The following is a 49,550-nucleotide window of genomic DNA, read 5'->3' on the forward strand; positions in this document are numbered from 1 at the left end:
GGTTGAGCGTGCTCTCGATTACGGCCAGATAGAGGAAATCGCTCGGGATGCCCTCCTCTTTCAGGATAGGTGCCATGATGGGGAAATAGCGGTTGGCCCGCTTGATGGCCAGCGAGGTCGAGGAGTGCATGTAGCACAGCGTGGTCAACTCGCGGTCAAAGCGTTCGTACATGTCGAGCCGGTCCAGGTCTACCACCTCTCCGGCGAATTTCACTTGCAACGGAAATTCGGGAATCACTACATCCGAAAACTCCTTTTGCGCCATCTCCTCGCCCTGTACTTGTTGTACGAAAAGGGGCGAAACGATCGACAGCGCAACCATAAAATATTTGTTCAATCTCATCGGTTACAGCGTTTTTTCAATCTTTGGAACGCATGATGTTGATGTGTCCCTTCAGTTTAATCTTTTGGCCGTTGGAGCCTTTTGCCTCGATCACATAATAATAGACTCCGGGGTCGACATACTTGCCATGATACTTCCCGTCCCAACCATTTTCGGGGTTGTCGAGATAGCACATCTGTACCCCCCATTTGTTGAATATCCAGCATTTGAAGCTCACAATCGACTTGTAGGCCACCTTCCACTCGTCGTTCACGCCCGGACTTGTACCTGGCGAGAAGGCATTGGGAGCCTCGAGGCGGGGCTCGCCGATGTTGACGGTAAAGGTCTCGCTGTAAGCCTGACACTCGGCCGTACTGTTGCTACCGACAAGACGTACATACGTGACCCCTTCGTCGCGGAAAGTGTAGCGCAGGGTCTGGTCGTTGTAACGGGCAATCGTGGTCGAGAAATCCTCCTTGTCCGAAAACTCCCATTCGATGTGAGTCACAGCATCGGTCGTATAGGCCTGAAACTCGATTTCGGCCGGAGCCGAACCGCCCAGGTATTCGGTCGGATGCCGGTCGTCTTCGTTGAGCGCATCCTCCCGATAGCTCTGCTCGGCGACAGCCGTCACCCCTATCGCCGTAGTTACATACTCTCCTGTCGATACAGTCTGCTCCATACCCCAATAGTTGAGCAATTGGTCGCCCGAGATGACAAAGTCGGTATTGCATAGCGGTGCCGTCACTTGGACGGTCGACGTGAAATTGTCAATCGTCTCCGACTGGGCGGTCTGCACATAGGTGAGCGCTTCGGCATTCCACACCAGACTCATGTAACTGACAGAAAGTTCACGATTCAGCACCTTGGGTGCACCGTTTATCGAGTAGTAGTTGAGCCGCGAGCCGCTCCCGTCGAGCAGCAGCGTGGTGAGTTCGCACTGCCCCGAGTCGTTCGAGACCGATGCCCCGTTCAGCACGAGAGGAGCCTGCGAATAGTCGATTATCCACAGGTAGTAGCTGCGTCCGTTCTGTTCGATTATATATCCGCAATCGGCTTCGGTCAGGGTGAGTGTCGAGAGGTACCCGTTCTGCACCGCACCGGTGACCGGTGTGGATGTAGCTGCCCCCGACGGGCCAAACTTGCTCCACGAGATGAGCGAATCGTCGGCACCCGAAAATTCGACTGTCGCCTGGTCGAGCGAGTAGACGACAAAGACTCCCCCATTCAGACCGGTACTGGCCTCGGGAGTATAGCTGTATGCCGGTTTCCCCCCACCCGTCACGGTTATCTGTTGGGCACACAAGCCGCCAAATGTAAAGAGAGCTGTCAAAAACAAGAGGAATCTGTACATATCAATCCGAATCATAAATGTGAATGACAAAGTTACAACTTTTCGACCAATCGCATTTCTATCCGCAATTTAAAATTTCCCAATAAAGCCGCTTCGATAAGAATAATTGAGACAAAGGCCCTACCCATACGTTTTTGACTTGCATCTGACAATATTTTTATATACTTTTGTTTCTTGTATATTACCATCAGACACAAAACGCAAACCATTAACAATATGAGATATACACGAATAACGATAGTTTTGCTATTCTGTTTTACTGCACTCTTTATGCTTTCGGCTCAAACCGAAAATTTACAAACCAAGGTTATCGACGGAAAAGAATTTTATATCTACAAGGTAAAACCCTCGGAAGGGTTCTATGTGCTCAGCCAGAAATTCGGCATTTCTCAAGAGGAGATTATCCGCTACAATCCAGCTGCCAAAAACGGGCTGAAACGGGGACAACTACTGATGATCCCGACTCACAGAACAGCTCAGGGCGAGCCCGAAGGTTCTGAAATAGAAAGCACCTTCGAGCATACCATCGTGCGAGGCGAATCGCTCTACTCCATCTCGAAGATGTACAAAGTGACTATTCAGAGCATCATCGACCTGAACCCCGGTTCCGAACGGGGTATCAAGGCGGGAGCCACACTGAAAATTCCACAACGCTATAAAAAAACGACCTCGAAAGCCCAAAACAAGGCTGTCACTACGGCAACAGCCAAATCGCAAGGTACAGCCGTAACGGCAACATCCACCCCTACTCCCGAAAATACAACCGCTACGACCGACAACGGAAACGGAGAGTATGTATATCATACTATCGGCGAAGGCGAAACGCTCTTCTCCATATCGAAAAAGTACGATATCGACATAGAAACCATTCTCAAACTTAACCCCGGCATCTCTCCCAACCACCTCAAGAAGGGGTCGGTCATTCGACTTACCCCCGATACCAAAGAGATAAACGTGACTATCGAGCAAAAACAACTCTACACACAGTACAAGGTGCGCAAGAAAGAGACCTTGTACAGCATCTCCAAAAAATTCGGGACCACAGTCGAGGAGATTAAAAAGTGCAATCCCGACCTCAAGCAAATTCGTCAGGACGACATCATCAATATCCCGGCCGGTATCGAATACAATACCGTGACGGCCGAAAACCCCATCACCAGCGCCGAAATCAACAACATATACAACAAGCTGTACAAGAGCGACAAACGGGGAGTAATCAACGTAGCCGTGATACTGCCGTTCATGTTGCAACAAACACACCCCGACACCAAAGCCAGCCTGTATACCGAATACTACCAAGGTTTCCTGATGGCCGTAGACAGCCTGAAACGCCAAGGAGCCTCGATCAACGTGTACGCCTACGATTCCGAAGAGTCGGACGCTACGGTACGCCGCATCCTGACCAATCCCGAGATGAAGGAGATGGACTTGATTATCGCTCCCGAAAGCGACAATCACATCAAACTGATTGCAGACTTCGGCCTGGCCAACGACATCAATGTGGTCAACACCTTCTCCCTCAAGAACGAAGAGGTTTCGCACAATGCCAAAATCTTCCAGACCAATATTCCTCACTCGTACCTCTACGCCGAAGCCGCCGACCGGTTCATCCGTTATCTGGGCAACCGCAAGGTGATATTCCTCACCCACACGGGCGAAGAGAACGACAAGCGCGACTTTATTGCCGGACTGAAAGAGGAGCTTTCGCGTGCCCATATCGCATACAGCGAGATTCGATTCGACAACGAACTGAACCTGTTGAATCAGGATTCCATTCTAACCGGAGCAAGCGGAATCGTATTCGTTCCTACATCGGCCAAGAAAAAAGAGCTGTCGTTGATTGTTGCCCCTATCGAGACCCTCAAAGAGAACCGGACCGACCTCGACATCGCCCTCTTCGGTTATCCCGAGTGGCTCACGCAGGTACCCGAATATCTGAACGAGTTCTATAAGTTGAACACCTATCTCTACTCCCGCTTCTATGCCAATCCCTTCGACGAAAATACCAAGGCGTTCCACAAGCGGTTCCTCTATTGGTACAACAAAGACATGATCAATGCCAGCCCGCAATATGCACTGCTCGGTTTCGATACCGGCATCTACTTCCTCACGGCCATACGGGCCAACGGCAAGAATTTCGCCACCCAGCAGTTGACCTCTTCGAGCGACCGTATCCAGACCGATTTCTCGTTCCAGCGCATCAACAACTGGAGCGGATTCATCAACAAGTCGTTCTATTTTGTCAACTTTGCTCCCGATTTCACAATCAAAAAAATTAGAGAATAATTCATGAGACTGTTGCGATATATCTGTTTGCTTGCCGCCCTCGTCACCCTGCAGACGGGTTGGGCACAGCGTAGCGATTACGAGCCCGAATTTACCGTGGGCATAAAGGGGGGGACCACCTTTTCGAGTATATCGTTCACCCCTACCGTCACCCAGTCGCTACTGTTGGGATACACGGGTGGAGTCTCGGTGCGCTATATCGAAGAGAAATTTTTCGGACTCATTGCCGAGGTCAACTTCACCCAATGCGGTTGGAACGAGACCTTCGATACCGACCCCTATACCTACTCGCATACCCTCAATTATGTGACGGTACCCTTCCTCACCCACTTCTTTTTCGGGAACCGGGTGGTGCGCGGTTTTATCAATGCCGGGCCACAGATTGGATTTCTTCTGGGCGACAGCTACAAGAGCAATTTCGACATCCACAATCTGCCCGAATTCAGCCAGAAAAGCAAGGTGAAAGAGATATATACCATGGACATCGCCCACAAGATAGACTACGGTATCATGGCCGGTGCCGGTATCGAGTTCCGCATAGCCCGCTCGCACGGTATCGTACTCGAGGGTCGCTACTACTACGGATTGGGCGACATCTTCAGAAACCGAAAGAAAGATGTTTTCTCGGCTTCACATAACCAGATTATCACTATCTCGCTGGGGTATCTCTATCACTTCTGATACGGGCTGTACAGAATTTTGAAAACCAGTTCGCGCAACAGGTCTCCATCGTTGCTCGAAGTTCCCGACCCGATACCTTTCGACCGGGCATCGTACTGCCGGATAAGGGCAATGATGTCGATACACTTGAACGCGTTGTAGACGCGCATGGCCGTCAGATAGTCGCGTGCCTGAGAGGGAAAGCGCAGATTGAGCTCCTTGGCTATGCCATTGTCCGACCAATCGGCCGAAAAGAAACAAAGTAACAGATTGGCAAAAAAGTTGAACAGCACACTTATGGTCACCACCAGCGGGTTGTTCTTGGGATTCTGCTCGAAATGGTTCACAATTCGGGCCGCCTTCGGCACATTGTGCGTGACGATGGCATTGAGCAGTTCGTAGTTGTTGTAATCTTTACTGATACCCACATTCTGCTCTACCGCCTCGGGAGTGATGCGCATGCTCCCCTCGGGCAGCGAAATGGCCAGCTTGTCGAGCTCGCCGCTCAACCGGCTCAGGTCATTCCCCACGAAATCGGCCAGCATCGACACCGCTTTGGGGTCGATCGACAGTTTTTTCGCAGTCACATAGGTATTGATAAACGCCGGCAGCTGGCTGTCGTACAATTTTTTCGACTCGTATACCAGTCCTATTTTCTCGATGCCGGCTATAATCTTTTTATTCTTGAGCGAGCCGTTTTTGTAGCAGATAACCAGAATCGTGCGCATCTGAGGCTTCTGCAGATAGTACGATAGATTGTCTATCCCCTTGATATTCTGAGCCTCCTTGACAACAATCAGCTGATGTTCGGCCATCATCGGGAATCGTTTGGCCGCATTCACCACCAGAGCAAAGTCGTCGACATCGGCTCCATACAGAATGGTCTGGTTGAAATCCCGCTCCTCCTCCCTCAAGGCATTGGCAATGATGGCATCACAAATCAGGTCGATGTAATACGACTCATCGCCCATGAGCAGGTAGACAGGCTTGAACAACTTCTTGCGAATATCCTGCAAGATGGCAATATGCTGGTTGGAATCTTTCTTGGCCATAGCGGTTAATCCTCGTCAAATCGCAGATGCTTCACGGTTGTCCGTTTGTCGATAATCAATTTCAGCGCCTCGACCCCGATCAAGACATGCTCCTCTACGAAGTCTTGAGTGATTTTCTTGTCGCTCTCGGCTGTCTTCACACCGCTTGAAATCATGGGTTGGTCCGAAATAAGCAACAGAGCCCCCACCGGAATGCGATTGGCAAAACCCACCGAGAAGAGGGTGGCCGTCTCCATATCGACTGCCATACAGCGAATGCGGCGCAAATACTCCTTGAAGTTGTCGTCAAACTCCCATACCCGTCGGTTGGTCGTATACACGGTCCCCGTCCAGTAATCGCGGTGATGGTTCCGCACAGCTGTCGATACGGCCCGCTGCAACATGAAGGCCGGCAGAGCTGGCACCTCGGGAGGGAAATAATCGTTCGAGGTACCCTCGCCCCGTATGGCGGCAATCGGCAAGATGTAGTCGCCCAACTTGTTCACCTTCTTGATACCGCCGCATTTCCCCAAAAACAGAACTGCCTCGGGAGCCACGGCACTCAACAGGTCCATGATGGTAGCGGCGTTTGCGCTACCCATGCCAAAGTTGATAATCGTTATCCCCTCGGCCGATGCACTGGGCATGTTGCTGTCCTCGCCCAAAATCGGCACGTTGAAGTGAGAGGCAAATATCTCGACATACTTGGCAAAGTTGGTCAGCAGGATGTGCTTCGTAAACTCCTCGACCGGCCGCTGCGTATATCGGGGTAACCAATTTTCGACAATCTCTTGCTTTGTTTTCATAAATCGATATTTTTGGAGTAAATTTACAGAAATAATTAGAAAGCACAAATTTTCTACCGCGAGATGATTGAACTGAACCTGCCCCCCTATCCCTGCAGACTGAAACAGGAGAAGGATAAAATCCTTATCTTCGACGAGTTGCGCCGGCGGTATGTGGTGCTTACTCCCGAGGAGTGGGTGCGTCAGCATTTCGTGGCGTTCCTGGCCAACGAAAAGGGATTCCCCCGCGGGTTGATGGGCAATGAAATTTCGCTCACGCTCAACAAGTGCAGCCGGCGGTGCGATACGGTTGTCTACGACCGCAACGGTCGCCCCCTCTGCATTGTCGAATACAAGGCCCCGCACATCGAGATTACCCAGAAGACCTTCGACCAGATCGTGCGCTACAACCAGGTGCTCCAGGTAAACTACCTGCTGGTCTCCAACGGACTTACTCACTACTGCTGCCGCATCGACTACGCCACCGGCAGCTACACCTTCCTGCCCGACATCCCGGCTTACGCCGACTTGTAGCGGGGGTCGGCCAACCCCGACATCCCTATACAAAAAAAGACCCGCTACGTAAGCGAGTCTTTTTTGTGAGGTTCCTAGCAGAATCGAACTGCTGTAAACGGTTTTGCAGACCGGCGCCTAACCACTCGGCCAAGGAACCATATGTCTTTCGAGCGATTGCGAGTGCAAAGATAGAGTATATTTTCCGATTATGCAACACTCTTGCCCTATTTTTTTACTCTCTTCGATTTTATTTCTCGCAACTTGCAATCCACATCACAGCCGCAGCAAGACGATGGCGGTTCGTTACGATTCTGCACCATCTTGACTATCTTGTAAATAGCGTATGCAAAGGCTATCGCTACGATGCCTGTGACTATCCAGGATTGAATCGAGGCACTCATCACTTTTTCTCCAGAAAATAGGTGTAACGGTTGTCAATATCGTCGACGGTATAGACCTCGCGCCCCTTGTACCGGCTCATATAGGCGAGCATCATCAAGTCGCCCGAGCACGAGAGCAGGTGGAAGAACAACAGTACGGCGATGGCAATCTTGCCCCACAGGGGCAGCGGGAAAAGCAACAACACCACAAGCAATCCCGACAGGATGCGAAGCGGAGCCAAAGCTATGCGTTTGAACGTTTTGTAATCGGTCAGGAAATTGTGTGCCGCAGCAAAGAAGACAAACGAGCGCCAAATAGCCCCGAAACGCACATCGGCTGCCCCTTCGGAACGATATACGAGCCAGTGTATAAATTCATGCAGAGGTATCATAAGGGCATAGCCCACCAATACCCACACAAGACTCGCCCCTATTTCGAGAAAGAATTGGCTCGCCGATTGGGATTCTTGCCACAGAGCTATCATAAACCCGACACCGAAAAGCACCAGCAGCAGAACTCCAATATAGATGGCGCGGAATGTCGTTTTGGGGAGGTTGCGCATCAAGAAGAGTTTGATGTCGCTATACGTAAACGAGTCGATTACCCGATAGCCAGCCTTTTCATAAAAGGACAAAAAGGTTTCTTTATCCATAGTTTACTATATAAATAATGATCCAATCTGATAAACGATGAATGCAACAATCCACGCCACACAAGTATTATATATAACAGTAAAGGCTCCCCATTTCCAGCTGCCCGACTCTTTGATGACAGCCACGACCGAAGCGATACAAGGGAAATAGAGCAGCACGAATACCATGAACGTGAGAGCAACCAGCGGCGTAAAATCGGGAGTACCCGTTGCCGGGTTGGGTTGCGAGATGCGTTGTGACAACGTGAGAGTTTCGTCCGAATCGTTCTCGGAGTACAACACCCCGAGAGTACTTACCACCAGCTCTTTAGCAGCCGTTCCCGAAAGCAGCGAAGTGGTTACCTTCCAGTTAAAGCCCAATGGCTCGACAAGCGGTGTCATCGCCTGCCCTATCCGGCCGAGGTAGGAATTGCTTTGCTGCTCCATCTGTTCGTGCGGGGTAAGCTCCCGCTCATACGAAGCTTCGGGACGAGGGAAATAGCTCAGGAACCAGATAATGACCGAGGCTACCAATATCACCCCTCCCATTTTGCGCAAATATTGCTCGGCTTTGCTCCACATGTGGCGGATAGTGGCTTTGGCCGTAGGCATACGATAGGGTGGCAACTCCATCACAAATGGAGTCTCGTCGACCTTAAAGAGAAAGCGGCGCATCAACTTGGCCGTAACGACTGCTACAACGATGCCCAACACATAAAGACCGACAAAAACCAAACTGGCATAGCGTGGGAAAAATGTACCCACCAGCAGGATATAAATAGGAATGCGTGCGCTGCATGAGATAAACGGGTCGATAAGTATGGTTATCAGTCTACTGCTCCGGCTCTCGATGGTGCGGGTAGCCATAATGGCCGGTACGTTGCAACCGAAGCCCATGACCAGAGGAATGAACGATTTTCCGTGCAGCCCTATCTTGTGCATGATCTTATCCATGATGAAGGCCGCTCGGGCCATATATCCCGAGTCTTCCATAAACGAAATGAAAAGATAGAGTATCAAGATGTTGGGCAGAAACACAATGACACCTCCTACTCCGCCAAGAACACCGTCGATGAGTAAATCTTTCAGCGGCCCGGCCGGCATATAAGTACCTACCAGCCCCGACAGCCACGCCACAAAACTCTCAATCCACTCCATCGGATAGGCACCCAACGAGAAAGTGGCTTCGAACATGAGCCACATGAGGAGAATAAAGATAGGGAACCCGAATAGTTTGTTGGTGACAAACGAGTCGATAATGCGTGTCGAGCGGGCCTCTTCCTTATCGCCCGGCGTATAGGTCTCGGCCAAAGCTCCTGAAATGAAGCCATATTTTTCATTGGCAATAGCCGACTCTATGTCTTCGTTCAGGGTAGCTTCTATCTCTTTCACCTCCTGGTCACGCAACTTCATCAGTTCGGGATAGGAGTCTGCCCCCTCCAGAATTTTTTTCACCTCGGCATCGCCTTCGAGAGTCTTGATGGCCAGATAACGGGGCGAGAACTCCCGCGTGCAGGTGGGGTCCTGTTTCAGCAGGTTTTTCAGCGGAGTGATACCGTTTTCAATCACATTCCCCAGATTGACGTGAACGTGACGCACCGATTCGTTACGCCCCTCATACACATCGATAACCGTGTCGAACAGCTGGTTTACCCCCTTGCCCGACCGGGATACCGTGGGAACAATGGGCACACCTATCATGTTGCCCAAGTACTTGTAGTCGATTTTGCCACCGCTCTGCTCCAGCTCGTCGAACATATTCAGGGCGATGACCATGCGATAGTCCATATCGATTAACTCGGTAGTGAGGTAGAGATTCCGCTCCAGATTCGAAGCCACCACTACGTTCACCAGCACATCGGGTGTCTCGTCTTTCAGATAGCGGCGCACATACAGCTCTTCAGGCGAATAGGCCGACAGCGAATAGGTACCCGGCAGGTCATAGATATTGAAGTGGTAGCCTTTATACTCGAAGAAACCCTTCTTGGCATCGACTGTCACACCACTGTAATTGCCCACATGCTCGTGAGCACCCGAAGCGATATTGAACAACGAGGTCTTGCCGCAGTTGGGATTTCCCACCAGGGCGATATTGATGGTCTTGGTACTTTTCGAGAGAGCCCGTTTTATACATTCGTCCTCCTCCGAAGGAGTCAACTTCGACTCTCCGCTGGCTTTGTTGGCATCACCAAATACGGCCTCGGCCTCTTCGGGAGTAATCACTTCGACCAGCGAAGCCTCGCTGCGCCGCAGCGAGATTTCATAATCCATGATCTTATATTTGATAGGGTCTTTCAACGGAGCATTCAACTCGACAAGGACTGTTTGTCCTCTGACAAACCCCATTTCGATAATCCGTTTTCGGAATGCCCCGTGACCTAACACTTTAACAACAACGGCTTTATCGCCTGTTTTCAAATCGGACAACCGCATATTCTATCTGTTTAACTTTGTTTCCAAATGCAAAGTTCGCAATTTGTTCCGATTTATTGCTATATATCACCCCTATATTATTTATAATCCGTATAAATAATAACATATTTTCACTATTTTACAAAACAAAAGCGGACCGGCGATTATTCTCACCGGTCCGCTCTGTTCCTATTCGTAGCGTATGCTTACAGTTGTCGTTTGCTGACAGCGCCCTCTACAAAATTTATAAAGGCATTGTTTACCAATCGGTTACCGCCAGGCGTAGGATAATCGCCCGAGAAATACCAGTCGCCCGGATGGCTGGGAATAGCCTCATGCAATCCCTCCAGAGTCTGATAGATAATCTCGACTTGGGCCGAAATATCGTCGGAGGTAAGCATTTGGGCTATCTTCTCCGACACCTCCTCCTGAGTAAAGGGGGCGTAAATCTCCTTTACATAGTTGACAATCTCCTCTTTGGGTCTGTTTTGCTGTGCTTTGGATTTGCGGTATACCTCGTCGATTACCGACTGCATGCCCCGCTCTTTCAGCAGTTCCATGGCAGCCTTGAAGGCAATAAACTCGCCCATGCGCGACATGTCTATACCATAACAGTCGGGAAAACGCACTTGCGGCGACGACGAAACGATGATGATTTTTTTCGGGTGAAGCCGGTCCAGTATCTTGATGATACTTTGCCGCAACGTGGTACCACGCACAATACTGTCGTCGATAACCACCAGATTATCTACCCCCGGTTCTACCGTGCCGTAGGTGATGTCGTAGACGTGGGCGGCCAGATCGTCGCGGGTATCGCCCTCGGCGATGAAGGTACGCAGTTTAATGTCCTTGATGGCCACCTTCTCCGAGCGGACCTTGAGCGAAAGTATCTGCCTCAGTTCGTCGTCGGTAAGGCTGTCGTCGGCCTGCCGGATGCGGGCCAGCTTCTGTTCGCTCAGATAGCTGTCCAACCCCTCGAGCATACCGTAAAAGGCCACCTCGGCCGTGTTGGGGATAAACGAAAAGACACTGTGCGCCAGGTCGTAGTCGACACTCTTGAGAATCTGGGGGGCCAGGTGGCGCCCCAACTCCTTGCGCTCACGATAGATGTCGACGTCGCTACCCCGCGAGAAATAGATGCGCTCGAACGAACAGGCACTGTAATTGGCCGGCGGGAGAATCTGCTCGATGTGCATGTCGCCCCGACGGTTCACCACCAGACATTCGCCCGGTTGCAGCTCTTTCACCTGCTCGGCCGAGAGGTTCATGGTGGTTTGTATGACCGGACGCTCCGATGCCACGACCACAATTTCGTCGTCGGCATAATAGAAAGCCGGGCGTATGCCCCGCGGGTCACGGAAGGAGAACATGTCGCCGCTGCCGGTCATGCCGCAGATGACGTAACCACCGTCCCAGATGCGCGAAGGTTTCTTGAGTATCTCGGCCAGATTCAGGTTGTTTTCAATCGACTCGGTAATCTCGATGTCGTCGAGCCCCTCCTTCTTGTAGAGGTCGTACAACCGCTGGTTCTCCATATCAAGGGCATGCCCCAGTTGTTCCAGCAAGACAAAGGTATCGGCATAGCTGCGGGGGTGTTGCCCCTTGGCCACAATGCTCTCAAATATCTCGTCGACGTTGGTCATGTTGAAGTTGCCGCACAACAACAGGTTGCGCGAACGCCAGTTGCCCCGGCGCAAAAACGGGTGTACATACGACAGGCCCGAACGGCCGGTGGTGCTGTAGCGCAGGTGGCCCATATAGACTTCGCCGGCAAAAGGCAGGTGCAGGGCCGCCCACTCGGCATCGGTCGTATCGTGGGGCGTATTCTGAATCTGTGTCTTTACATTGGCAAAAATCTCTTGTATGGCTCCGGTTCCCAGGGCGCGTTCCCGGTAGATAAACTCTTCGGCCGGACGTGCGTGCAGTTTCACACAAGCCAACCCGGCCCCCTCCTGCCCCCGGTTGTGTTGTTTCTCCATGAGCAGGTAGAGCTTGTTCAACCCATACATGTACGAGCCGTACTTTTGCTGATAATAAGCGAGTGGTTTCAACAGCCGCACCATGGCGATGCCACACTCGTGTTTGATAACTTCTGTCATAAAATCGAATCCTTATAAAAACGATATGCAAGTGTCATAACGCAAAACGAGCCACAACAAGATTTTTCAGGTCTGTTATAGCTCGTTTCTGTATCATGGGGTCATCTATCCGATAGGTTATTCACTCAATATTCATTAACGGATAAACAACAGTTCTCTGTACTTGGGAAGCGGCCACATCTCGTTGTCGATCATCAGCTCGAGCTTGTCGATGTGGTAGCGAATCTCGTCGAGATGCGGAGCCACGGTGTCGTGATAGGCAATGGCTTTTTCGCGCTCGTTCTCAATCTTGTTGGCCACCTTGCGGGCCTCGACCATGGTGTGAACCTTCTCCTTGATGGTGAGCAAGTGGTAGGCTATCTTCTCGATTACCTCCATGTCTTGCGTAGCAATCTGCTCGCTCTTCTCGGCCGGGAACAGACTCTTGATTTTGAACACGTTGTCGAGCAGGAGCGACTGATACCGTGTGGCTACCGGCACGATGTGATTGATGGCCAGGTCGCCCAGCACACGGGCCTCGATCTGTATCTTCTTGGTGTAGATTTCCCACTTCACTTCGTTGCGGGCCTGCAGTTCGACGCGGGTAAATACGTGGGTACGCTCGAACATCTTCACCACATCGTCTTTCAGGTAGTTGTCAAAGATAAGCGGCACACTCGTTTCGCAATCGAGTCCGCGACGCTCGGCCTCGGCCTTCCACTCGTCGCTGTATCCGTTGCCGTCGAAGCAAATGTCTTTGCTCTCGTTGATAAGCTCCTTGAGAACCGTGAGGATGGCCTGTTCTTTCTCCTTGCCTTCGGCAATGAGGGCATCGACCCGTTGTTTGAACTCCTGCAACTGAGAGGCCACGGCAGCATTCAAGGCAATCATGGCGCTGGCACAGTTGGCCGACGAACCTACGGCCCGGAACTCGAATCGGTTGCCGGTAAAGGCGAAGGGCGATGTACGGTTGCGGTCGGTATTGTCCATCAAGATTTCGGGAATCTGGGCAATATCCAGTTTCAAGCCCGACTTGCCGCTCATGTTCAACACATCTTCCGAAGTGCTCTTGGCCAGTTTGGCGAGGATTTCGCTAATCTGTTTGCCCATGAAGATGGAGATGATGGCCGGGGGAGCCTCATTGGCACCCAGACGGTGACCGTTGGTAGCCGACGAGATGCTGGCTTTCAACAGACCATTGTATTTATAGACGGCAGCCATTACATTGACAATAAACGTAATGAACTGCAGATTCTCTTTGTGTGTCTTACCGGGGGCAAAGAGCAACACGCCGGTATCGGTGCCCAGCGACCAGTTGTTGTGCTTGCCCGAACCGTTTACGCCCTTGAAAGGCTTCTCATGCAGCAACACTCTGAAGTTGTGCCGACGGGCCACTTCGCGCATAACCGACATGAGCAGCAGGTTGTGGTCGTTGGCCAGGTTGGTCTCTTCGAAGATAGGAGCGACCTCGAACTGGTTGGGAGCAACCTCGTTGTGACAGGTCTTTACCGGGATACCCAACATGTGACACTCGATTTCGAGGTCTTGCATGAAGGCTTCGACGCGAGAGGGAATGGCTCCGAAATAGTGATCTTCGAGCTGCTGGTTCTTGGCACTCTCGTGTCCCATAAGGGTGCGACCCGTAAGCACCAGGTCGGGACGAGCGGCATAGAGGCTCTCGTCGACCAGAAAATACTCCTGCTCCCATCCCAGATAGGAGTAAACGTGGTTGACATGCTCGTCGAAATATTTGCAAACGGCAGTCGCCGCTTTGTTTACACTATTCAATGCTTTCAGCAACGGAGCTTTATAGTCGAGCGATTCGCCGGTATACGATATGAATATCGTGGGAATACACAGCGTTTTGTCAAGTATAAATGCAGGCGAAGAGATATCCCAGGCCGAGTATCCCCTAGCCTCGAAGGTATTGCGGATACCGCCATTGGGGAAACTCGACGCATCGGGCTCCTGCTGGATGAGCAGTTTGCCCGAGAACTCCTCGACTACACCGCCTTTGCCGTCGTGCTCGATAAAGGCATCGTGCTTTTCGGCCGTACCGTCGGTGAGCGGGTGAAACCAGTGGGTATAGTGCGTAGCACCCATTTCGAGGGCCCATTTGCGCATGCCGGCAGCGACGCTATCGGCTACCTCGCGGCTCAGCGGAGTGCTGTTGTCGATCGCCTCGATTACGGCTTCGTAGGTCTTTTTGGGCAGATACTTGAACATCTTCTCCCGGTTGAAGACATATCGTCCGTAATACTCAGACGGTCTCTCCTTCGGATAATTGACGGGGACTGCTTTCCGACTAAAAGCTTCTTTCGTCACTTTGAATCTTAGCATTGACATAGTTGAATGTATTAGGTTTAGTTTGTGTTATTTCTTGTTTACAGCTTCCAGTTTTGAATACGCGAAATAGCCTCTACCGTATCCTCGTATCGTCCGAAGGCCGTCAAGCGGAAATATCCTTCGCCCGAGGGGCCGAACCCGACTCCGGGAGTACCTACGATATGACACTCGTGCAACAGACGATCGAAAAACTTCCACGAAGATAATCCATCGGGAGTCTTTACCCAAATATATGGAGCATTATCTCCTCCAAATATTTTCAACCCGACATTCTGAAGCGACTCTTTCAAGAGCCGGGCATTGCGCATATAGTACTCGATAGACTCTTTTATCTGCTTGTTACCCAGCGGACTATATGCAGCTTCGGCAGCTCGTTGCACAATATAGGAAGTGCCATTGAATTTGGTTGTCTGCCGGCGGTTCCACAGCGGGTTCACCATCACCTTTTTGCCGGCTGCGTCGTAGAGTTTCAACGCCTTGGGCACTACGGTATAGCCGCAACGCAGACCGGTGAAACCGGCTGTCTTGGAGAAGCTGCGGAACTCGATGGCTACCTCTTTGGCTCCCTCCATTTCGTAGATGCTGTGCGGAATATCTTCTTCGTGGATGAAGGCCTCGTAAGCCGCATCGAAGAGGATGAGCGACTCGTTTTCACGGGCATAGTCGACCCACTTTTGCAGTTCAGTTTTCGACAATGCGGTTCCCGTGGGGTTGTTGGGGTAGCACAGATAGATAATGTCGGGGCGTTCGGTGGGCAGAGCCGGCACGAAGTTGTTCTCGGCCGTACAGGGAATATACACGATTTGGCTCCAGTGCTCCCCATCGCCGGCCAACTCGCCGGCTCGACCGGCCATCACGTTGGTATCGACATAGACGGGATAAACCGGGTCGGTCACGGCCACCCGATTCTTCACACTCAGAATATCGCCGATGTTACCCAGGTCGCTCTTGGCACCGTCGCCGACAAAAATTTCGTCGGGATCGAGTTCAACGCCTCGCGTTCTGAAGTCGTGTTCGATAATGCGCTCCTGCAGGAAACGGTATCCCTGCTCGGGACCATACCCCCTGAAGGTCTCGGCACGACCCATCTCGTCGACTGCCTTGTGCAGCGCCTCGATGATGGCCGGGACGATGGGCCGCGTCACATCGCCTATGCCCAGGCTGATGATGCGGGCCTCGGGGTTCTGCTCCTTATAGGCGTTTACTTTCTTCTTTATATCTGAAAACAGATAGCTCTCTGCGAGCTTCAAATAATTTTCATTAATCAATACCATATACTTCTATTATTATCGTCGGGCCATTCACCCTCAAATACGGTGACGGCACCGCCAGTCATGTAAATTCGATTGTTTTGTTCGTTCCACTCGATCGACAAATCTCCACCCAGCAGATGCAGCTTGGCCCGGCGGTCAGACTTGCCATTCAGTACGGCAGCCACCAGCGTAGCACAAGCGCCGGTTCCGCACGCCAGAGTCTCGCCGGCCCCGCGTTCCCACACGCGCATTCTCAGGTGTTGTGGCGACTGCACCTCGACAAACTCGACATTGGTGCGCCGCGGGAAGAGTTCGTGATGCTCGATCAGCGACCCGATGTGATGCAGGTCGTAGCGGTCCATGTCGTCGAGAAAGATAACCGCATGCGGGTTACCCATCGACACGCAGGTGATGGCAAAACGATTCCCCTCAATCTCGAGAGGTTGCGATACGACAGGACTCTCCGAAAGATTTACCGGTATATCGGGAGCCGACAATATGGGCTCACCCATATCGACCGTAACCTGTTCGACCTTATTGTCTTGAATATGCAGTGTGAGGTGTTTGACGCCGGCAAGCGTCTCGAGAGTCAACTCCTTTTTGGTGGTCATCCCCTTGTCATATACATATTTGCCTACGCAGCGCGAAGCATTTCCGCACATCTCGGCTTCACTGCCGTCCGAGTTGAACATCCGCATTCTGAAGTCACAACTCTCCGAGGGCATGATAATCACCAATCCGTCGGAACCCACCCCCAAATGCCGGTCGCTCATCTGTCGGGCCAACTCGCCCAAGTCGGCAGACAACGGTTCAAATCCATTCAGGTAAATATAGTCATTGCCTGCACCTTGCATTTTCGTGAATCTCATAAGAACACTCTTTTTGATACAACATTTCGGTTTTCGAAAACTAAATGCAATTATTTTGTTGCAAAATTACCCTTTTTGACAAACATACTTACAGATTGAAAGTATAAATATTGTATAAATACATTTATATATTATAAAAACAGCAACACATTTAACTACCCTCCCGTACAGCCGATGCACAGTTCGAAAATTTATTTTTACAATCTGGCGGTAAAACCTGCGGAATAGGGATTTTTTTCCTATCTTTGCATGGTTTTCACGATAGAAATCCACCCTACTTACTTAAGCTAATTACTAATACATATATAATTCTATCGTAATGCAAACAACAAAAAAGGCTTCTCTAATCCTGGATGATGGTACCGTATTCGTCGGGAAATCATTTGGCTACGAAAAACCTGTTGCCGGCGAGGTCGTCTTCAACACCGCAATGATGGGCTATCCCGAAAGCCTGACCGACCCCTCCTACTCCGGACAAATCTTAGTGACCACCTACCCGCTTATCGGAAATTACGGAGTGCCTCGACGTGAAGAGGTAAATGGATTGTCACGATTCTACGAATCGGAAAAAATCCACGTCGAAGCGCTGGTCGTATCGGACTACTCGTTTGAATACAGCCACTGGAATGCCGCCAAGAGTTTGGCCGACTGGCTGAAGGAAGAAGAGATTGTGGGTATCTACGACATCGACACCCGCGAGTTGACCAAGCGATTGAGAGAGCACGGCTCCATGAAAGGCAAAATCGTAATCGAAGGCGGCGACGACATCGAGTTCGTAGACCCCAACCTTACCAATCTGGTAGCCAAGGTGAGCTGCAAAGAGGTGATTCGCTATGGAAACGGCGATAAGAAAGTGGTGCTGGTCGACTGCGGCGTGAAGCACAACATCATCCGCTGCCTGCTCAAGCGCAACGTGACCGTCATTCGCGTGCCCTGGGACTACGACTTCAACACGCTCGAGTACGACGGCCTGTTCATCTCGAACGGCCCGGGCGACCCCGACATGTGCGGCATTACCGTAGACCACATACGCCAGGCCATGAACGGCACGAAACCCATTTTCGGCATCTGCATGGGCAACCAACTGCTGTCGAAAGCCGGAGGGGCCCGCACCTACAAACTCAAATACGGACACCGCAGCCACAACCAACCGGTGCGCCAGGTGGGCACAAACCGCTGCTTCATTACCTCGCAGAACCATGGCTTTGCCGTAGACAACTCGACTCTGGGAGCCGACTGGGAACCGCTCTTCATCAACATGAACGACGGCACCAACGAAGGGATACGTCACAAATCGAAACCCTACTTCTCGGCCCAGTTCCACCCCGAGGCTGCCAGCGGTCCTACCGACACCGAGTTCTTGTTCGACGAATTTGTAAAACTGTTGTAAACCCGGAAATACCATACCTATGAACCAAGAAGAGATTAAAAAAATAAAGAAAGTATTGCTGTTAGGCTCCGGAGCCTTGAAAATAGGTGAAGCCGGTGAATTTGACTATTCCGGGTCGCAGGCCTTGAAAGCCCTCAAAGAGGAAGGCATCACGACGGTTTTGATCAACCCCAACATCGCCACGGTACAAACCTCGGAGGGCGTGGCCGACAAGATTTACTTCCTGCCGGTTACCCCCTACTTCGTCGAGCGGGTTATCCAAAAGGAGCAACCCGACGGCATCCTGCTGGCCTTCGGCGGACAAACGGCTCTCAACTGCGGTGTGCAGCTCTATCAGGCCGGCACGCTCGAGAAATATAACGTGAAGGTATTGGGTACGCCGGTACAGGCCATCATGGATACCGAAGACCGCGAACTCTTCGTCAAAAAACTCGACGAAATCGATGTCAAGACCATCAAGAGCGAGGCCGTCAACTCGATAGAAGATGCAGTTCAGGCTGCCGCCGAGCTGGGCTACCCCATCATCATCCGGGCTGCCTATGCGCTGGGTGGATTGGGCAGCGGTTTCTGCGACAACGAAGAGGAGCTGCGGTTGAAAGCCGAAAAGGCGCTGTCGTTCTCGCCCCAGATTCTGGTAGAGAAATCGCTCAAAGGCTGGAAAGAGATTGAATACGAGGTGGTGCGCGACCGCTACGACAACTGCATCACGGTATGTAACATGGAGAACTTCGACCCGCTGGGTATCCACACGGGCGAAAGTATCGTGGTGGCTCCGTCGCAAACACTCACCAACAGCGAATATCACAAATTGCGCGAACTGGCTATCCGCATTATCCGCCACATCGGCATCGTGGGCGAGTGTAACGTGCAGTATGCCTTCGACCCCAAGTCGGAAGACTACCGGGTAATCGAGGTGAATGCCCGTCTGAGCCGCTCGTCGGCCCTCGCCTCGAAAGCTACGGGTTATCCGTTGGCCTTCGTGGCTGCCAAACTGGGTTTGGGCTATGGCCTGTTCGACCTGAAAAACTCGGTCACCAAAGAGACCAGCGCCTTCTTCGAGCCGGCTCTCGACTACATTGTCTGCAAAATACCCCGTTGGGACCTGGGCAAATTCCAGGGCGTAGACCGCGAGCTGGGCTCCAGCATGAAATCGGTCGGCGAGGTAATGGCCATCGGCCGCACCTTCGAGGAGGCTATCCAGAAAGGTCTGCGCATGATTGGTCAGGGCATGCACGGCTTCGTGGAGAACAAGGAACTGGTTATTCCCAATATCGACAAGTCGCTGCACGAACCTACCGACAAACGTATCTTTGTCATCAGCAAGGCCATGCGCGCCGGTTATACGGTAGACCAGATACACGAACTGACCAAAATAGACTGCTGGTTCCTGCAAAAACTGATGAATATCGTGCGCACGGCTCACGACCTGGAAGAGCTCGACGAGTCGATTACCCGCGCCGAGAATCCTCAGGAATACTACGACCTCATGCGTCGGGCCAAGATACAGGGCTTCTCCGATTTCCAGATAGCCCGCGCCATCTGGAAAGAGAAGATGGAAGACTACCACATGCAGTGGGTGCGCCAGTTCCGTAAATCGCTCGGCATCGTCCCCGTGGTGAAGCAGATCGACACGCTGGCCGCCGAGTATCCGGCACAGACCAACTATCTGTACCTGACCTACAGCGGCATCGCCAACGATGTGAAGTACCTGGGCGACCACAAGTCGATTGTGGTACTGGGTTCGGGTGCTTACCGCATAGGCTCTTCGGTTGAGTTCGACTGGTGCGGCGTGCAGGCCCTGAATACCATTCGCAAAGAGGGCTACCGCAGTGTAATGATCAACTACAACCCCGAAACGGTATCGACCGACTACGACATGTGCGACCGCCTCTACTTCGACGAGCTGACCTTCGAGAGGGTGATGGATATTCTCGAACTCGAGAATCCTCACGGCGTAATTCTCTCGACCGGCGGACAGATTCCCAACAACCTGGCCACGCGCCTCGACGAGCAGCACGTGAGCATATTGGGCACGACGGCCGACAGCATAGACCACGCCGAAGACCGACACAAATTCTCGTCGATGCTCGACTCGCTGGGTATCGACCAGCCGCGTTGGCGCGAGCTGACCTCGCTGGCCGACATCTACGACTTCGTGAAAGAGGTGGGTTACCCCGTGCTGGTTCGTCCCTCGTATGTGCTCTCGGGTGCTGCGATGAACGTCTGCTCGAACAACGCCGAGCTGGAACAGTTCCTGCAACTGGCCGCCAACGTATCGAAGAAACACCCGGTCGTAGTGAGCGAGTTTATCCAGCATGCCAAAGAGATCGAGATGGATGCCGTGGCCCGCAATGGCGAAATCATCATCTACGCCATCTCGGAGCACATCGAGTTTGCCGGTGTACACTCGGGCGACGCCACCATACAGTTCCCGCCGCAAAAGCTCTATGTCGAGACCGTGCGACGCATCAAGAAGGTGGCCGGGCAGATAGCCCAGGCGCTCAATATATCGGGTCCCTTCAACATCCAGTTCCTGGCCAAGAACAACGACATCAAGGTAATCGAGTGTAACCTGCGAGCCTCGCGCAGCTTCCCGTTCGTATCGAAGGTTTTGAAAATCAACTTCATCGAACTGGCTACGAAGGTGATGATGGGGTTGCCGGTAGAGAAACCGGGCAAAAACGAGTTCGACCTCGACTACGTGGGCATCAAGGCCTCGCAGTTCTCCTTCTCCCGTCTGCAGAAAGCCGACCCCGTACTGGGTGTCGACATGGCATCGACCGGCGAGGTAGGCTGTCTGGGCCTCGACACGAGCGAAGCTATCCTGAAAGCCATGCTCTCGGTGGGTTACCAGATTCCGAAGAAGAACATCCTGCTCTCGACCGGTAGCGCCAAACAGAAAGCCGATATGCTCGAGGCGGCCCAACTTTTGCACAAGAAGGGATACAACCTCTTTGCCACGGGCGGAACCCATCAGTTCCTCACCGACAACGGTATCCCGGCCGTGAAGGTATACTGGCCCAGCGAGAGCGACCACGAGCCGCAGGCCCTGGAGATGCTGCACAACAAGCAGATAGACCTGGTGGTGAACATTCCCAAGAACCTGACACAGAAAGAGCTCGACAACGGCTACAAGATACGCCGTGCCGCCATCGACTTCAACATCCCGCTCATCACCAATGCCCGGTTGGCTTCGGCCTTTATCGAAGCCTTCTGCAGCCTGAATATCGACGATATTCAAATCAAGAGCTGGGACGAATACAAGTAATGTGAGAAAACTCTGAACCGCATAAAAGCGCGACCTTCGACCGGGAAGGCCGCGCTTTTTTATTATCCCTTTTTTTGTATAAAACGAATAAATTCTTATCTTTATGCTCATGATTCAGAGAAGCCGTTTCATACGATTCCCTGAAACGACAAAAGCCTTGATCAAACACAACACGGTAGCAAGATGAGAAAATTTATTTATGCGGCTACGCTGTTGCTCGCCCTTGCAACAGTCGAGACGAATGCACAAAATTTCATGGACCGGGTACACTTCGAATTCTCTGCCGGAACAGGAATGGAAAATAAAGGAATAACGCCCGTTGACTTTTCATTCAAGTCTCAGGTAGAGTTTGTCTCTATCGCCTATCTCTTCGTTACCGCAGAAGACAACATTTCCCTGTATAAAAATGAAGGCGTCAAAACCTATTATAACGGAGTCGGCATAGGCGGTGGCCTGGGTGTAAAACTGCTTGACAGTGTGAAAAGCATCCATGCCCTCGATATACGGGCCAAGGCATTGAGCAGTGTGGGCTGTCCTTCGTGGAAACGCTCGAGCTACGATGTATCGTTGGCCTGGTATCTCAAGTCGTACAGGTTCTCGCCTGTCGTCGAGTTGGGTTACCGGTTTATCGATTCGCACACCTCGGGGCTCGACAATTGCGGGAACGCCTTTCTCTCCATCGGATTCAGATATTGACAACGGTTATTTATTTGCGGGTCTTGTACGAAAGAATATGCCACGACAGGGCCACGGCCAGCAGCACGAAGAGCAAAGCGAGCCACCACACCCGGGCCACAAACAGGGCACAGTAGAGCAGCGTAATCCACACCAGCGATACCGAGATGACCTTCACCCGCAGCGGTATGGCCTTGTGCTCGAGGAAGTCGCTGATATAGGGTCCCAGCCGCTTGTGATTCAAAAGCCATTGGTACAACCGAGGCGAACTGCGCAGCCACAGGGCGGCCGACAGCAACAGAAAGGGCGTGGTAGGCAACAGTGGCAGGAATATACCGGCTACACCCAAGCCGAGAGATAGTCCGCCTAAAAAGATATAGATAGCTTTCACGGTGCAAAAATACAACAAAACCCGAAGCCGGAAAGAATAGCCGAGAGAAAACCTGCACGAACCGATAACCGATTGCTCGGGGTGCAGCATTCCTCAAAACGGGATACCCCTCTCCTGCTCCACAACCTTATAAACAAGCGAGAAGGAGAATCTGTTGGCTCCATTGTCCTCAGACTCTCCCCCCACACCTTCATCGGTTTTCAGTCGTATCAATTTCTGTTCAAGATTCCGGAATCCTTATCCCGGTTCTGCATTTTCAATTTCACGCCCGATTCAGACTGGCCAAATGAGAAGTTATAAACGAGATTGACATATACCATATTGGCATTGTTGACGATTCTTTCGGTTTCCGTCCGTCGCAGAAGCGATGTTCCAGATACGGATGAGACCTGTTTCCAAGAGTCATAGAACGGGTATCTTATACCACCGGTGAGGGTCAGGTTTTTAATGGGTTTATAAGAGAACTCTACCGATGCCATACTGGGTATATTTCTCGTCGTCTGTCCGATAAGGGATTTCTTCTGAGTTTGATAGAACACCTGCAATCCCCATTGACGATAGGCAAGATATACCGAGGGTATGATGGAATAGCCCGTATGGTCCCATTTCGAGGCGCCCCATTTATTTATCTGATGGAACACTTCGGAGTAGAGTCTCAACCTGAGCATATTGTTGGCGAATGGATACCACTGTAAAAAAAGGCTGACTTTCATGTTCTGTGCATCATCCAGATTCCCGAATGTTTCGATGATGTTTGTATGATCCGATTGGAAAATCGGGGCGATAGCATCTTTTGTATATGAATACCCCACTTCTGCATTGATTACCAACTTCTTGAACCCTTTGAAATAGGAGACTGAAAAATCGTGGTTGTTGCTTGGCGTCAAACGGGGGTTCCCGACAAAGATGTAATTGGGATCTTTATAATATGGATTATAAGTCAACGAAGAGACTGACGGGTTTTCGGTATTTATTTCATAATTGAACATCAGGTCGGAGCTCGGGTCTATGAAATACCCCAATTTCACCTGAGGACGGAAATAGGTGAAGTTGTAGGTCTTGTTTTCGATGGTGGTAAATATGTTGTTGTTTACACCAGCGCTGATGCTGTAATTGAATCTGTCGCCCCACATGCCGGTTATTCCCAGATAGGAATAGATCTCATGGGCCGTTATCTTGTTGTTCAACGGTAAGTTGTTCTGAATGCTGTTGTTGTACATGTATCGGGCCCCTGCATACAGATTCGCCGTTTTCATTTTGTAGGTATACAACGCTTCTCCAATAACCGAATACTTGTCGGTATGTATTACCGTCGCCGTTTCAAAATCGGGTTCTGCTTCCTGTAATTCCTGATACTCATAATCATAGTCCGATTTGTAGTATGTACCGACGAGATTCACAATAAGCTCGTGTTTGGAACCGAACGATTTACTGAAATACATATCCATGACCGGACTGATGTATTTGTCTTTATCCTGACTCTCCCCTGTTTTATGGGATTCCTTGCCGTCCACGCTTGACAGAATGTCCTGCACCGATGACCGTCTGCGATTCAATGAGTTGAAGGAGAGTTTTGCACTGAACAGATAGTTGTCTGCTTTTGCATTGTTGAAGCTGATTTCGGCCATCTGCTGCTCATAAGCATACGGGCTGTTGCGCCCGCTCTTTCTCTTTTCAAAATCTGTTCCGCCGACGGAATAGGCCATTTCTTCGTCCAGCACCCTTTTGTTATAGTTTCTGTAATTGATATTGTATGTCACACCAATCTGCGAATGGCCCCAGTTGTATTTGAAGTTGACGACATTGTTGCCAAATCCTGTGGTCACGGCATTCTGAGTATTGACACCGACCGACCCTCCATTCTGTTTTTCCCGGGTCACCACATTGATTACGGCCCCCAGCCCCATGTTGGAGTATTGGACGGGCGGTTGGGTGTAATAGTCGATTTTGGCAATATCCTCAGGCGATATAACAGACAAGTCTATCGGCGTTGATGGTATGCCATTGATCAGAATCTTCACGGCCTTGCCATCTACCGACGAAACACTTTGGTCAAGAACTTGAATCTTGGGCAGGAACTCCAACGCCGACAATGCACTGCTGTATCGACTCTTTTCGGCTGAGGTCAGTCTATACTCCTTCTTATCGGCAAACCGTTTTACCAGGCTGGCAGACACGACTACTTCGTCCAAATCGAGGGGCCGTTCTTTCAGGATAATAAGCCCGACATCTGTATTCCCGGCTACCGCGATTTCCGTAGAGTAATCTTCATAACCTAAAAAAGAGATGTTCAATATATATTTACCATCGGCTATCTTCTCCAGTTCGAATTGCCCGTTCCGATTGGTCGTGCCCCCTTTACGGCTTGATGTATTGTGTTCCTGATACAGCCTCACCGAGGCTCCTGCAACAGGACTGTTCACCGAATCTACGACCACACCTCTTACCCAACCTTGTGCCCAAGCCGATACCGGAAACAGTATTCCTAAAAGAGTCGCAACGATTGTTCTCACCTTCTTCATAATTTGCCGTTTTTTGCTGACAAATATATGAGCAAGGCGATAAAAGGCCGTTATAAAAGAGCTGACATTTGGCTGACATTTAGCCAACAATATGCTGATAATCAGCTCTTCTCCGTTTTGAGCACATAAAAATGCCCCTTTTCTGCCTCAATCTTCACATTACATGCTTTTCCCAAAACCGGCTTTATCCGGCGAACCAATGTATAAAGAGTATCGCGAGCATCTTCTTTCCCGGGCCAAAGCGTGTGACATATCTCTTCCACCGACAATCGATGACCGTCTGCCGCTATAAACATCTGCATCAACCGATGCTGCATTGGAGTGAAATATATCTCCTGCCTCTTCTCATCCCAAAAACGATTTGAAGATTTGGAAAAATGCAATGTCCCTACGGTTATTGTTTCCGGCTCAACCGAATAACAGTCAAGCGATTTCGTTCTCAAATACATCAGTGAGAATGCGCCCCATATCAAACTGAGGAGAAACAGGATAGAGGGAATCTTTTGTCCCGACATGCCAAATATCGCGGCCTTCGAACAGTTAGGATAGGCTCGGATATACAACCGCTCGTCACCCACCTTGTAACTCATCGTATCGCTGCAAAAGGTTACATTGCTGGGGGCCTCTGTACAAATCGACAGATAAGAGGTCTCTCTCAACTCGTCTATTTTCAATTTAGACCTGAAAACCCTCAATGTATCGACCGTAATGTGGTCGGCGTTTTTATCTAAAATAGTTTGTGCCAAAGCCTGATTTACATCTGCTATAATATTCTCTTTGGTGGTTGCATAATTTCCAAAGCCTAACACGAGAGACGGAAGCATCAATGAGAAAAAAACTACAATGGCTGTTATCGGTTTCATATTGTCCTTTTTCATGGGTATTAGCATTTACAAATATAGGAAAAGTCGAAAGTAGAAAAACAAGCTCGCTTGATTTTTTATGCTGAGACGCCCCCTATATTCTACAAATATAGAGAATATCGTCATCAAATACCTGCATGCCACGAGCAATTTTATGGACTTGTCGGCACAAAAAAAGGGAGCACTCACTTGGAGTACTCCCTGTTATAGGATGTCGGAAGAATTGCGGGATTACATCATGCCGCCCATTCCACCCATACCGGCAGCCGGCATGGCAGGAGCAGGATTCTCTTCCTTCTTATCGGCGATTACACATTCGGTAGTCAAGAACATACCGGCGATAGAAGCGGCGTTCTCAAGAGCTACACGAGTTACTTTGGCAGGGTCGATTACACCGGCTGCGAAGAAGGTTTCGTAAGAATCGGTGCGGGCATTGTAACCGAAGTCGCCTTTACCGTCTTTTACGCGTTGTACTACTACGGCACCTTCTACACCGGCATTAGCGGTGATTTGACGCAACGGCTCTTCGATGGCGCGTTTTACGATTTCGATACCAGTAGTCTCGTCTTCGTTGGCACCTTTCAAGCCATCCAAGGCGGGAATACAACGGATGTAGGCAACACCACCACCCGGTACGATACCTTCGGCGATAGCGGCTCTCGTTGCGCTCAAGGCATCGTCTACACGGTCTTTCTTCTCTTTCATTTCTACTTCAGAAGCGGCACCGATATAGAGAACGGCAACACCACCAGCCAATTTGGCCAGACGCTCTTGCAGTTTCTCACGATCGTAGTCGGAGGTAGTCGTTTCGATTTGAGCCTTGATTTGAGCTACACGAGCGGCGATAGACTCTTTGCTGCCCATACCATTGACGATAGTCGTGTTCTCTTTGTTTACGGTAACCTTCTCGGCACGACCCAACATTTCGATAGTGGTCGATTCGAGTTTCAAACCTTTCTCTTCGGAGATAACGACACCACCGGTCAATACGGCAATATCTTCGAGCATCTCTTTACGACGGTCGCCAAAGCCAGGAGCCTTCACGGCACATACCTTGAGCGAACCACGCAAGCGGTTTACAACCAGCGTAGCCAGAGCCTCGCTGTCTACATCCTCGGCAATGATGAGCAGAGGACGACCCGTCTGTGCGGTAGCTTCGAGTACGGGAAGCATATCTTTCAGAACCGAAATCTTCTTGTCGTAAATCAAGATGTAAGGCGTATCCATTTCGCACTCCATCTTCTCGGTATTGGTTACGAAATAGGGCGAAATGTAACCGCGGTCGAACTGCATGCCTTCTACAATATCGACAGTCGTGTCGGTACCTTTGGCCTCTTCGACGGTGATGACACCCTCTTTCTTAACCTTCTTCATGGCCTCGGCGATGAGTTGGCCTATTTCGCTATCGTTGTTGGCCGAGATGCGGGCAACCGATTCGATTTTCTCGAAGTCGTCGCCAACCTCTTGAGCCTGCTCTCTGATGCCTTCTACCACTTTGGCCACGGCTTTGTCGATACCACGTTTCAAATCCATGGGGTTGGCACCGGCAGCCACGTTCTTAAGACCTACGTTTACGATAGCCTGAGCCAATACGGTAGCCGTAGTCGTACCGTCGCCGGCATCGTCGCCCGTCTTCGAGGCAACCTCTTTAACCAACTGGGCACCCATGTTCTGGAACGGGTCTTCCAGTTCAACCTCTTTGGCAACCGTCACACCATCTTTCGTGATGTGGGGAGCACCGAATTTTTTCTCGATGATGACGTTACGACCTTTAGGACCCAGGGTGACTTTAACGGCATTAGCCAACTCGTCTACACCTTTTTTCAGTTCTTCACGAGCCTGAATATTGAATTTAATTTCTTTAGCCATAGTTCTTTTTCCTTCTAAAAATTAAACATGAAACGCATTAAAGGATAGCCAAAATATCCGACTGTCTCATAATCAGATATTTCTCGCCGTCCAGTTCGATTTCGGTGCCCGCATATTTGCCGTACAAAACGGTATCACCGGGTTTAACTACCATTTCCTCGTCTTTGGTACCATTGCCGATGGCTATTACTTCACCTTTGAGGGGTTTTTCTTTGGCCGAATCAGGGATAATAATACCGCCGATTGTTTTCTCTTCTGCAGGAGCTGGAAGCACCAATACTCTGTCTGCTAACGGTTTAATTGTCATGGTTATTTATTTTAGTTATACTTTTATTTTTGTATTTTTATCTGTACAAGAAGTGCAGACACTGGTGATACAGCCAATTTCATGCCAAACGATATATTGGCTCGAAATATGACAAAACGTCACCTTTGCGTATAACTCGAAGTGAATGAAAACTGACAAAGATTCCTGTCGGCCCGGAGTACCTCGAGGCTACAACCCGAATCAAGAGGGTATGGCGATAAGCGGAGTATCGGTGTGGAACAGCATCTTATGGGCGATGCTGGGGTTGAAGAGGCGGGCAAAGATGTTGCGCTTGCGGTTGGGCACCACCATGACATCGATCGATGCCTCCTGGAACAGGCGCTCTACGTTGTCGAGGAAATTCTCCTCGCCGAGTATCTTGTAGTCGATTTCCCGACCGGGATAATGCGACTGACAGTAGTCGCGTATGCCGGCCAGCTTTATCTCGGTCCAGGCATCGCTTTTCTCGGTCAAATGGAAGAACCGTATCCCGAACGAATAGTTCTGGAACAGGCGCATGAAGGTGTCGAGCGAGATTAAATCCTGCTGGTCGAAGTTGGTAAAGAAGGCCACATTCTTAATATCGCTCACATGGGTATGCGTGAATCCCTCGGGTATGGCAAACACCGGGAAATTGCCGTTGTCTACCACTTCGGCCGTAACGCTTCCTATCAGGTCTATCTCCTTTCGGGTCTTTCCCCTTGACCCCATAACAATGAGCGACGGGTTCAACTCTTTTGCCATCAGGATGATCGTATCTTCAGGCACCCCTTCACATACCCTATATATAAAGGGGACCTGAGGGATGGCGCCCTCGACCATCAACTGGTGCAACTTTTCACAAAAGGATGTCATCTCACGATTGGCCTTTGCAAATAATAGTTTATGTTCTTCACTTTCTTTCAATTCATGACTGATCGTCTCGGCCAACGAGAGAGACCCCATGGAGAAAGGAGACAAGAAGGTATGAAGCAATACGACTTCGGCCTGATGGGCCTCCGCAAAATCAAACCCCAGCCGACAGGCCAACAACGAATAGTCGGAGAAATCAATCGGGATAAGGATTCGGTTTTTCTGCGGTTTTTCCGAGACTTCCGATTTACCGAAAACCGGATCGGTCTCTAAAATCTCGAGGGCGTGAGGCAAATCTTTTTCGTGGATTCGCACTCGCACCCCCGGAGAAATGACTGGTTTCAACAGATTGACATTCTGAATGGCGACGGCTATACCCTGGCTCTCCAAAATGCCCTTTAAGATGAGAGCCTTCGGATAGGTGTGAATGGCCAGTGTGATTAAGCGGTCTTTCTTCATGGTCGATCTGTTTATTTAACTATGATTTATTTCTTATTGTTTTCTTCTTCCAAAATACGAATAGCCATATCGTAGATTTGTGTATTGTCGAGCACAACGATACCGCCGTCGGGTCCCGGTTCGATATGAAGACCACAATTTTTCCCAAATGAATAATTGGTTCCTCCAAAATAGTTACGCACGGTTTGGGTGGTAACATTCAACTCGTCGGCTATTCTATGCATGGAACCATCGGGCAAACTGTCTTTGATGCGACGAAGTTCGTTAAATGTGATTGTCTTAGTCATAAGGGTAATGGTTTTTTATGGTTAATTATTCGGTTAATTGTACTCTTTTGAATACGCAATAAATTTAAGTTCTATTTTCTTTATTTCCAAATTTTGCAGCCAAAATTTTGCGGGCTTTCAAAAATAGATTGCGACGAGTGCATAGACCGAGATAGCTACCACGCTCAAATAGATGACCGTAGTCGCAATCGCAATACCGGGGTCTTTACAGTAAGGCGACTGCCGTTGTGGCAAGCGGTGCCGCTGCCACAGCATGTAGCGGACTCTCTTCCACATTATATATATGAGTAAGGCAATGACGACACCGGCTATCGTACCGGCCAGAATGTCGCCTGGATAGTGTACCCCCAGATAGATGCGCGAGTAGCAGTTGACGGCTGCCCACGCAAGGCCGGTTATGGTAAAAAGCCGGTTGCGGAATATCAGCGCCAGCAACACCACGGCTCCGAAACTGTTGGCGGCATGGCTCGAGATGAAGCCGTAGCGCCCTCCTCTGTACCCGTTTACAATCTGTACAAGAGGTGAGAAGTCGGGGTCTTGTGCCGGCCTGAACCGGGCGAAATAGGGCTTGCACAGGGTCGAGGCAAACTGGTCGCAGAGGGTGATGGTGAGCGCCAGGGCAACCACGACGAGGGTAGCCTCTTTCCAGTTCTTCCGGAACAGCACAAAGAGCAGGGCGACTATGAGGGGTGCCCATGTGAGACGCCCCGTGTATATCCACATGAAATGATCCCAAAAGGGTGTGTGGGTATGGTTCAAAAACAGGAAGACCGTTTTATCCCACTCGATTAACTGTTCCAGCACTTCTGTCTTTCGTTTAAATGATTTCTATGGACGACGACGGCAGCCACCCGCGGTTGCCATCGCTTATCTTCACCTCGTACCAGTCGCTCACCTTGTCCAGAATCACCACCTTGGTTCCTTCGTGCAGGACAAAGAGGTCGGTACCGCTCTCCGATGGCGAGCTCTTGGCCGGTACCGTAGCGGCAAACACGATAGCCTCGCTGCGGCGCTCCATCTTGTCGCTCAAGCCCCAGGCGAACCAGTTGGCCATGATGGCGACAAGCAGTATGACGATACCGCCGAAGAAACCTATCTTCTTCAACCGTACCGACCGCGTGAAGAGGTAGAGATAGCAACCGCCCAGGAATAGGAAGAAGGCGACGATACCGATGACAGCCCACGTGTTGGACGACAAGAAGCTGCGCATCGAGTCGATCCACACCGCGAGGAAGAAACGCCCCACGGGGTCTATCTTGTCGACAATGTGCGTGTTGGCCATATCGAGGTTGAAACGGGCATCCTCGTTACCGGGGTTCAGCAACAGCGCCCGCTCGTAGTTCAGAATAGCCTTGGCAAACTCGTTGTGCTTGTAGTAAGCATTGCCCAGGTTGTAGTAGAGGTCGGACGACACGCCCTGCTCCCGGGCCGTCTGCTCATAGAGTTCGATAGCCTTGATATAGTCCTCCTGAGCATAGGCTTCGTTGGCCTGTTGCAGGGTCTCCTGGCCAAACATCGTCGTCACGCCGGCGACGACAAAGAGCATGTATATGATTATCTTTTTCATCTTCGTTGTGTTTTACTTTTTCACCGTATTTTCCATTTTACCGATGGCCTCGACCGTCTGAGTATAGAGCTCGTCCATAGCCTCGTCGGTCTGCGAGGGTGCATATTGGGCAAACTCGCAACGGCCCAGTATGTCGTTGAACTCGGCTATCAGTTCGGCACTGGCACCGTATTTCTCCAGCTCGGCAGCCACGTTGTCTTTGGTCAGCTCCGAATTGGGCAACCCGAGTTTATCGCTCAGGTATCCCCATACGGCCTTGAGTACCTCGTCGTAGAAGTGCTCCCGGTCGTGGTTCTTCAGGTATTTGCCGGCTACCTTCAACCGTTTCGAGGCTACCTTGTTGGCTTTCCGATTCTTCATCAGAGCCACATTGGCGTTAGCCTTGGCCTGCTTGCGGTTGATGATGACAAAGACAATGAATGCCAGAGCCGGGACGATGTACCACAACCAGTAAACCCAGTTGTCGATATAGAGGGTCGGGGTCTGTACCAGATTCATCTTGTCCAGCTTGATATAGTGAATATCCTGGTTGAGCAGCTTCAAATCCTCTTTGTTGGAGAAGTTGGTGACGGTCTTTCCTCCGCTGCCGGGAGCACCCTTGTCGACCGTAATCTCATACGCTTCGGTACGCAGGGTTTTGTAGCTCTTGCTCTTGATGTCGAAGTACGAGAACTCTACGGCCGGGATTTTGAACGTACCGGCAAAGCGGGGAATGGTGGTGTACTCTACCGTGCGGGTTCCGCTCACCCCACCGGCCGAAGCCTTCACATTCACATCGACCTTGGGGTCGTAGGTGTCGAAATCGTTGGGCAACTGCAACTCGGGGTTCTTCAGGTATTTCAAGTTGCCCGATCCCTTGATGGTCAGTTTCAAGGTAATGGCCTCGTTGGCCTTGACGTGGGTCGAGCTGATGGAACTGCTCAGCGAGAAGTCGCCTACCCCACCCATGAACGAGGCCGGTTTACCGCTGGGCAAAGGCATCACCTCGACCGAAGTGGTATTGGTGCTTACCGACCGGCTTACCCCCTGAGGCACCCGCATGGGACCAAAGGGACCGTTGACCAGTTGATAGGTTTCTACCTGAAAGTCGAACTTGCCGGGCGTAATGGTAATCTTGCCCGTACGTTGCGGGAAGAGCAGGCACTGTTTCAGCACGGCTACCTTGTAGTTTACGCCGTTGTAGTTCTCCAGACTGAACGAGGTATTTTGCGGCAGGTCAATATCTTGTACTACAAAGCCTTCGAACGAGGGGAAACTGTAATTCTCGGCTTGTACGCCCGAAGCCTGCGTGTACAACTTGATGGTGGCCAACACGGCCTCCTGCTCATATATCCGGCTCTTGGAGAGTATCAAACGGGCAAACAGCGTCGTGTTGTCGCTGCTCTGCCCACCCGAGCGACCCGACGAAGCGCTGGCCTTGTCGGGCGGTAATACGGTCAGTTTCCAGGTATTGGTCGACAGGGTGCGCCCGTCGGCCGAGATGGTGGCCGGTGCAAAGGTGTAGCTACCCTCTTTCTCGGCCCGCAGGGTGATGACGTGGGTCTCGGTAGTCTGGCGATCGACTTTGCCGTTGACCACCGACACGCTCGTACCCGAGCTCGTACCCTGATACAACACCTTGCAACCTTTGAATTCGGGCAATTTCAAATCCTTACCCGAAGCGTTGTACAACGTGTATTCCAGTTGAAACTGCTGTCCCTGTATCACCTGCCGGGGCCCATCGACCGCAAAACGCACATTGTTGGCCCACAGTCCAGTAACACAGACCAGCGTAAAGAACAAAATCAAATATCTTTTCATCGCTCTGTTGTATATAAGTTAGACACCCCGATTACCACTCCTTGTCGGTCTTCTTGCGTTTTTGCTGCTGCATCAAAGCCCGTTGCACTTTCTCCTGAGTGTCGCGCTCGTCTTGCTGGATGGCATCGAGAATCTGTTGGGCATTCTCCCGCGACATCTGAGACTGCTGGGGTTGCTGTTGCTGGGGATTATTCTGTTGTTGGTTATCTTTCTGGTCTTGATTCTGTTTATTCTGGTTGTTCTTGTTCTGGTCCTGATTCTGTTGCTTCTGATCTTTCTGCTGGTCCTTGTTCTGGTCCTGCTGATCCTTATTCTTGTCCTGGTTCTGATCTTGCTGTTGTTTCTTCAGCAACAGTTGGGCCAACCGCAGGTTGTAGCGGGTCTCGTCATCTTTGGGATTACGACGCAGCGCATTTTTATACTCTTCGATACTCTGGGCGTAGTTTTTCTCCTGGAACGAGATATTTCCCAGGTTGTGCCAGGCGTGGGCCGTGCGCAGGGTATCGGACGAGGCCTGCACTATCTTCTTATACTCGTTGCGCGAATCGTTCCACTTCTGCTGCTTGTACAGGGCGGCACCCAGGTTGTAGGTAGCTATCTCGGACGAAGGGTTGGCCTCCAGCGCCTTGCGGTATTCGATTTCGGCCTCGGTATATTTCTTGTCGTTAAACAGGTCGTTTCCTTTCCGTATCGAGTTGCGCTCGCTCTTCTCGTCGATTTTTTTCTCTTTGGGTGGTACGACCTTGGCCGGGGCCTCGTTGGCAGCAGGAGCCGCAGGAACTGCCTGTCCCTGAGCCGAGGCAGTCCATGCCCCACTGGCCAATATCAAACATAGTATATAGTTGATTGCTTTCATAGTGCAAATTACTTTTCTGAATTTTCGGAGAAGAAAGTTATCTTCTTCAGCCAACTGTTCTTGCGGTCAATAATAAAGAGATCGATCAGCAACAGCACCAGGGCAATCCAGGCCAGACCCTGGAACTGCTCGTCGTATTGCGAATAGACCTTGCTCTCTATATCGGCCTTCTTCATCTTCTTTACCTCGGCCGTCAGGGCCCGCAGAGCCGCATTGGTATTATCGGCTCTCACGTAGATACCGGCACCGGCTTTGGCAATCTCCTGCCCGAGGGCCTCGTTGAGTTTCGAGATGACCACATTGCCGTTGCTGTCCTTGATAAAGTTGGTCTCGCTATCACCGATGGGGATGGGTACACCCTCGAGCGAACCGATACCGATGACATCGACCTTGATGTTTTTCTCGGCTGCAGCCTGAGCCATCTGGGCGGCATCGTCCTCGTGGTTCTCGGCATCGGTAATGACGATAATGGCCTTATCTACACTCTCGTTGGGCGAGAAGGAGTTCATGGCGGTAGAGATGGCCCGCCCGATAGCCGTACCTTGTGTAGGTACCATCGAGGGGTTGATGGTGTTCAGGAACATCTTGGCCGACACGAAGTCGGAGGTGATGGGCAACTGCGTATAGGCATCGCCGGCAAAGACGATAAGACCTATCTTGTCGTTGTCGAGTTCGTCGACCAGTTTCGAGAGCATCATCTTGGCCTTCTCGAGACGGTTGGGCACTATATCCTTGGCCATCATCGAGTTGGAGACGTCGAGGGCAATCATGATTTCTACCCCCTGCTTCTTGACCGTCTCGAGTTTCGAACCGAACTGAGGCCGTGCCAACATGAATATGATAACAATAAATGCCAGTTGCTGAAAGATAAACTTGATCCAGGGCTTGTACTTCGACACATCGGTCATCAGCGGTGCCAGCACCGACGGATTGCCATACTTGGCCAGATTGCGGCGCGAGCGGTATCGCCCGTAGATAAAGAGCCCCCACAGCACAGGGACGAGAATCAGCAGATATAAATATTCGGGTTGTGCAAATCGAAACATAATCAACTTCTTTTTAAGGAATATTTTTCAACAACGTCTGACGCAGGAGTATCTCCAGCCCCAGGCACAAGAGTGCCAAGAGAGCCCATCGGGTATATTCCTCTTCTTTTACACTGAATTCCTTGACGGTGAGCTTGGTCTTCTCCAACTTGTCAATCTCTTCGAAGATACCTTTCAATACGTTCTTGTTGGTAGCTCTGAAGTATTTGCCGTCGGCCGTAGCCGCAATTTGCTGCAGGGCTGCCTCGTCCATCTCGACCGGCATGTTCTGGTAGGTAATGCCGTAGGGGGTCTGTACCGGCGTGGGGGCCAACCCTTTGGTACCTACTCCAATCGTGTAGACGTGTATGCCGAACGACTTGGCTATTTGTGCCGCCGTGGCCGGGGCTATATCGCCCGCATTGTTGGTACCGTCGGTCAGCAGGATGATGGTCTTCGACTTGGCGGGACCGTCCTTGATGCGGTTGATGGCCGTAGCCAAACCGTCGCCAATTGCCGTACCGTCGTCGACCATACCGCAATGTACATCTTTCATCAGGTTGAGCAGCACGGCGTGGTCGGTTGTCATCGGGCACATGGTGAAGCTCTCGCCGGCAAAGATGACCAGACCGATATTGTCGTGCTCACGCCCCGAAACGAACTGGGCAGCTACGTCTTTGGCAGCTTCGACCCGGTCGGGGGTAAAGTCGCGGGCCAACATACTGCCCGAAATATCGAGCGCCAGTACGATGTCGACCCCTTCGGTCGATGAGTTTTGCCAGTTGTCGGTCGACTGCGGCCGGGCCAGAGCAATAATCAGGAAGGCAACGGCCAGTATCCGCAAGGCAAAGTTGAAGTGGCGCAAGTATATCTTGTAGGTGCGCGGCATCTTGTCGAACGGCTGCGTAGTCGAGACCTGCAAAGGGGCCTGCATGTGCTTCTGTTTGAGGATATACCACACGACGGCCGGTATAATCAGCAACAACAGCAGCAGATATAAAGGATTCGCAAATACCATTTTTCAAAAAATCTATTTAAAAAGCCACATGAGCCTTTGTTCAACAATGGGTTTATTCCGGTTTCTCGGGAGCCGTACCGTCGGCAGCCGGTTGTTCGGGTGCCTTCTCTTCGGGCTTGGTCTCTTCGACAAAGTTCTCGGCATACCGCATCACCTGCTCGTTGTCGTCGGGGAGCGGCCGCATCTTGGCAAACTTCACGAAGTCGGCCATCTCGAGAATATCGCGCAATTGCTGGTTCACCGCTTTGGTCTCCTCGTTACGCCGCAGCGTGTCGATAATCTGGGTCGAGGTCATCTCCATGGCGTTGATGTGGAATCGCTGGTCGATGTATACCCGCAGGATTTCGGTCAGGTTGGTATAGTAGGCCTTCTCCTGACCTTGCTGCCAGAGCTTCGAGTCTTTCAACTCGTGCAAAGCCTGTATGGCTCGTTCGTAGGGCGGTATGGCCTTCTCTTCGGCTGCAGCCTCGCCACCCTTGGCCTTGCGGCCCCAGCGCCAGTAGGCATAGATACCGGCGGCTATGACAACGAGAGCGATGAGCAGATAGATGACCCATGCCGGCACATAGTCCCAGAGGACGAAGGGAGGAGCATCGACCCCCTTGATGTCAAACTCGGCATGCGTCGTATCGACCGGCACCGGAACCACCTTGAGGCTCAACGACTGGGTCTCGAAAGTATCGTTGTCGATAACATATTTGAAAGGAGGCAGATAGTAGAGGCCCGAGTCAAACGAGGTGATAAGTACCTCGTTGTTGACCTGTATACGGTTGTTTTTCAAATCGACCGTATCGGGTTTCGAAATCTTCAGCACCTCTACGCCGGCTACCAGCGTGTCTTGTATGATAGGCAGCCGCACAAACTTGCCTTTGTCTTGCGACACCTCGAGGCGCACCGTCGTCTGGTCGCCCATCATGATGGCGGCCGAGTCCATCTGGGCCCGCACCACTATCTGATTCTGGGCCGACACCGTTGCGGCACTCATCGACACGAGCAGACATCCGCCAAACACTCGCAATAAGATAGATCGTATTTTCATAGAATCTCAAATTTTTATTACCCTCTTCGCTGGAAGAGATTCATCAGGGCCACCACAAAGTCGTCGTCGGTGGCGATGGTCGCCAGGTCGACACGGCTCTTGCGCAAGGTGGTCAGCATCTTGTCTTGCCGGGCATTCCACCACTCGGCATACCGGGCCCGCACGGCGGCCGACGACGAGTCGACCCACTGCTCGACACCCCGCTCGGAGTCTTGCAACTTGATGAGCCCCACGTTGGGCAGCTGCGACTCCCGACGGTCGTAGACCTGTATGGCTACCAGGTCGTGCCGGCGGTTGGCAATGGAGAGGGCGTTTTTGTAATCGCCGTTATCGATGAAGTCGGAGATTAAAAACGTCGTACACCGTTTCTTGATGGCGTTGGTCATGTACTCCAAGGCCAGACCTATGTTGGTTCCCGTATTGTCGGGGGTGAAATCGATCAGTTCGCGTATGATATAGAGGATATGCTTGCGCCCCTTCTTCGGCGGGATAAACTTCTCGATTTTGTCCGAGAAGAAAATCATGCCGATCTTGTCGTTGTTCTGTATGGCCGAAAAGGCTATCGTGGCAGCGACCTCGGCCATCATTTCACGCTTGGCCTCTCCCACGGCACCGAAGTTACGGCTGGCAGAGACATCGACCAACAACATCACCGTCAGTTCACGTTCCTCTTCGAAAACCTTCACAAAGGGCTTGTTGTAGCGGGCTGTCACATTCCAGTCTATATCTCTCACATCGTCGCCATACTGATACTCCCTCACTTCGGAGAAGGCCATACCCCTCCCCTTGAAGGCCGAGTGGTACTGACCCGCAAAGATGTTGCGGGAGAGGCCCCTCGTCTTTATCTCGATATGACGGACTTTCTTTAACAGTTCACTGGTTTCCATAAACAGCAGCTCTCCCTAACCGGTTATTTAGGGTACTTCTACCTTGTTGAGTATCTCGCTGATAATCTCCTCGGCCGTCATGTTGTTGGCCTCGGCTTCGTAGCTGAGCCCGATACGGTGACGCAGCACGTCGTGGCATACGGCACGCACATCCTCGGGAATCACATAGCCGCGTTGTTTCAAGAAGGCATAGGCGCGAGCTGCCATGGCCAGACTGATAGAGGCACGAGGCGAAGCACCGAACGAAATCATCTCTTTCAAGTCGGCCAGACCATGATCTTGCGGGAAACGGGTAGCAAACACGATGTCGACGATATAGCGCTCGATCTTCTCGTCGATGTATACCTTTTGTACAATATCGCGAGCCTCGATAATTTCAGAGGGTTTCAGCACCGGTTTAATTTCGACCTTACGTCCGCTGATGTTCTGGCGGATAATCTGCTTCTCCTCCTCTTTCTTGGGATAGCTTATAATCACCTTGAGCATGAAACGGTCGACTTGCGCCTCGGGCAGCGGATAGGTACCCTCCTGCTCGATGGGGTTCTGTGTAGCCATTACCAGGAAAGGATCGTCGAGACGGAACGTCTGCTCGCCGATGGTCACCTGGCGCTCCTGCATGGCCTCGAGCAAGGCACTCTGCACCTTGGCCGGGGCACGGTTGATTTCATCGGCCAGCACGAAGTTGGCGAAGATGGGGCCCTTCTTGATTTGGAACTGCTCCTTGGCCTGGCTGTATACCATGGTACCTACCACGTCGGCAGGCAACAGGTCGGGGGTAAACTGGATACGGCTGTATTTCGAGTCAATCAGCGAAGCCAGCGTCTTGATGGCCAACGTCTTGGCCAAACCCGGAACACCTTCGAGCAAGATGTGACCGTTGGAAAGCAAACCAATCATCAACGAATCGATCAGATGCTTCTGGCCTACAATCACCTGGTCCATGCCCTGTGTAATCATATTCACGAACGAACTCTTGCTGGCAATCAGGTCGTTCAACTCCCGAATATCAACTGTTTCACTCATACGTTTTCTCTTTTTATATTTTCAATTTATACGTTTTTTCACTTTATCTCTCGCAAAATTAGCGATAGAGAGGCTCTATATCTCCCCTATCGCGTTAAAAATGGCTAACCATTCACTTAAAAAAGACTAAGTCGCCAACCCCTTCGGTCAACGACTCAGCTATCGGTCACTCATACTGGCTCAGAATCTTCACGGCCAGAGCCTTGGCAGCTTCGACCGAACGTCTGTCTTTAGCATCGATATGATACTTCGAAGCCTCGGGAATAACCACCCGTGTTCCGATGGGTACCTGATTGGGATTCTTAATCACCTTTTTATTTTCTTCGTAGATATATACCCAGAAGGTCTTGTGTCCGAAGTATTTACGAGCCAACGTCGTGAGGAATACCCCCGATCGGATGGTCTCGACCACCGGCTCGGCCTCTACAGCCGTTGTGGGTGTTGTTTCCGACTGGCCCGTTTTTTCTGTTTTCTCCACACGCTCGGTTTTCTCTGACTGGGCAACCGGCTTTTCAGCTACGGAATCCCGTTCGGCCACATCGACCATAGCCGTCGTATCGACCGGCTCCGATACAACAACCGTATCGGCTACTTGGTTCGCTTGCAGCTGAGGCGCGAACACCTCTTCATTGGTCAGTGAAAGTGTATATTCGCCTATCTTGATTTTTTCATCTCCCCGCAAGAAGAACCACACGGCTACCCCGATAACCACGATTACACCCAGCGCCGAAAGGGCTCCCCACCAGAAGGCCCGGCGCGAGGCCGACTTCTGCAAATAGTCGGTATGGTCGGCATCGGTTTCTACGGGGATAAGAGCCGGGACTTCGGCTTTCGGTTCGTCCGCAACAGGCTCCGCATGGGTTTCAGCCACAGGCTCTACGGCGGGTTGGGCCTCGGTCTCGAGCGGTTGCTCTTCCGAGGTTTCAGCTGGCTCATCTTGCTCCAATGAAACCACATCGGGCTCCGGCTCTGTTTCGGCATCCGGGTCAGAGGCCGGTTCAGGTATCACGCCCGATTCGGGAACAACCGGTTGCTCCTCCTTTTCGCCCGGCAGGTCTTCGATCTCCGGCGCTTCAGGCTTATCTGTTTCGGGCATAATGGCGTCTTCAACCTCTTCTTGAAGGGGCATCGCCTCCGGGGCTGCCGGTTCGTCGGCCGCCACCGGCTCCTCTTCGGATCCATCGCCTTCACGACTTTCGGCCATTCCTTCATCGCCTACGGCCATCATGGCCTCGGTCGACACGTGGTCATTGAGAATCTCGACCGAAAAGCTCGAAAAGGGAGCATTCACCGCCTCGCGCAGCACCTTGTCGGGAACAAACGACACCTTGTAATGGCCCGGTATCTCCACCGGCTCGCCCGTCTGCACGTTCACGCTGGCACGAGGTTCTACCCAAATGGGCTTGAATACACCCAGCTCGTTGATTCTCAGCTCCTCGCCCGACGAGATAACCTCTGTCGAAATCGTGAAGAACTCCTTGAGAAAAGCCTCGGCCTCCTTTTTCGTCACATTCAGTTTTGTGGCGAGCAGAGTGACCAAATCGGGGAAAGATATTTTTTCATTCATTTCGACGAGAGCATTTTAAGTTTCATTTTAATAGCGCTGCCCGGCTTAAACGACAGAATCATTTTGGGGGGCACGAGCATGCGTTTGCCCGTAGCAGGATTCACGACAACCCGTTCCAGCTTCTTCTTCGGTTCGAACGTGCCGAACCCCTGAATAGCTACCGAGTCCATCTGTGCACAACGCTCTTTCATGATTTGGAGAAAGGCCGACATATACTCCTCGACCTCCCCTTTATCTTTGCCCAAACGGGTCTGCAACTGCGTCAAAAAAGTTTTGTGATCCATGACCATTGTTTTTCAAGCCCCTGCCAGGGCCATAATTCGCTATCTGCAAAATTAAAAAAATTCTGTGGAATAATTGCAAGAAACAACAGATTCATGCAGTAAGATATGGAGAAACGAGACATGCAGATTTGCGAGAAAAATTTGTACACCCGAACATTATTTGTATATTTACCGTTACTTAATCCTTACGACGATGACTATGGAAAATGTTCGGAAGTATTTCAAACGTGATATCAGTTGGTTATCTTTCAATTACCGGGTATTGATGGAGGCTATGGACAAGACGGTGCCGTTGTTCGACCGCATCAAGTTTCTGTCGATATACCAGTCGAATCAGGAGGAATTTTATCGCGTGAGGGTTTCGGAGTATCACCAGATTCTGTCGGACTCTGCGAAAAGCGACGAGGAGAAGGAGCAGGCCGAGCGTACCTTGGAGTCGATTAACCGGGAAGTCAACCAGCAGGTCGACGACTTCAACAAATTCTTTTTCAACGACATCATCCCCGAACTCGAGCGCGAGGGTATGGTGCTGTACCATCAGGAGAAAATCGAGGAGTGCCACCGGGACGAGGTGCGTAACTTCTTTAAAGAAGAGGTATTCCCTTTCTTGCAGCCGGTGTTGATATTGAAAGACGACATCGTCTCTTTCCTGCGCGACAACCGGCTCTACCTGGCCATAAAAATGTATCGGAAGAGCGACCGCAACAACCCCGACCGACAACCGTTCTATGCCCAGATAAAGATTCCGTTCAGCAAAGTGCCGCGGTTTATCAAGCTCACGCCGCACAACGGAAAAAACTACGTGATGTTTATCGACGACATGATTGCCTTGAACCTCGACATCGTCTTCCCGGGATTCGACATTGACTCGCACTATGCGATACGGGTCTCGCGCGATGCCGACTTTTCCATCGAGCCCAAAGAGGGGGCCAACATTGTCGATGCCGTGCGCAAGCGGGTCAAGAAACGCAAGATAGGCAACGCCAACCGGTTGGTCTACGACGGCTGCATGCCCCACGACATGCTGGAGTATATCTGCGAGGCCTACGACATTCCGCACGGACAGTGCATCCGCTCGAGCCGGTATCTGAATCTGGAGGACCTGACCAAACTGCCCAACCTCACCGGCAAGGTGTTGAGCGAAACTCTCCCCTCGCCCATGCGGCTGCCCATCTTCGACAACGCCCCGTCGATGTTCGAGGTGATTCGCCATCGCGACTTTCTGATACATTTCCCCTATCAGTCGTTCGACTACCTCACCCGGTTCCTGACCGAGGCTGCCGAGAACCCGGCCGTGACTGAAATAAAACTCACACAATATCGGGTAGCCGAAAACTCCGAAGTGATAGACCGGTTGCTCTACGCCGCCAAACAGGGGAAACAGGTGACGGTATATGTCGAAATCAAAGCCCGGTTCGACGAGGAGAACAACATCATCACCTCGGAACTGATGCAGGAGTCGGGTGTTCGTGTCGTATACAGCACCCCGGGATTGAAGGTCCATGCCAAGGCCTTATTGGTCAAGTGTGCCCCTACCGACAGCTCTCACCCCCAAGCCTATGCTTTCATGAGTACCGGCAACTTCAACGAAGACACAGCCCGCATCTACTCCGACATGGGGCTGTTTACCGTCAACCGCGCCATTACGAGCGAACTCGACAAGCTCTTCTCCATACTCGACGGTTCTTCAAAAGACCGCGATTTCAAGACGTTGCTCGTGGCCCAGTTCAACATGGTCGACGAGTTGAAACGGAAAATACGTTTCGAGATGGAAGAGGCCCGTCAGGGACGGAAGGCACACATCATTCTGAAAATGAACGGCCTGCACGACACGGGCATGATTGATGCCCTCTACGATGCCAGCGAGGCAGGCGTACACATCGACCTGCTGGTGCGCGGCATCAACTGCCTGGTACCCAACCAGCCTTACAGCCGCAACATACACATGACGCGCATCATCGACTCGTACCTCGAGCATGCCCGCATCTGGTACTTCTATGCCGGGGGACGCGAAGAGGTATATCTGTCGTCGGCCGACTGGATGCGCCGCAACCTGAACCGCCGCATCGAGACCGCCGTACCCATTTTCGACCAGCATATCAAAAACGAAATCCTGTCGGTCATAGACCTGCAGTTGCGAGACAATATAAAAGCCTGCCGCATAGACGAATATCTGGGTAACCAATATGTCCGCACCCCAGGCCCACCCATACGCTCGCAACGGATGTGCTTCCACCTGCTGGAGCAGTACTCTACCCCCGACTCTGCTGCGGGCATGCCCGAGATATTTATCAGCTAGCTACTGCTCTTGTCGATATTAAGTTAAATAACAGGTACAAGGCTCCAATAATTCCGAACAAAAGAATAAAGATTATTATACGTATATTATTCTTTTTATATACTTTTGTCCTGAAACAAAGATCTAAAATTATGAAACGAATTGTACTCTTATGTCTTATCGGAATGTCGATAATACCTCTGTCGGCTCAGACTCTGAAAAAGCAGAACCAAATGTTGAAGGATTCGATCGGTGTCATGCAAAAAGTCATCGACGAAAAGACAACCGCCAATCAGACACTGTCGCAGGAAAACTCGACCCTCAAAAGCAAACACGCACTACTCCTGGCTACTAAAGACTCGCTTGACGGAGCACAGAAAAACTTGTTGGGCAAATACAAGGAGCTGTCGGTCGAGAACGACCAACTGAAAGATTCGCTCTTTGTCTATCGCAACCAGAACAAAGCATTACGTAATCAGGTAGACAGCCTTAACACTTCGCTGGTAAACCTCACCAACGAGATGAACGCCAAACTCGAATATCTGGCTCGTCAGGAAAAGATTTGGAAACGCAGCAAATACTTTTATATCGCCTATGGTATGACCTCGCTCGACCGAGGTAACGGACAACCGAAATTGAACAGCGATTTTGCATTCTCTATCGGACGTGGCAAAACCTATTACCTGCACAAAAAACCGCTTCTGGGTATGATCAAATTCGGTTTGGACTGGACCTTCTTCGATATTGCCGTAGCCCAATACGGTGTAGAGAGGGGACTCTCCGCCGAAGACGACAGCGACATTTACAAGGGAGAGATTTCCATGCAGTTCGGCCCCTCGATTACCGTCAATCCGGTCGACTTTCTGAAAGTCAACCTCTATTTCCGCTACGACCCCTCCTACTCGATGATGTTCAATACCGACGGCAACAAGTTCAAAGGCAACTACGGCTCTTACTTCAATACCGGTTTGGCTGCTTCGTACAAGGTTATCTCGCTGGGGTATGAATACCGATGGGGTTCTACCTCGTACAAAATCGACGACGAGAACCAGACCTGGAAAACATCGGGCAGCTACTTCTACATCAGTTTCCGATTCTAACATCGAAGAAGAACTCATATCATGCCGGCCGGAGTTTCCTTTCGACCGGCATTTTTTATCCATTCGTTTCTTCTGTCCCGGCCCCAAACATTTCACAAACATCGTGTGTTTATAAAAAGGCCGGCAAAAACAGGCACTGTAACGAGAAATACATTCATCCCCATCCATGGGGATCATAAATATTTTCATACCTTTGAATCGGCCAGACTATCGCACATGTTCTAACTTAATATACAGCAACAATGAAACGATTATTTTCCCTACTGATTGCGGCTGCGGCCCTCTCGATTCCATCGGCCTGGGGCTGCACGGGCATCACCCTCACGGTGAAGGACGGTTCCAAAATCGTAGCCCGTACCATCGAATGGGGCGGCAGCGACTTGAACAGCCAATATGTGATTGTTCCCCGCGGATACGAACAACGCTCCTATGTACCGGGCGGGCAACAAACCGGCATGAAATTTACAGCCAAATATGGCTATGTGGGATTGGCCGTAGAGCAAAAAGAGTTTGTAGCCGAAGGACTGAACGAAGCCGGATTGTCGGCCGGGCTCTTCTACTTTCCCAATTACGGACAATACGAAGCCTATAACCCGGCACAACAAGCCTCGAGCATGGCCGACCTGCAACTGGTTGCCTGGATTCTGGGCAACTTCGCCACTGTCGACGAAGCCATCGAAGGACTGAAAACGGTGCACGTCGTATCGATAGACCCGCGGGCCTCGACGGTCCACTGGCGCATGACCGACGTAACAGGCCGCCAAGTGGTGCTGGAGATTATTGCCGGCAAGATGCAATTTTATGAAAACAAGCTGGGGGTACTCACCAACTCGCCGGGCTTCGATTGGCAAATGACCAATCTCAACAACTACATCAACCTCTATCCGGGAACGACCGAACCCAAGTCGTTCGGCGACATCAAGCTATCCTCGTTCGGTGCCGGCAGCGGATTTCTGGGTCTTCCCGGCGACATCACACCGCCCTCCCGCTTTGTGCGTGCGGCCTTTTACCAGACCACCGCTCCACAGTCCCAGTCTGCAATCGAAGCCGTTACCGAGAGTTTCCACATTCTCAACAACTTCGACATCCCCATAGGAGCTGAGTTTACGACCGGTCAGACTCCTACCGACATCCCCAGCGCTACGCAATGGACTTCGGCTGCCGACATGGCCAACCGCCTGCTCTACTACCGCACCATGTACAACAGCGCCATCCGCTGCTTCGATCTGAAGAGCATCGACTTCGGTCGGGTCAAATATCAGGTACAACCGCTCGACACCGTCAAGCAACAACCCATACAGACTATTCGAATCAAATAACCTGCGAGCTGCAAGTTGCAGAAAACAAAACAGCCGGTCACCACTCGGGTGACCGGCTGTTTCCATATCGTTTCAATCGATTTAATGCTCTTCCTTTACACCGGCAAGTTCCGGGTCAATCATGATACGTCCGCAGTATTCGCAAACGATAATCTTTTTACGCATCTTGATGTCGAGCTGTCTTTGAGGCGGAATGCGGTTGAAGCAACCACCGCAAGAGTCGCGTTGGATGTAAACCACAGCCAGACCGTTACGGGCATTCTTGCGGATGCGCTTGAAGGCAGCGAGCAAACGGGGCTCTACCTTGTTCTCGAGTTTCTTGGCCTTCTCTCTCAACTTCTCCTCGTCCTGTTTCGTCTCCGAAACGATTTCGTCGAGTTCGCTCTTCTTCTCGGCCAGGATATGCTGACGATCCTGCAGCGTCTCTTCCGAAGCAGCCACCTCTTTGCTCTTGGCCTCTTGTGCGGCAATGTATTCGTTGATACGTTTCTCGCACAACTGAATTTCGAGAGTCTGATACTCTATCTCTTTCGAGAGGAAGTCAAATTCGCGATTGTTGCGCACATTGTCTTGCTGCTTGGTATATTTGTCGATAAGCGTTTGGGCGTTTTGTATTTCTACTTTTTTGGCCGCTACGGCAGCTTTCAGGTCTTCAATCTCGGTATGGTAGTTTTTGATACGCGTTTCAAGACCGGCGATCTCGTCCTCAAGGTCCTGAACTTCGAGAGGCAGCTCACCTCTCAGCGTCTTTATTCTATCGATCTCCGAGAGAATGGTTTGCAAATCGTACAGTGTTTTCAACTTCTCTTCCACTGTATATTCTTTTTCAGCTTTTGTTTTGTCAGTAGCCATACGTTACAAATAATTTATCGGATTTGTATCTACTTGTGTAGAACGGATTGCAAAGGTAGGGAATTTTTTTTGAATAATCTCACAAAAAATCTCTTTTGTATATTGTTCACTCTCGTAGTGACCGATTTCGGCCAGCAGGATACGCGACTCATATTCGAAATAATCGTGATACCGTATCTCACCCGTCACAAACATATCGGCTCCGACGGCAACGGCTCTCGACATGAGCGATGCTCCGGCACCGCCACACAGGGCCACACGCGAAATCTTGCGCCCGTGCAGAGGCGAATGCTTCACACAACCTACCGCAAAGGTATCTTTCAGCTTCTCCAGCACCAGCAGTTCGTCGGCCGGTTCAGGCAAATTGCCCACCACGCCGGCCCCCACCTGCTCCCAGCGATTGGCCAGGGGTATCCAGTCGAAAGCCGGTTCTTCGTAGGGATGGCTCCGCTTCAAGGCGGTCTCGACGGCACCCTGCATGTAGGCGGGCACGATTACTTCGAGTCGAGTCTCGGGCTCGCGATGTTGCTCGCCTATCGTACCGCAATAAGGATGAGCCTGCGCCCCGGGGCGATAGGTACCCTCGCCTTCCTGACCGAAACTGCACTGGTCGTAGTTGCCGATATGTCCGGCCCCAGCCTCGAACAGAGCGGTTCTCACCGCTTCGACATGAGAAACAGGCACATAGGTAACCAGTTTCATCAGCAACCCGGGCATGGGGTCGAGCACCCGCACCTCAGTCAAGCCCAACTTGCGGGCCATTCTGAACGAGACACCGCCCGGAGCATTATCGAGATTGGTATGGGCGGCATAGATGGCTATGTTGTGTTGGATTGCCTTGATGACAATACGCTCGACATAGCTCCTCCCCGTAATCGATTTCAGCCCCTTGAAGAGCAGGGGGTGATGCGACACAATCAAGTTATAGCCCAAGGCGATAGCCTCGTCGACAACCCCTTCGGTCACATCGAGACATACGACCGCTCCCGAAACCGGCTGAAACCGGTTGCCCACCTGCAACCCGGCATTGTCGTACGACTCTTGCCAGGCGACAGGTGCTACCGACTCGATGGTCTCTATAATATCATTTAGAATTACCACGTGCTGTTAATCCTTCAAATCTACTTTGATACACAATTCGTTCAATTGCGAGTCGTCCAGCGGCGACGGTGCATTGAGCATGACATCGCGACCCGAGTTGTTCTTGGGGAATGCGATGCAGTCGCGAATCGAATCAAGACCGGCAAACATCGATACCAGGCGGTCGAGACCGAATGCCAGACCTCCGTGAGGAGGAGCACCGTATTTAAAAGCATTCATCAGGAAACCGAATTGAGCTTCGGCCTGCTCTTCGGTGAATCCCAACAGACGGAACATGTGGTCTTGCAACTCGCTGTCGTGAATACGGATAGAACCGCCACCCAGCTCTACGCCATTGATTACCATGTCGTAGGCATTGGCCCGCACGGCACCCGTATCGGTATCGAGCAGAGGAATATCCTCGGCCTTGGGCGAGGTGAAGGGGTGGTGCATCGCATAGAAGCGTTGTGTCTCGTCGTCCCACTCGAACAAGGGGAAGTCGATAACCCACAGCGGAGCAAAGGTATTCTTATCGCGCAAGCCCAGACGCGAACCCATCTCCAGACGCAGTTCGCACAGTGCCTTGCGGGTCTTCATCGCAGGACCGGCCAGAATCAGCAGCAGGTCGCCCGGTTTGGCTCCGAAGCGTTCGCCCCACTTCTTCAGGTCGTCGGGCAAATAGAACTTGTCGACCGACGACTTGGGATTCCCATTCTCGTCGAAACGTACATAAATCAGGCCCTTGGCTCCGATTTGCGGACGTTTCACAAAGTCGGTCAACTCGTCGAGCTGTTTGCGCGAATAGGTAGCACACCCTTCGGCGCAGATACCGCCCACATACTCGGCACTGTCGAACACCCCGAAGTTGTGGCCCTCGGTCAAATCCTTCAGTTCGACAAAGCGCATGCCGAAACGCATATCGGGTTTGTCGCTACCGTAGTATTTCATGGCATCGGCCCACGTCATGCGCAGGAACGGCTCGTTGAACTCGATACCGCGGATTTTCTTGAACAGATGCTTGATCATGCCCTCGAAGATATTGAGAATATCCTCTTGCTCCACAAACGACATTTCGCAGTCGATTTGCGTAAACTCGGGCTGACGGTCGGCCCGCAGGTCTTCGTCGCGGAAACACTTTACAATCTGGAAATAGCGGTCGAAGCCCGACACCATCAGCAACTGCTTGAGGGTTTGCGGCGACTGCGGCAACGCATAGAACTCGCCCGGATTCATTCTCGACGGTACCACAAAGTCGCGGGCTCCCTCGGGAGTAGATTTAATCAATACAGGCGTCTCCACCTCGAGGAAGTTCAACTCGTCGAGATAACGACGTACCTCGAAGGCCATCTTGTGACGCAACTCGAGATTGCGGCGTACAATGGGACGGCGCAAGTCGAGGTAACGGTACTGCATGCGAATATCGTCGCCGCCATCCGATTCGTCTTCGATGGTGAAGGGCGGAGTCTCGGCCGTATGGAGAATGACCAGTTTCTCGGCTATGATTTCGATGTCGCCCGTCGGCAGATTGGCGTTCTTGTTCGAGCGCTCGGTCACGGTACCCGTCACCTGTATCACATATTCGCGACCCAGTTTATTGGCCTGGTCGCACAAACCGGCGTTGGTCTCCTGGTTAAATACCAACTGAGTGATACCGTAGCGATCGCGCAGATCGACAAAAGTCATACCACCCATCTTACGGCTGCGTTGCACCCAACCGGCCAGGGTTACCTGTTGGCCCACATGGCTCAATCGCAGCTCTCCACATGTATTCGTTCTATACATTGTTATAGGATTTATATGTTTTGTTGTTATTGATTTCAGTTACTCAACGGCATTCGGAACAGCCCGAATGTCCTTGCAAAATTAAAATAAAACATCGGTAAACAGGTATCTTTTACCGAAGAATTTGATAAAAATGTAAGCCCATAGTTGGCGATACGAAAAAAAGCAGTAAATTTGCCCTGCCCAAAAAAGAGAGGGCCATTGCTTGTTTCGGGGTGTAGCGCAGTCCGGTTAGCGCACCTGCTTTGGGAGCAGGGGGTCGTGGG

41 protein-coding genes and 1 tRNA gene (1 of these 42 cut by a window edge) are annotated in these 49,550 nt (G+C 51.3%); 9 read left to right on the forward strand and 33 right to left on the reverse strand.

What is annotated here, in order from left to right; translation table 11 throughout:
* Both Q1K76_RS02010 and Q1K76_RS02015 read right to left on the reverse strand, forming a co-directional pair.
* On the reverse strand, positions 1 to 343 hold the 5' portion of the coding sequence (locus Q1K76_RS02010) for a lytic transglycosylase domain-containing protein (RefSeq protein ID WP_300130644.1). It extends 611 nt beyond the left edge of the window; 343 of the gene's 954 nt are visible here — the first part of the coding sequence; it begins with the start codon at positions 341 to 343; the stop codon falls past the left edge of the window.
* Between the two features lie 16 nt (positions 344 to 359).
* On the reverse strand, positions 360 to 1,691 hold the full coding sequence (locus Q1K76_RS02015) for a gliding motility-associated C-terminal domain-containing protein (RefSeq protein WP_087407456.1): 1,332 nt from the start codon (positions 1,689 to 1,691) through the stop codon (positions 360 to 362).
* 255 nt (positions 1,692 to 1,946) lie between these two features.
* On the opposite strand from Q1K76_RS02015, the gene Q1K76_RS02020 reads away from it, so the two are divergent.
* Positions 1,947 to 3,962 (forward strand): LysM peptidoglycan-binding domain-containing protein, encoded by a 2,016-nt coding sequence (locus tag Q1K76_RS02020; RefSeq protein WP_258327569.1) that lies wholly within the window; start codon positions 1,947 to 1,949, stop codon positions 3,960 to 3,962.
* 3 nt (positions 3,963 to 3,965) lie between these two features.
* The gene (locus Q1K76_RS02025; RefSeq protein ID WP_300130647.1) at positions 3,966 to 4,643 is read left to right on the forward strand and encodes a porin family protein; all 678 of its coding nucleotides are present in this window, start codon (positions 3,966 to 3,968) and stop codon (positions 4,641 to 4,643) included.
* Here Q1K76_RS02025 and holA read toward each other — a convergent pair.
* Both holA and Q1K76_RS02035 read right to left on the reverse strand, forming a co-directional pair.
* Positions 4,634 to 5,674, reverse strand: coding sequence for a DNA polymerase III subunit delta (gene holA, locus Q1K76_RS02030; RefSeq protein ID WP_300130649.1), 1,041 nt, complete (start codon positions 5,672 to 5,674; stop codon positions 4,634 to 4,636). The genes Q1K76_RS02025 and holA overlap by 10 nt on opposite strands.
* 5 nt (positions 5,675 to 5,679) lie before the next feature.
* Positions 5,680 to 6,459, reverse strand: a complete 780-nt coding sequence (locus tag Q1K76_RS02035; protein ID WP_258327572.1) for an AMP nucleosidase — start codon at positions 6,457 to 6,459, stop codon at positions 5,680 to 5,682.
* Between the two features lie 63 nt (positions 6,460 to 6,522).
* Between Q1K76_RS02035 and Q1K76_RS02040 the strand changes: the two genes are divergently transcribed.
* Complete coding sequence (locus Q1K76_RS02040) at positions 6,523 to 6,972, forward strand: type I restriction enzyme HsdR N-terminal domain-containing protein (protein WP_300130652.1); 450 nt, start codon at positions 6,523 to 6,525, stop codon at positions 6,970 to 6,972.
* Positions 6,973 to 7,040: 68 nt separating this feature from the next.
* On the opposite strand, the gene Q1K76_RS02045 is transcribed toward Q1K76_RS02040, so the two are convergent.
* The 8 genes from Q1K76_RS02045 to dapF form a co-directional block, all read right to left on the reverse strand.
* Positions 7,041 to 7,111, reverse strand: a tRNA-Cys gene (locus Q1K76_RS02045).
* Between the two features lie 67 nt (positions 7,112 to 7,178).
* The gene (locus tag Q1K76_RS11870) at positions 7,179 to 7,355 is read right to left on the reverse strand and encodes a FeoB-associated Cys-rich membrane protein (RefSeq protein WP_366944474.1); all 177 of its coding nucleotides are present in this window, start codon (positions 7,353 to 7,355) and stop codon (positions 7,179 to 7,181) included.
* Positions 7,355 to 7,987 carry a DUF3267 domain-containing protein gene (locus Q1K76_RS02050; RefSeq protein ID WP_298664158.1) on the reverse strand — a complete coding sequence of 211 codons (633 nt, stop codon included), beginning with the start codon at positions 7,985 to 7,987 and terminating at the stop codon, positions 7,355 to 7,357. Before Q1K76_RS02050 ends, Q1K76_RS11870 begins: the two co-directional genes overlap by 1 nt.
* A gap of 6 nt (positions 7,988 to 7,993) precedes the next feature.
* Entirely contained in the window at positions 7,994 to 10,399 is a 2,406-nt protein-coding gene (feoB, locus tag Q1K76_RS02055; RefSeq protein WP_087407465.1) for a ferrous iron transport protein B, read from the reverse strand.
* 185 nt (positions 10,400 to 10,584) lie between these two features.
* Complete coding sequence (locus Q1K76_RS02060) at positions 10,585 to 12,477, reverse strand: amidophosphoribosyltransferase (protein WP_300130656.1); 1,893 nt, start codon at positions 12,475 to 12,477, stop codon at positions 10,585 to 10,587.
* A gap of 135 nt (positions 12,478 to 12,612) precedes the next feature.
* Complete coding sequence (locus Q1K76_RS02065) at positions 12,613 to 14,802, reverse strand: glutamine synthetase III (RefSeq protein WP_087407467.1); 2,190 nt, start codon at positions 14,800 to 14,802, stop codon at positions 12,613 to 12,615.
* A gap of 38 nt (positions 14,803 to 14,840) precedes the next feature.
* Positions 14,841 to 16,076 carry an LL-diaminopimelate aminotransferase gene (locus Q1K76_RS02070; protein WP_300130659.1) on the reverse strand — a complete coding sequence of 412 codons (1,236 nt, stop codon included), beginning with the start codon at positions 16,074 to 16,076 and terminating at the stop codon, positions 14,841 to 14,843.
* A complete protein-coding gene (gene dapF, locus Q1K76_RS02075; RefSeq protein WP_300130662.1) occupies positions 16,067 to 16,924 on the reverse strand; it encodes a diaminopimelate epimerase in 858 nt (285 codons plus the stop codon). Before dapF ends, Q1K76_RS02070 begins: the two co-directional genes overlap by 10 nt.
* A gap of 319 nt (positions 16,925 to 17,243) precedes the next feature.
* Between dapF and carA the strand changes: the two genes are divergently transcribed.
* The 3 genes from carA (at position 17,244) to Q1K76_RS02090 (ending at position 22,278) form a co-directional block, all read left to right on the forward strand.
* A complete protein-coding gene (gene carA, locus Q1K76_RS02080) occupies positions 17,244 to 18,314 on the forward strand; it encodes a glutamine-hydrolyzing carbamoyl-phosphate synthase small subunit (RefSeq protein WP_087407470.1) in 1,071 nt (356 codons plus the stop codon).
* Between the two features lie 19 nt (positions 18,315 to 18,333).
* Entirely contained in the window at positions 18,334 to 21,582 is a 3,249-nt protein-coding gene (gene carB / locus Q1K76_RS02085; RefSeq protein ID WP_300130665.1) for a carbamoyl-phosphate synthase (glutamine-hydrolyzing) large subunit, read from the forward strand.
* Positions 21,583 to 21,765: 183 nt separating this feature from the next.
* The gene (locus tag Q1K76_RS02090) at positions 21,766 to 22,278 is read left to right on the forward strand and encodes a hypothetical protein (protein ID WP_300130667.1); all 513 of its coding nucleotides are present in this window, start codon (positions 21,766 to 21,768) and stop codon (positions 22,276 to 22,278) included.
* Positions 22,279 to 22,288: 10 nt separating this feature from the next.
* Here the strand turns inward: Q1K76_RS02090 and Q1K76_RS02095 are convergent, their stop codons facing one another.
* From Q1K76_RS02095 to Q1K76_RS02180, 18 genes are all read right to left on the reverse strand, one after another.
* Positions 22,289 to 22,648, reverse strand: coding sequence for a YbaN family protein (locus Q1K76_RS02095; RefSeq protein WP_298664140.1), 360 nt, complete (start codon positions 22,646 to 22,648; stop codon positions 22,289 to 22,291).
* A gap of 209 nt (positions 22,649 to 22,857) precedes the next feature.
* Positions 22,858 to 25,170: a TonB-dependent receptor gene (locus tag Q1K76_RS02100; RefSeq protein ID WP_300130669.1), complete on the reverse strand. Its 2,313-nt coding sequence runs from the start codon at positions 25,168 to 25,170 to the stop codon at positions 22,858 to 22,860.
* 101 nt (positions 25,171 to 25,271) lie between these two features.
* A complete protein-coding gene (locus Q1K76_RS02105; RefSeq protein ID WP_300130671.1) occupies positions 25,272 to 26,048 on the reverse strand; it encodes a helix-turn-helix domain-containing protein in 777 nt (258 codons plus the stop codon).
* Positions 26,049 to 26,264: 216 nt separating this feature from the next.
* Positions 26,265 to 27,902 (reverse strand): chaperonin GroEL, encoded by a 1,638-nt coding sequence (gene groL / locus Q1K76_RS02110; RefSeq protein WP_300130673.1) that lies wholly within the window; start codon positions 27,900 to 27,902, stop codon positions 26,265 to 26,267.
* Positions 27,903 to 27,939: 37 nt separating this feature from the next.
* Complete coding sequence (locus Q1K76_RS02115) at positions 27,940 to 28,209, reverse strand: co-chaperone GroES (protein ID WP_087407474.1); 270 nt, start codon at positions 28,207 to 28,209, stop codon at positions 27,940 to 27,942.
* Between the two features lie 201 nt (positions 28,210 to 28,410).
* A complete protein-coding gene (locus Q1K76_RS02120) occupies positions 28,411 to 29,520 on the reverse strand; it encodes a universal stress protein (protein ID WP_087407475.1) in 1,110 nt (369 codons plus the stop codon).
* Between the two features lie 26 nt (positions 29,521 to 29,546).
* Positions 29,547 to 29,807 (reverse strand): DNA-binding protein, encoded by a 261-nt coding sequence (locus Q1K76_RS02125; protein WP_087407476.1) that lies wholly within the window; start codon positions 29,805 to 29,807, stop codon positions 29,547 to 29,549.
* A gap of 117 nt (positions 29,808 to 29,924) precedes the next feature.
* Positions 29,925 to 30,611 (reverse strand): phosphatase PAP2 family protein, encoded by a 687-nt coding sequence (locus Q1K76_RS02130; protein ID WP_087407477.1) that lies wholly within the window; start codon positions 30,609 to 30,611, stop codon positions 29,925 to 29,927.
* Positions 30,612 to 30,624: 13 nt separating this feature from the next.
* On the reverse strand, positions 30,625 to 31,374 hold the full coding sequence (locus Q1K76_RS02135) for a tetratricopeptide repeat protein (RefSeq protein WP_087407478.1): 750 nt from the start codon (positions 31,372 to 31,374) through the stop codon (positions 30,625 to 30,627).
* A 12-nt stretch (positions 31,375 to 31,386) separates the two neighbouring features.
* Entirely contained in the window at positions 31,387 to 33,174 is a 1,788-nt protein-coding gene (locus tag Q1K76_RS02140; protein ID WP_087407479.1) for a BatD family protein, read from the reverse strand.
* A gap of 31 nt (positions 33,175 to 33,205) precedes the next feature.
* Positions 33,206 to 34,030, reverse strand: a complete 825-nt coding sequence (locus Q1K76_RS02145) for a tetratricopeptide repeat protein (RefSeq protein ID WP_300130680.1) — start codon at positions 34,028 to 34,030, stop codon at positions 33,206 to 33,208.
* Between the two features lie 8 nt (positions 34,031 to 34,038).
* The gene (locus tag Q1K76_RS02150; RefSeq protein WP_300130683.1) at positions 34,039 to 35,076 is read right to left on the reverse strand and encodes a VWA domain-containing protein; all 1,038 of its coding nucleotides are present in this window, start codon (positions 35,074 to 35,076) and stop codon (positions 34,039 to 34,041) included.
* Positions 35,077 to 35,089: 13 nt separating this feature from the next.
* Positions 35,090 to 36,073 carry a VWA domain-containing protein gene (locus tag Q1K76_RS02155; protein ID WP_087407482.1) on the reverse strand — a complete coding sequence of 328 codons (984 nt, stop codon included), beginning with the start codon at positions 36,071 to 36,073 and terminating at the stop codon, positions 35,090 to 35,092.
* Between the two features lie 52 nt (positions 36,074 to 36,125).
* Positions 36,126 to 37,112 (reverse strand): DUF4381 family protein, encoded by a 987-nt coding sequence (locus Q1K76_RS02160; RefSeq protein ID WP_087407483.1) that lies wholly within the window; start codon positions 37,110 to 37,112, stop codon positions 36,126 to 36,128.
* Positions 37,113 to 37,129: 17 nt separating this feature from the next.
* Complete coding sequence (locus Q1K76_RS02165) at positions 37,130 to 37,999, reverse strand: DUF58 domain-containing protein (RefSeq protein WP_087407484.1); 870 nt, start codon at positions 37,997 to 37,999, stop codon at positions 37,130 to 37,132.
* A 27-nt stretch (positions 38,000 to 38,026) separates the two neighbouring features.
* Complete coding sequence (locus Q1K76_RS02170; RefSeq protein ID WP_087407485.1) at positions 38,027 to 39,022, reverse strand: MoxR family ATPase; 996 nt, start codon at positions 39,020 to 39,022, stop codon at positions 38,027 to 38,029.
* A gap of 166 nt (positions 39,023 to 39,188) precedes the next feature.
* Positions 39,189 to 40,589 (reverse strand): HU family DNA-binding protein, encoded by a 1,401-nt coding sequence (locus Q1K76_RS02175; protein WP_300130687.1) that lies wholly within the window; start codon positions 40,587 to 40,589, stop codon positions 39,189 to 39,191.
* A complete protein-coding gene (locus tag Q1K76_RS02180) occupies positions 40,586 to 40,873 on the reverse strand; it encodes an HU family DNA-binding protein (RefSeq protein WP_087407487.1) in 288 nt (95 codons plus the stop codon). The genes Q1K76_RS02175 and Q1K76_RS02180 overlap by 4 nt, the downstream gene beginning before the upstream one ends.
* Positions 40,874 to 41,072: 199 nt before the next feature.
* Here Q1K76_RS02180 and ppk1 point away from each other — a divergent pair, with 199 nt between their 5' ends.
* The 3 genes from ppk1 to Q1K76_RS02195 all read left to right on the forward strand — a co-directional run bounded on the left by ppk1 (position 41,073) and on the right by Q1K76_RS02195 (position 45,570).
* Positions 41,073 to 43,172 (forward strand): polyphosphate kinase 1, encoded by a 2,100-nt coding sequence (ppk1, locus tag Q1K76_RS02185; protein WP_300130690.1) that lies wholly within the window; start codon positions 41,073 to 41,075, stop codon positions 43,170 to 43,172.
* Positions 43,173 to 43,384: 212 nt separating this feature from the next.
* Positions 43,385 to 44,251 (forward strand): hypothetical protein, encoded by an 867-nt coding sequence (locus tag Q1K76_RS02190; protein ID WP_300130693.1) that lies wholly within the window; start codon positions 43,385 to 43,387, stop codon positions 44,249 to 44,251.
* A gap of 242 nt (positions 44,252 to 44,493) precedes the next feature.
* Positions 44,494 to 45,570 (forward strand): choloylglycine hydrolase family protein, encoded by a 1,077-nt coding sequence (locus Q1K76_RS02195; protein ID WP_300130696.1) that lies wholly within the window; start codon positions 44,494 to 44,496, stop codon positions 45,568 to 45,570.
* Positions 45,571 to 45,651: 81 nt separating this feature from the next.
* On the opposite strand, the gene Q1K76_RS02200 is transcribed toward Q1K76_RS02195, so the two are convergent.
* From Q1K76_RS02200 to aspS, 3 genes are read right to left on the reverse strand one after another with little or no spacing between them, the layout of a single operon-like run.
* Positions 45,652 to 46,422, reverse strand: a complete 771-nt coding sequence (locus Q1K76_RS02200; protein ID WP_087407491.1) for a C4-type zinc ribbon domain-containing protein — start codon at positions 46,420 to 46,422, stop codon at positions 45,652 to 45,654.
* Positions 46,423 to 46,425: 3 nt separating this feature from the next.
* Positions 46,426 to 47,523, reverse strand: a complete 1,098-nt coding sequence (locus Q1K76_RS02205) for a Nif3-like dinuclear metal center hexameric protein (RefSeq protein ID WP_300130700.1) — start codon at positions 47,521 to 47,523, stop codon at positions 46,426 to 46,428.
* Positions 47,524 to 47,529: 6 nt separating this feature from the next.
* Positions 47,530 to 49,284 carry an aspartate--tRNA ligase gene (gene aspS / locus Q1K76_RS02210; RefSeq protein ID WP_300130703.1) on the reverse strand — a complete coding sequence of 585 codons (1,755 nt, stop codon included), beginning with the start codon at positions 49,282 to 49,284 and terminating at the stop codon, positions 47,530 to 47,532.
* Between the last annotated feature and the right edge of the window lie 266 nt (positions 49,285 to 49,550).

Origin of the sequence: uncultured Barnesiella sp. (assembly GCF_946496565.1) — a bacterium.
Classification (GTDB): Bacteria; Bacteroidota; Bacteroidia; order Bacteroidales; family Barnesiellaceae; genus Barnesiella; species Barnesiella merdigallinarum.

Coding starts and splice junctions, on each gene's coding strand:
- Q1K76_RS02015 (WP_087407456.1), bottom strand. CDS start 1,691: ATGATTCGGATTGATATGTACAGATTCCTCTTGTTTTTGACAGCTCTC.
- Q1K76_RS02020 (WP_258327569.1), top strand. CDS start 1,947: ATGCTTTCGGCTCAAACCGAAAATTTACAAACCAAGGTTATCGACGGA.
- Q1K76_RS02025 (WP_300130647.1), top strand. CDS start 3,966: ATGAGACTGTTGCGATATATCTGTTTGCTTGCCGCCCTCGTCACCCTG.
- holA (WP_300130649.1), bottom strand. CDS start 5,674: ATGGCCAAGAAAGATTCCAACCAGCATATTGCCATCTTGCAGGATATT.
- Q1K76_RS02035 (WP_258327572.1), bottom strand. CDS start 6,459: ATGAAAACAAAGCAAGAGATTGTCGAAAATTGGTTACCCCGATATACG.
- Q1K76_RS02040 (WP_300130652.1), top strand. CDS start 6,523: ATGATTGAACTGAACCTGCCCCCCTATCCCTGCAGACTGAAACAGGAG.
- Q1K76_RS11870 (WP_366944474.1), bottom strand. CDS start 7,355: ATGAGTGCCTCGATTCAATCCTGGATAGTCACAGGCATCGTAGCGATA.
- Q1K76_RS02050 (WP_298664158.1), bottom strand. CDS start 7,987: ATGGATAAAGAAACCTTTTTGTCCTTTTATGAAAAGGCTGGCTATCGG.
- feoB (WP_087407465.1), bottom strand. CDS start 10,399: ATGCGGTTGTCCGATTTGAAAACAGGCGATAAAGCCGTTGTTGTTAAA.
- Q1K76_RS02060 (WP_300130656.1), bottom strand. CDS start 12,477: ATGACAGAAGTTATCAAACACGAGTGTGGCATCGCCATGGTGCGGCTG.
- Q1K76_RS02065 (WP_087407467.1), bottom strand. CDS start 14,802: ATGTCAATGCTAAGATTCAAAGTGACGAAAGAAGCTTTTAGTCGGAAA.
- Q1K76_RS02070 (WP_300130659.1), bottom strand. CDS start 16,076: ATGGTATTGATTAATGAAAATTATTTGAAGCTCGCAGAGAGCTATCTG.
- dapF (WP_300130662.1), bottom strand. CDS start 16,924: ATGAGATTCACGAAAATGCAAGGTGCAGGCAATGACTATATTTACCTG.
- carA (WP_087407470.1), top strand. CDS start 17,244: ATGCAAACAACAAAAAAGGCTTCTCTAATCCTGGATGATGGTACCGTA.
- carB (WP_300130665.1), top strand. CDS start 18,334: ATGAACCAAGAAGAGATTAAAAAAATAAAGAAAGTATTGCTGTTAGGC.
- Q1K76_RS02090 (WP_300130667.1), top strand. CDS start 21,766: ATGAGAAAATTTATTTATGCGGCTACGCTGTTGCTCGCCCTTGCAACA.
- Q1K76_RS02100 (WP_300130669.1), bottom strand. CDS start 25,170: ATGAAGAAGGTGAGAACAATCGTTGCGACTCTTTTAGGAATACTGTTT.
- Q1K76_RS02105 (WP_300130671.1), bottom strand. CDS start 26,048: ATGAAAAAGGACAATATGAAACCGATAACAGCCATTGTAGTTTTTTTC.
- groL (WP_300130673.1), bottom strand. CDS start 27,902: ATGGCTAAAGAAATTAAATTCAATATTCAGGCTCGTGAAGAACTGAAA.
- Q1K76_RS02115 (WP_087407474.1), bottom strand. CDS start 28,209: ATGACAATTAAACCGTTAGCAGACAGAGTATTGGTGCTTCCAGCTCCT.
- Q1K76_RS02120 (WP_087407475.1), bottom strand. CDS start 29,520: ATGAAGAAAGACCGCTTAATCACACTGGCCATTCACACCTATCCGAAG.
- Q1K76_RS02125 (WP_087407476.1), bottom strand. CDS start 29,807: ATGACTAAGACAATCACATTTAACGAACTTCGTCGCATCAAAGACAGT.
- Q1K76_RS02135 (WP_087407478.1), bottom strand. CDS start 31,374: ATGAAAAAGATAATCATATACATGCTCTTTGTCGTCGCCGGCGTGACG.
- Q1K76_RS02140 (WP_087407479.1), bottom strand. CDS start 33,174: ATGAAAAGATATTTGATTTTGTTCTTTACGCTGGTCTGTGTTACTGGA.
- Q1K76_RS02145 (WP_300130680.1), bottom strand. CDS start 34,030: ATGAAAGCAATCAACTATATACTATGTTTGATATTGGCCAGTGGGGCA.
- Q1K76_RS02150 (WP_300130683.1), bottom strand. CDS start 35,076: ATGTTTCGATTTGCACAACCCGAATATTTATATCTGCTGATTCTCGTC.
- Q1K76_RS02155 (WP_087407482.1), bottom strand. CDS start 36,073: ATGGTATTTGCGAATCCTTTATATCTGCTGCTGTTGTTGCTGATTATA.
- Q1K76_RS02160 (WP_087407483.1), bottom strand. CDS start 37,112: ATGAAAATACGATCTATCTTATTGCGAGTGTTTGGCGGATGTCTGCTC.
- Q1K76_RS02165 (WP_087407484.1), bottom strand. CDS start 37,999: ATGGAAACCAGTGAACTGTTAAAGAAAGTCCGTCATATCGAGATAAAG.
- Q1K76_RS02170 (WP_087407485.1), bottom strand. CDS start 39,022: ATGAGTGAAACAGTTGATATTCGGGAGTTGAACGACCTGATTGCCAGC.
- Q1K76_RS02175 (WP_300130687.1), bottom strand. CDS start 40,589: ATGAATGAAAAAATATCTTTCCCCGATTTGGTCACTCTGCTCGCCACA.
- Q1K76_RS02180 (WP_087407487.1), bottom strand. CDS start 40,873: ATGGATCACAAAACTTTTTTGACGCAGTTGCAGACCCGTTTGGGCAAA.
- ppk1 (WP_300130690.1), top strand. CDS start 41,073: ATGGAAAATGTTCGGAAGTATTTCAAACGTGATATCAGTTGGTTATCT.
- Q1K76_RS02190 (WP_300130693.1), top strand. CDS start 43,385: ATGTTGAAGGATTCGATCGGTGTCATGCAAAAAGTCATCGACGAAAAG.
- Q1K76_RS02195 (WP_300130696.1), top strand. CDS start 44,494: ATGAAACGATTATTTTCCCTACTGATTGCGGCTGCGGCCCTCTCGATT.
- Q1K76_RS02200 (WP_087407491.1), bottom strand. CDS start 46,422: ATGGCTACTGACAAAACAAAAGCTGAAAAAGAATATACAGTGGAAGAG.
- aspS (WP_300130703.1), bottom strand. CDS start 49,284: ATGTATAGAACGAATACATGTGGAGAGCTGCGATTGAGCCATGTGGGC.